Annotated in this window: 51 protein-coding genes (2 of these 51 cut by a window edge); 30 read left to right on the top strand and 21 right to left on the bottom strand. The window is 39.1% G+C overall.

All coding sequences use genetic code 11. The features are described from left to right. The 7 genes in view from IQ31_RS05765 to IQ31_RS05735 are tightly spaced (at most 14 nt apart) and all read left to right on the top strand, a layout consistent with a single transcriptional unit that may run on beyond the window. A protein-coding gene (locus IQ31_RS05765; RefSeq protein WP_145327411.1) for an NAD(P)/FAD-dependent oxidoreductase crosses the window boundary here: on the top strand, positions 1 to 954 show its 3' portion. It extends 180 nt beyond the left edge of the window; 954 of the gene's 1,134 nt are visible here — the last part of the coding sequence; its start codon lies off the left edge, out of view; its stop codon occupies positions 952 to 954. After that, entirely contained in the window at positions 945 to 1,658 is a 714-nt protein-coding gene (locus IQ31_RS05760; RefSeq protein ID WP_145327410.1) for a methyltransferase domain-containing protein, read from the top strand. The genes IQ31_RS05765 and IQ31_RS05760 overlap by 10 nt, the downstream gene beginning before the upstream one ends. Then, positions 1,655 to 2,707: a type III polyketide synthase gene (locus IQ31_RS05755; protein ID WP_145327409.1), complete on the top strand. Its 1,053-nt coding sequence runs from the start codon at positions 1,655 to 1,657 to the stop codon at positions 2,705 to 2,707. Before IQ31_RS05760 ends, IQ31_RS05755 begins: the two co-directional genes overlap by 4 nt. Before the next feature lie 14 nt (positions 2,708 to 2,721). Then, positions 2,722 to 3,162, top strand: a complete 441-nt coding sequence (locus IQ31_RS05750; protein ID WP_244294364.1) for a 3-hydroxyacyl-ACP dehydratase FabZ family protein — start codon at positions 2,722 to 2,724, stop codon at positions 3,160 to 3,162. Further along, positions 3,159 to 4,430, top strand: a complete 1,272-nt coding sequence (locus tag IQ31_RS05745; protein WP_145327408.1) for a beta-ketoacyl-[acyl-carrier-protein] synthase family protein — start codon at positions 3,159 to 3,161, stop codon at positions 4,428 to 4,430. Before IQ31_RS05750 ends, IQ31_RS05745 begins: the two co-directional genes overlap by 4 nt. Positions 4,431 to 4,434: 4 nt before the next feature. Beyond that, positions 4,435 to 4,689: an acyl carrier protein gene (locus IQ31_RS05740; RefSeq protein WP_145327407.1), complete on the top strand. Its 255-nt coding sequence runs from the start codon at positions 4,435 to 4,437 to the stop codon at positions 4,687 to 4,689. Further along, positions 4,686 to 5,198 carry a 4'-phosphopantetheinyl transferase family protein gene (locus tag IQ31_RS05735; RefSeq protein ID WP_145327406.1) on the top strand — a complete coding sequence of 171 codons (513 nt, stop codon included), beginning with the start codon at positions 4,686 to 4,688 and terminating at the stop codon, positions 5,196 to 5,198. Before IQ31_RS05740 ends, IQ31_RS05735 begins: the two co-directional genes overlap by 4 nt. A 16-nt stretch (positions 5,199 to 5,214) precedes the next feature. On the opposite strand, the gene IQ31_RS05730 is transcribed toward IQ31_RS05735, so the two are convergent. The 4 genes from IQ31_RS05730 to IQ31_RS05715 all read right to left on the bottom strand — a co-directional run bounded on the left by IQ31_RS05730 (position 5,215) and on the right by IQ31_RS05715 (position 10,090). Beyond that, positions 5,215 to 6,273: an alpha/beta hydrolase gene (locus IQ31_RS05730; RefSeq protein WP_145327405.1), complete on the bottom strand. Its 1,059-nt coding sequence runs from the start codon at positions 6,271 to 6,273 to the stop codon at positions 5,215 to 5,217. 182 nt (positions 6,274 to 6,455) lie between these two features. Next, complete coding sequence (locus IQ31_RS05725) at positions 6,456 to 7,679, bottom strand: hypothetical protein (RefSeq protein WP_145327404.1); 1,224 nt, start codon at positions 7,677 to 7,679, stop codon at positions 6,456 to 6,458. 204 nt (positions 7,680 to 7,883) lie between these two features. Next, positions 7,884 to 9,191, bottom strand: coding sequence for a serine hydrolase domain-containing protein (locus tag IQ31_RS05720; RefSeq protein WP_145327403.1), 1,308 nt, complete (start codon positions 9,189 to 9,191; stop codon positions 7,884 to 7,886). 74 nt (positions 9,192 to 9,265) lie between these two features. After that, positions 9,266 to 10,090, bottom strand: a complete 825-nt coding sequence (locus IQ31_RS05715) for a helix-turn-helix domain-containing protein (protein WP_145327402.1) — start codon at positions 10,088 to 10,090, stop codon at positions 9,266 to 9,268. 216 nt (positions 10,091 to 10,306) lie between these two features. Between IQ31_RS05715 and IQ31_RS05710 the strand changes: the two genes are divergently transcribed. Beyond that, the gene (locus IQ31_RS05710) at positions 10,307 to 11,119 is read left to right on the top strand and encodes a class I SAM-dependent methyltransferase (protein ID WP_232475752.1); all 813 of its coding nucleotides are present in this window, start codon (positions 10,307 to 10,309) and stop codon (positions 11,117 to 11,119) included. Positions 11,120 to 11,146: 27 nt separating this feature from the next. On the opposite strand, the gene IQ31_RS05705 is transcribed toward IQ31_RS05710, so the two are convergent. Beyond that, positions 11,147 to 11,563: a DUF1801 domain-containing protein gene (locus IQ31_RS05705; RefSeq protein WP_145327401.1), complete on the bottom strand. Its 417-nt coding sequence runs from the start codon at positions 11,561 to 11,563 to the stop codon at positions 11,147 to 11,149. Positions 11,564 to 11,820: 257 nt separating this feature from the next. On the opposite strand from IQ31_RS05705, the gene IQ31_RS05700 reads away from it, so the two are divergent. The 3 genes from IQ31_RS05700 (at position 11,821) to IQ31_RS05690 (ending at position 16,779) form a co-directional block, all read left to right on the top strand. Further along, the gene (locus IQ31_RS05700) at positions 11,821 to 13,911 is read left to right on the top strand and encodes a CBM96 family carbohydrate-binding protein (protein ID WP_145327400.1); all 2,091 of its coding nucleotides are present in this window, start codon (positions 11,821 to 11,823) and stop codon (positions 13,909 to 13,911) included. Between the two features lie 273 nt (positions 13,912 to 14,184). Next, on the top strand, positions 14,185 to 15,306 hold the full coding sequence (locus tag IQ31_RS05695; RefSeq protein WP_145327399.1) for a vWA domain-containing protein: 1,122 nt from the start codon (positions 14,185 to 14,187) through the stop codon (positions 15,304 to 15,306). A 6-nt stretch (positions 15,307 to 15,312) separates the two neighbouring features. Next, positions 15,313 to 16,779 (top strand): sigma 54-interacting transcriptional regulator, encoded by a 1,467-nt coding sequence (locus tag IQ31_RS05690; protein ID WP_145327398.1) that lies wholly within the window; start codon positions 15,313 to 15,315, stop codon positions 16,777 to 16,779. Positions 16,780 to 16,868: 89 nt separating this feature from the next. On the opposite strand, the gene IQ31_RS05685 is transcribed toward IQ31_RS05690, so the two are convergent. Then, positions 16,869 to 17,591, bottom strand: a complete 723-nt coding sequence (locus IQ31_RS05685; protein WP_145327397.1) for a DUF3667 domain-containing protein — start codon at positions 17,589 to 17,591, stop codon at positions 16,869 to 16,871. 311 nt (positions 17,592 to 17,902) lie between these two features. Here IQ31_RS05685 and IQ31_RS05680 point away from each other — a divergent pair, with 311 nt between their 5' ends. The 8 genes from IQ31_RS05680 to IQ31_RS05645 all read left to right on the top strand — a co-directional run bounded on the left by IQ31_RS05680 (position 17,903) and on the right by IQ31_RS05645 (position 26,275). Then, positions 17,903 to 18,319, top strand: a complete 417-nt coding sequence (locus IQ31_RS05680) for a MarR family winged helix-turn-helix transcriptional regulator (protein WP_145327396.1) — start codon at positions 17,903 to 17,905, stop codon at positions 18,317 to 18,319. A 17-nt stretch (positions 18,320 to 18,336) separates the two neighbouring features. Then, the gene (locus IQ31_RS05675) at positions 18,337 to 18,681 is read left to right on the top strand and encodes a GIY-YIG nuclease family protein (protein WP_145327395.1); all 345 of its coding nucleotides are present in this window, start codon (positions 18,337 to 18,339) and stop codon (positions 18,679 to 18,681) included. Beyond that, positions 18,659 to 19,108 carry a hypothetical protein gene (locus tag IQ31_RS05670; RefSeq protein WP_208734126.1) on the top strand — a complete coding sequence of 150 codons (450 nt, stop codon included), beginning with the start codon at positions 18,659 to 18,661 and terminating at the stop codon, positions 19,106 to 19,108. The genes IQ31_RS05675 and IQ31_RS05670 overlap by 23 nt, the downstream gene beginning before the upstream one ends. Positions 19,109 to 19,363: 255 nt before the next feature. After that, positions 19,364 to 21,304, top strand: a complete 1,941-nt coding sequence (locus IQ31_RS05665; RefSeq protein WP_145327394.1) for a family 43 glycosylhydrolase — start codon at positions 19,364 to 19,366, stop codon at positions 21,302 to 21,304. Between the two features lie 763 nt (positions 21,305 to 22,067). Further along, complete coding sequence (locus IQ31_RS05660) at positions 22,068 to 23,948, top strand: MGH1-like glycoside hydrolase domain-containing protein (RefSeq protein WP_244294361.1); 1,881 nt, start codon at positions 22,068 to 22,070, stop codon at positions 23,946 to 23,948. A gap of 132 nt (positions 23,949 to 24,080) precedes the next feature. Then, positions 24,081 to 24,947 (top strand): AraC family transcriptional regulator, encoded by an 867-nt coding sequence (locus tag IQ31_RS05655; RefSeq protein ID WP_232475753.1) that lies wholly within the window; start codon positions 24,081 to 24,083, stop codon positions 24,945 to 24,947. Positions 24,948 to 25,206: 259 nt separating this feature from the next. Then, entirely contained in the window at positions 25,207 to 25,722 is a 516-nt protein-coding gene (locus IQ31_RS05650; RefSeq protein ID WP_145327393.1) for a hypothetical protein, read from the top strand. A 199-nt stretch (positions 25,723 to 25,921) separates the two neighbouring features. Then, on the top strand, positions 25,922 to 26,275 hold the full coding sequence (locus IQ31_RS05645) for a YtxH domain-containing protein (protein ID WP_088163521.1): 354 nt from the start codon (positions 25,922 to 25,924) through the stop codon (positions 26,273 to 26,275). A 138-nt stretch (positions 26,276 to 26,413) separates the two neighbouring features. Here the strand turns inward: IQ31_RS05645 and IQ31_RS05640 are convergent, their stop codons facing one another. The 5 genes from IQ31_RS05640 to IQ31_RS05620 form a co-directional block, all read right to left on the bottom strand. Then, entirely contained in the window at positions 26,414 to 27,352 is a 939-nt protein-coding gene (locus tag IQ31_RS05640; protein WP_145327392.1) for a helix-turn-helix domain-containing protein, read from the bottom strand. A gap of 9 nt (positions 27,353 to 27,361) precedes the next feature. Further along, positions 27,362 to 28,258, bottom strand: a complete 897-nt coding sequence (locus IQ31_RS05635; RefSeq protein WP_145327391.1) for an SDR family oxidoreductase — start codon at positions 28,256 to 28,258, stop codon at positions 27,362 to 27,364. A 176-nt stretch (positions 28,259 to 28,434) separates the two neighbouring features. Next, the gene (locus IQ31_RS05630) at positions 28,435 to 30,240 is read right to left on the bottom strand and encodes an ABC transporter ATP-binding protein (RefSeq protein WP_088161156.1); all 1,806 of its coding nucleotides are present in this window, start codon (positions 30,238 to 30,240) and stop codon (positions 28,435 to 28,437) included. Then, positions 30,240 to 31,982: an ABC transporter ATP-binding protein gene (locus IQ31_RS05625; RefSeq protein ID WP_145327390.1), complete on the bottom strand. Its 1,743-nt coding sequence runs from the start codon at positions 31,980 to 31,982 to the stop codon at positions 30,240 to 30,242. The genes IQ31_RS05630 and IQ31_RS05625 overlap by 1 nt, the downstream gene beginning before the upstream one ends. A 24-nt stretch (positions 31,983 to 32,006) precedes the next feature. After that, positions 32,007 to 32,828: an SMP-30/gluconolactonase/LRE family protein gene (locus IQ31_RS05620; protein ID WP_075992112.1), complete on the bottom strand. Its 822-nt coding sequence runs from the start codon at positions 32,826 to 32,828 to the stop codon at positions 32,007 to 32,009. A gap of 487 nt (positions 32,829 to 33,315) precedes the next feature. On the opposite strand from IQ31_RS05620, the gene IQ31_RS05615 reads away from it, so the two are divergent. Both IQ31_RS05615 and IQ31_RS05610 read left to right on the top strand, forming a co-directional pair. Continuing rightward, the gene (locus IQ31_RS05615; protein ID WP_145327389.1) at positions 33,316 to 34,605 is read left to right on the top strand and encodes a glycoside hydrolase family 99 protein; all 1,290 of its coding nucleotides are present in this window, start codon (positions 33,316 to 33,318) and stop codon (positions 34,603 to 34,605) included. 340 nt (positions 34,606 to 34,945) lie between these two features. Next, positions 34,946 to 35,518 (top strand): glutathione peroxidase, encoded by a 573-nt coding sequence (locus IQ31_RS05610; protein WP_145327388.1) that lies wholly within the window; start codon positions 34,946 to 34,948, stop codon positions 35,516 to 35,518. 11 nt (positions 35,519 to 35,529) lie between these two features. Here the strand turns inward: IQ31_RS05610 and IQ31_RS05605 are convergent, their stop codons facing one another. Continuing rightward, a complete protein-coding gene (locus IQ31_RS05605) occupies positions 35,530 to 36,072 on the bottom strand; it encodes an SMI1/KNR4 family protein (RefSeq protein ID WP_145327387.1) in 543 nt (180 codons plus the stop codon). Between the two features lie 75 nt (positions 36,073 to 36,147). Continuing rightward, the gene (locus IQ31_RS05600; protein WP_145327386.1) at positions 36,148 to 38,820 is read right to left on the bottom strand and encodes a DEAD/DEAH box helicase family protein; all 2,673 of its coding nucleotides are present in this window, start codon (positions 38,818 to 38,820) and stop codon (positions 36,148 to 36,150) included. A gap of 549 nt (positions 38,821 to 39,369) precedes the next feature. On the opposite strand from IQ31_RS05600, the gene IQ31_RS05595 reads away from it, so the two are divergent. Further along, positions 39,370 to 39,828: a hypothetical protein gene (locus IQ31_RS05595; RefSeq protein WP_088161162.1), complete on the top strand. Its 459-nt coding sequence runs from the start codon at positions 39,370 to 39,372 to the stop codon at positions 39,826 to 39,828. A gap of 42 nt (positions 39,829 to 39,870) precedes the next feature. Here IQ31_RS05595 and IQ31_RS05590 read toward each other — a convergent pair whose 3' ends face one another. The 3 genes from IQ31_RS05590 to IQ31_RS05580 all read right to left on the bottom strand — a co-directional run bounded on the left by IQ31_RS05590 (position 39,871) and on the right by IQ31_RS05580 (position 41,724). Beyond that, positions 39,871 to 40,458, bottom strand: a complete 588-nt coding sequence (locus IQ31_RS05590; protein ID WP_088161163.1) for a hypothetical protein — start codon at positions 40,456 to 40,458, stop codon at positions 39,871 to 39,873. Between the two features lie 144 nt (positions 40,459 to 40,602). Beyond that, entirely contained in the window at positions 40,603 to 41,001 is a 399-nt protein-coding gene (locus IQ31_RS05585) for a SpoIIAA family protein (protein ID WP_145327385.1), read from the bottom strand. A gap of 126 nt (positions 41,002 to 41,127) precedes the next feature. Then, positions 41,128 to 41,724: a DNA-3-methyladenine glycosylase gene (locus IQ31_RS05580; protein WP_075992119.1), complete on the bottom strand. Its 597-nt coding sequence runs from the start codon at positions 41,722 to 41,724 to the stop codon at positions 41,128 to 41,130. A gap of 460 nt (positions 41,725 to 42,184) precedes the next feature. Here IQ31_RS05580 and IQ31_RS05575 point away from each other — a divergent pair, with 460 nt between their 5' ends. Then, positions 42,185 to 42,520 (top strand): hypothetical protein, encoded by a 336-nt coding sequence (locus IQ31_RS05575; RefSeq protein WP_145327384.1) that lies wholly within the window; start codon positions 42,185 to 42,187, stop codon positions 42,518 to 42,520. A gap of 49 nt (positions 42,521 to 42,569) precedes the next feature. Here the strand turns inward: IQ31_RS05575 and IQ31_RS05570 are convergent, their stop codons facing one another. Continuing rightward, entirely contained in the window at positions 42,570 to 44,348 is a 1,779-nt protein-coding gene (locus tag IQ31_RS05570) for an NPCBM/NEW2 domain-containing protein (protein ID WP_088161167.1), read from the bottom strand. A 558-nt stretch (positions 44,349 to 44,906) separates the two neighbouring features. Between IQ31_RS05570 and IQ31_RS05560 the strand changes: the two genes are divergently transcribed. The 4 genes from IQ31_RS05560 (at position 44,907) to IQ31_RS05545 (ending at position 50,757) form a co-directional block, all read left to right on the top strand. Next, entirely contained in the window at positions 44,907 to 45,839 is a 933-nt protein-coding gene (locus IQ31_RS05560) for an SPFH domain-containing protein (protein ID WP_075992121.1), read from the top strand. Between the two features lie 1,088 nt (positions 45,840 to 46,927). Beyond that, on the top strand, positions 46,928 to 47,242 hold the full coding sequence (locus IQ31_RS05555) for a hypothetical protein (protein WP_145327383.1): 315 nt from the start codon (positions 46,928 to 46,930) through the stop codon (positions 47,240 to 47,242). Between the two features lie 67 nt (positions 47,243 to 47,309). Further along, a complete protein-coding gene (locus IQ31_RS05550) occupies positions 47,310 to 48,086 on the top strand; it encodes a GLPGLI family protein (RefSeq protein ID WP_088161169.1) in 777 nt (258 codons plus the stop codon). After that, positions 48,067 to 50,757 (top strand): carboxypeptidase-like regulatory domain-containing protein, encoded by a 2,691-nt coding sequence (locus IQ31_RS05545; RefSeq protein ID WP_145327382.1) that lies wholly within the window; start codon positions 48,067 to 48,069, stop codon positions 50,755 to 50,757. Before IQ31_RS05550 ends, IQ31_RS05545 begins: the two co-directional genes overlap by 20 nt. A 105-nt stretch (positions 50,758 to 50,862) precedes the next feature. Here IQ31_RS05545 and IQ31_RS05540 read toward each other — a convergent pair whose 3' ends face one another. Next, on the bottom strand, positions 50,863 to 51,750 hold the full coding sequence (locus tag IQ31_RS05540) for an alpha/beta fold hydrolase (protein WP_145327381.1): 888 nt from the start codon (positions 51,748 to 51,750) through the stop codon (positions 50,863 to 50,865). A 123-nt stretch (positions 51,751 to 51,873) separates the two neighbouring features. Between IQ31_RS05540 and IQ31_RS05535 the strand changes: the two genes are divergently transcribed. Beyond that, positions 51,874 to 52,242 carry a MerR family transcriptional regulator gene (locus IQ31_RS05535; RefSeq protein ID WP_088161172.1) on the top strand — a complete coding sequence of 123 codons (369 nt, stop codon included), beginning with the start codon at positions 51,874 to 51,876 and terminating at the stop codon, positions 52,240 to 52,242. 578 nt (positions 52,243 to 52,820) lie between these two features. On the opposite strand, the gene IQ31_RS05530 is transcribed toward IQ31_RS05535, so the two are convergent. From IQ31_RS05530 to IQ31_RS05520, 3 genes are all read right to left on the bottom strand, one after another. Further along, positions 52,821 to 54,362: a protein adenylyltransferase SelO gene (locus IQ31_RS05530; RefSeq protein ID WP_088161174.1), complete on the bottom strand. Its 1,542-nt coding sequence runs from the start codon at positions 54,360 to 54,362 to the stop codon at positions 52,821 to 52,823. Positions 54,363 to 54,491: 129 nt separating this feature from the next. Next, on the bottom strand, positions 54,492 to 54,941 hold the full coding sequence (locus tag IQ31_RS05525; protein ID WP_145327380.1) for a luciferase domain-containing protein: 450 nt from the start codon (positions 54,939 to 54,941) through the stop codon (positions 54,492 to 54,494). Between the two features lie 15 nt (positions 54,942 to 54,956). Beyond that, a complete protein-coding gene (locus IQ31_RS05520) occupies positions 54,957 to 55,883 on the bottom strand; it encodes an SRPBCC family protein (RefSeq protein ID WP_088161176.1) in 927 nt (308 codons plus the stop codon). A 583-nt stretch (positions 55,884 to 56,466) separates the two neighbouring features. Here IQ31_RS05520 and IQ31_RS05510 point away from each other — a divergent pair. Next, positions 56,467 to 57,507, top strand: coding sequence for an endonuclease/exonuclease/phosphatase family protein (locus IQ31_RS05510; RefSeq protein WP_088161178.1), 1,041 nt, complete (start codon positions 56,467 to 56,469; stop codon positions 57,505 to 57,507). Positions 57,508 to 57,661: 154 nt separating this feature from the next. Further along, positions 57,662 to 57,671: the start of a SanA/YdcF family protein gene (locus tag IQ31_RS05505; RefSeq protein WP_198386088.1), read on the top strand. 650 nt of this gene lie beyond the right edge of the window; the window shows 10 of its 660 coding nt (coding positions 1–10); the start codon lies at positions 57,662 to 57,664; its stop codon lies beyond the right edge, outside the window.

Below are 57,671 nucleotides of genomic sequence, written 5' to 3'. Positions count from 1 at the left end.
GTGGATGTTGAATCGCTAGGTCCAACACATATTCAGGAGCTTCAGTTCACGACAGAAGATGGACAGGTGAATAGGGTCAGGCTGCCCTTGGGTGGGATTGGTGTCAGTCGTTATGCGTTGGATAATCTGTTGTATCAGCAAGCAAAAGGTAAAGGTTGTACAATTGTGATTGCGACTGTAACTGGTATTTCCTTTAGCGCTGATACATTTACTGTTTCGTTTCAAGATCAGGTATTAAGATCAAAAGTTGTATTGGGCGCGTATGGAAAACGCAGTAATATGGATCAGCTCTTATCTCGTGATTTTATAACGAAAACCTCTCCCTGGATGGCCGTTAAGGCACACTATTCGGGCGATTTTCCGAATGACCTAATTGCCTTGCATCATTTTGAAGGAGGCTATTGTGGGATTTCCAAGGTCGAAGATGAGCAGATAAATTTATGTTATCTGGCCGATGTAAAAACGTTCAAGAGGTACAAAAACATCGGTGATTATCAGCAGTATGTTTTGTCCAAAAACAGACATCTTAAGTATTTTTTTGAACATAATAGGCTATTTTTTGAAAAACCGCTCACGATCAGTCAATTTTCATTTGATAAGAAATCAACAGTAGAAAACCATATTCTTATGATTGGTGATACAGCCGGTCTTGTTCATCCATTCTGTGGAAATGGGATGGCCATGGCGATACACAGTGCAAAAATAGCTTCTGCGCTTGTCCTAGAATATTACCGGGGCCGTATTCATTCACGAAAGCAATTGGAAAAGGCTTATGTCAAGCAATGGAATCGAACGTTTAAAAGACGCCTTTTATTCGGGCGCCTGCTGTCGAGCCTGTTAAGCTGTAAAATCGGGACCACAGTTTTAATGAAGACTGCCTCATTTTTTCCGAAAATGCTCAGCTGGATTATTAAACAAACTCATGGAAATGCAAGGTCAATAAAATGGGAATAAACACAAAACAGAGAACATCGGAGCATGAGATCATGGACGATTTTCTGCTCGAAGGAGAAGAACTTCGGACTACGTTGGATAAGATCGCAAAGATTAATCGTTTTTTAGGCGGAAATAACATTACGCTGAATGGTGTGAAAAAATTGCTTTCAACCAGCGACAAGAATGAAACAATAACGATTGTGGATATGGGTTGTGGGAATGGAGACATGCTTCGCATGTTGAGCGACTATGGCAATAGACATCATATTAAGCTTTCAATGCTCGGTATAGATGCCAACCCTTATACAATAAATTATGCGGGAGATTTGTCTAAAGATTATACCAATATATCCTATTTGTGTGCGGATATCTTTGAAGAGAATTTTGAAGATGTCAAGTATGACATTGTGCTGTGTACGCTTACCATACATCATTTTGGCGATGAAGAAATCCTTCGTTTGTTAGGTAGTCTGGTCAACGTATCAAAATTGGGGGTCGTCATTAATGATTTACAAAGGAGTAAAATGGCTTACCGGCTTTTTCAAACCATTGCTGTTCTTTTTAGGTTAAATAGAATGACAAAAGTGGATGGGCTTGTTTCTATACTGCGTGGGTTTAAAAAGGAGGAACTTACACAATTCTCCAATAAACTGAAATTAGAAAATTATAGCATCCAATGGAAATGGGCCTTTCGTTACCAGTGGATAATTTCCAAGATATGAATGTTAAAATAATAACTGTTGCGAAGCAACTCCCTAAATATTCTTGTGCTACGGCAGAGATCCTTCCGCTATTGGATATCTGGCTCCATGGACAAGAGCCTCGTTTTATTAAGAAGATTAAGAAACTTTTCGAAGGCTCTGCTGTGGAAAGACGATATGCTATTATGGATCCGAAAGAGGTCTTCACAGCGACTTCTTTTGAAGAAAAAAATAATGTGTACTGTCGGGAGGCAACGGTCCTAGGGGAGCAAGCACTTCGTAAGGCCCTTGAACAGACAGGATGGGATCCGCAGTGCCTGGATTATATTATTACAGTGAGTTGTACCGGAATTATGATCCCTTCGCTAGACGCGTATCTCATCAATACGATGAAACTCCGACAGGACATTGTGCGGTTACCAGTTACCGAAATGGGTTGTGTTGCTGGTGTTTCAGGTATTATTTATGCTAAAAATTTTCTTCAGGCCAACCCAGGCAAACGTGCTGCGGTCATTGCCGTCGAAGCGCCAACAGCAACTTTTCAGCTGGAAGATTTCTCCATGTCGAACATGGTCAGTGCCGCAATATTTGGAGATGGTGCAGCTTGCTGTCTGCTTTCCTCCGACGAGTCAGACAATGGTCCGGTGATTCTTGATCAGGAGATGTACCATTTTTACGATGCGGAAGATATTATGGGATTTAAGCTGACAAACAGCGGTATGCAGATGATACTGGATGTTGAAGTGCCGAATGTGATCGCGTCTCATTTTGACGCCGTTATACATCCATTTTTGAAGAAGAACCAGCTTAAAATTAAAGATATTGATTACATGATTTTTCATCCAGGTGGAAAAAAAATAGTCGCTACAATCGAGGATATTTTTGCCGAATTTGATAAGGATATTGAGGATACTAAGACTGTGCTGGCACAGTATGGTAATATGTCGAGCGCTACGGTGTTATATGTCCTCGAACGTATTATGAAACGTAGTCCTCGGGTCGGTGAATTGGGGCTAATGCTGAGTTTTGGTCCTGGATTTTCGGCACAGCGCGTTTTATTACAGTGGTAACCTACTAAATTTGAATGATGGATCTGAATTCTATATTAGCCAAATTGCCTTACAGTGCCCCGTTTTTATTTGTCGACGCATTGATTCACGTCGATGCGGAAGGTGTTGTAGGTACCTATACCTTTGATGAAAATCTGGATTTTTATAGGGGTCATTTTAATGAAAAAGCGATCACTCCAGGAGTTATTCTGATCGAAACAATGGCCCAAATAGGTTTAGCTTGTTTGGGAATTTTTCTGCTCAATAAAGACTTTATACAGGGCTCTTCTATTGCATTGACTTCTACTGAAATACAATTTTTAAAACCCGTGTATCCAAAGGAAAAAGTGACGGTAATTTCAAAAAAAATATATTTTAGGTTTGGAAAGTTAAAGTGTGCGGTTGCGATGAAAAATGAAGCTGGACAGGAGGTTTGTAAAGGAATATTGGCAGGTATGATTACCGAGGAGCTATGAAGAGAGTTGTTATTACAGGATTAGGGGTTGTTGCACCCAATGGAGTGGGCGTACCGGCCTTTACACAGGCGCTAAAAGAGGGTGTCTCCGGTGTTAGACATGATGTGCAGTTGGAAAAATTGCAGTTTTCCTGTCAGATTGCTGGAATGCCACAAGTATCGGATGATCTCAAAAGACAATATTTCACGGAACTTGAGCTTAGAGGTTTTAACAGTACAGGCATATTATACGGTGTCATAGCTGGAATGGAGGCTTGGATAAATGCAGGTTTTCCTATTGCCTTAAATTCGCTTCCCGATTGGGATAGTGGAACAGTCTTTGGTTCAGGCACCTCAGGTATCGATAAGTTTCGGGAGAGTATTTATAAAATTGATGAGCTGCAAACACGTAGGCTAGGCAGTACAGTCGTTGCCCAAACGATGAACAGTGGTGTCAGTGCATATTTAGGTGGGAAATTAGGGCTCGGAAATCAGGTGACCACCAATTCCTCTGCCTGTGCTACCGGGACCGAAGCAATTCTAATGGCCTATGACCGGATTAGGTCCGGAAGAGCAAAGCGCATGCTAGCAGGTAGTACTGGAGATAGTGGGCCTTATATTTGGGGCGGTTTTGATGCACTGCGTGTCTGTAGTTCGCAATATAATGACCGCCCTGCGGAAGGTTCTCGCCCAATGAGTGCAACAGCCGCAGGATTCGTCCCGGGGAGCGGAGCTGGAGCCCTGCTATTGGAGGATTTGGAAAGTGCCTTAGAACGAAAGGCCATGATATATGGCGAGTTATTGGGTGGTCAAGTAAATTCTGGAGGGCAACGGGGAACGGGCAGTATGACAGCTCCAAATGCTGATGCTGTACGCCGATGTATTGCGGAAGCCCTAAAAAATTCGGGTGTCTCCGGATGGGATGTCGATGCCATAAACGGTCATTTAACGGCAACGGCCAAAGATGCTTTTGAAATAGAAAACTGGACTGAGGCCCTTGGGCGTAAAGGGAAAGATTTTCCATTGATAAACTCGCTAAAAGGAATGACTGGGCATTGTCTCAGTGCGGCAGGTAGCATCGAATGCGTGGCCACAGTTTTGCAATTATATCATGGATTTGTATTTGGAAACAGTAATTGTACTGATTTACATCCTGAGATTGCAGCAATGATAGATCCATCAAGAATACCATTACATCAAGTTGATGTCAAACCTTATATTATAGCCAAAGCGAGTTTCGGATTTGGGGATGTAAATGCCTGCTTAATATTTAAAAAATTTGATAACTAAACCTATGAACAGAGAAGAATTGATCGGTGCTTTAAAGCGAATTATAGCACCTTACACAACAAACGAAGAAGCATTTGGACAGCTTACAGAAAAGACTGATTTTATGCGTGATCTACAAATCAATTCAGCAAATTTGGTTGATATTGTCCTGGATATCGAAGATCAATTTGGGATCGTTATTGAAAATTCCGATATGGAGCGTATGCTTTATGTCGGAGCTGCAGTCGAAATAATCGAAAGCAAGTTACAAGAAAAATGATTGGTAATGACGTTATCGACCTGGTTCAGTCCAGAAAAGATAGTAATTGGAGACGTAGAGGCTTTGTTTCAAAGCTATTTAATGAGCATGAACAACTGTTGATTGTGAACAGTCCTGATCCCGAAATTGTTGTTTGGCTCTTATGGAGCATGAAAGAGGCTGCCTATAAAATATGGAATAGACAGACAGGAATTCGGAAATATATGCCTAAAAGATTGCTATGTTCAGTTATTGAACGGTCTTCTTGCAACGCAACGGGAGAAGTCATCTGCGAAGGGAAGAGGTATTACACTAAGACTATTGTTTGCCCTGATTTTATACATACCATCGCAGTTGGCGAATTAGTTCATTTAGGCAATATTGTAGAAATCGAAAAAGGTGAAATTGTTAAAGATGCTCAGGGGATACCAAGCATCATTGTGAAAGATAGCGGCACACACTTACCCGTTTCTGTAAGTAACCATGGCCGTTTTGAGAGAATAGTTTCGATTCATAGCTTGTTGACTTAATTAGCGAGTAAACATCTTATCGCACTTGGATTGATTCTTCCCGAAGCATCTGTTTGAATTTGGGATCTCGGATATAACGACTAAAATCATGGCTTGACATTCCTGTGAAATCAGTCATAGAAAAGATGCTGTAATTTTTCTTAAGGGCGTTATAACTTTCCTCTTTGTATCCAAGATCAGTTGGATTAAGTTTGTTCGATAAGAATCCAAAAAACTTCTTCAACATCTTGTCCGTTCCGTTGATAGTGATGTGTATTTTCTTGACTTGTGAGCTGAGATTTACAAATTTTTTTGTATTACTTACCGTATCCGTATATTGAAACTCGGAAAGTCCTATCGCTGGAGCCAGCATAATGCAGGTAATTCTATTTTTGTTTTCTAACAATGGCTTTGCCCGCTCGATATCAACATTGTGAACGTCTTTTGCTTGTGCTGAAAATGAGCTATTGTATTCAGGATTTGAAATAGCGCTCATAACCACAGATGCTCCACGACTATGTGATATGATGAAGACATCCTTATCGGCCATATTGTTCAGTATACGTCTTAATCCAAATTCACCAGCCATCTGGCTAAAAGAGGCCGCTGAAAACCAGTTTTTGGCGGAACGAAAAGGGGAGGTAGATCGTAGACCATCCCAATAAAATCGAATGATTTCATCGTTTTTAGGGTTTGTAACGATATGATCGGAAATATATTTATATTGTTTTACAACAGATTCTTCATCAGCATTGAAGCCATGGACTAAAATGAACACACGTTTTTTTGGAGCAATACGTTTTGACAGACGCAGCATGTTACTGCGTTCAAAAGCGAGTAATTGTTCACGGTCACCTCTGTCGGTGGCAATTTTCATAAGCGAATAGGGATCTCGAGCCGCTTTATTGGAAGGAATGCCATAGTTTTTCTTCCAATTGTCGGGGTAGAAATTACCATTTTGATCCACAAATGAGTACCACAGGTTAGGATCTACGCCGGTATTGGGGGAAGCCGAATCGGGAAGATTATGGATAAGGCCACACGAAGTGAACAAGCTGATAACGATGATAATATAGAAAAAATACCTTTTGTTCATATGATTTATTTCCTACTATTCCAGAATTTAATTTTTAACTAGGATCCAATGGCTGCTAAATTGGATATATTTTCACAAAAAAGCGATTTGTTCTAATATAGTCATTATTTTGGACAGCGAAAAGTAGGTTTGTATTTTGAACACTTCATGTTTGCCGAAATTTAGCGGCACCAAGCTACAAATCACTTCTTTGTGATTAAATAAAGTTTATTGCGTTGGTTGGTGAAAAGTTGATAATTTAAAGCTGGATTTGCATAAAAGCCATATGCATTAAATTGGTCGGTATTCTCAAAGGTTAGTGTGCCGATGTTTTTATTGTTGATGTCTACTTGAGACCAATGCCATTTTTCGTCCAGGTATAAGCTGTCTTTAAATCTTAAGGTGTCATTTTCGACAATAAGCTGTGAGAATAGGCAGCCTTGCCAAAGGTCTCCTTTTTCATATTTCCCCGTTTTGAGGTCATGTCTATTGCGAACACGTTTGATTTTCTGATAATAAACTGATCTAATGTTAGGGGGAGTAGTATTCGTTACCCATTCATTCTTATCCCAGTGACCGAAAAGATCATTTACGGTACGGCCCTTAGATGAGCTTTGTGGGACTAAATTATTATCATCCGATATGTTTTCGTAGAATACATACCAGTTATCGTCTATAAAATAAGTTCGCTTCGTATAGCTTTTCGAATTGCTTTGATCGGAATGATAGATTTTCTCTGACAGCAGATAAATGGCTTTACTTTCAATATCATTTAGTTTTTGGCCTTGTTGATCTGCGGGCCAGTTGAGATTTGCGTTGAATACTTCAATTGTTTTTTTTGTAGTATCTCCGTTCAATGGCCAGCTGCGAAAGTAATGTTTGGAAACGTTGATCAAATACCCTTCAAATAAAACTTCTGAATCCTCATCCTTATCCTGCTTAAAGGAGTATTCATCAATCTGATCGCCATCTTTATCCAGTTTATAGAATGTATGAATAACTGTTGATGGACTGTCAGTGTGGGGTGCATCGGTTAAACAATGAATGATTAATTCATTGTTTTTAGTCAAGAACTGATCTATAGGGCGGTCACTTGCCTTGAAGAGTATGATTTCATGTTTCCCAAACTGGTTTTTTAGCTTGTTAATGTCATCATATTTGCTGTATTCATTTGGCAGTTTTGAGGAGTGGAAAAAGTTTTGAAGCCTAATATCGATATCAAAAATACCATTTGTATAAATAATAGTGCATGCGATCAGGGCACATCCCAGTAAGTAGTACTTCAAATTGCGTGTATCCTTTACCAGCAAAAAGAAATGGAAAAATATCCAGCTCAGTACGCAAACAAAAGGTGAAAAAATAATATAACTCAACTTTTCACTGCTGCTTAGATCAAAAACGAAAAAACTGATGAGATATGCCGTCATAAAGATTAGGCATAATATAAAAGACTTCGATAACAGTTTCTTTTTGGCTTTCTTCGGTTCCTGATCTATCTGTTGCAATATCTTATAATTTAGTTTACGCTATATCCGATCTAACGCTGGACCGATATAGGTGTAATTTAACTTTTTTCTTTAAGGTTTCAAATAATAGATTAAAATCGTTATTCCAGCAGCATGCATAGCGTTTCATTCATTTCTATTGGATCGTGGGAAAACTTCCTTAACTCCACCTTTTGTTAAAATAATGGAATTGTAGCCATCTGTTTTGTCTTCAACAAATTCGATCGTCCTGTCGTTGTCGTCTGCTCTGAAAAATTTTGTTTTAGACTCGGGAATGAGTTCAATATCCGCATCATTATAATAGAGTTTGCCACCAATTTTTAATATCCGTATTTTTCCATACTCACCCACATAGTTATTGTATATGGTTGTATCTATTTTGGCGCGATGATGTTTGTAGGGGATTTCCACTTCTTTACCAAAGGCAATTGCTGAAAGGCCGTAACCTATGATATGGGAGGCTGAGCCGTTATTAGAAAGGACAGTGACAAAGAGTTTGTCGTCAGTAAATCGATTAAAAGAAGTCATTGTGCCAAAGAATCCGCCGTCATGTGCAATCAAATAATGTCCGTGATTATAAAATGGATTGATGATGAATCCATAGCCCCAATTTTCGGAGTTATATGGTGTGAACATTTTTTTCTTCATTGTGGCTGATAGAATCGTTGTTCCATAAAGTGCTTGGTCCCAAATGGCTAGATCTTCCACGGTTGAATAAATACCGTCGTGACCTAGGTTGATCTCCCAGTTGATATAGGGGTTATGGATAAAACCTTCGTCATTATGATAATATACTTTTGCTTTTTTCGGCACGATGGATTCATTGTTACTAACTCCGGTGTTCTTCATCCCAGCTTTATCAAATATATTTTTCTTTAAAAAAGTAGCGTAATGCTCACCGGAGACTTTTTCAATAATCTTTGCTAACAAATAATAACCGATATTACTATAGGCGCTCTTTGCTCCCGGTGAGAATTCGAAAGGAATTTTCTTGATGGCGGCATAAGCAGAATCGCGACTTATGCTGCTTAACGCGATTTCTTTGAAGCCCATAGCAAGTCCGGAGCTGTGTGACAGCAACATGTGGATGCTGATACTATCGGCTTTTGGATAATCGGGGAAAAATTTACTGAGTTTATCATATAGGGATAACCGCCCACTGTCGACGAGCTGTAAAATAGCGGCTGCGGTAAATTGTTTTGTGACCGATGCCAACTGGAATTTAGTGTCTAACGTGTTTTTTATATTCCATTCATAATCTGCCAAACCGTAGGCTTTTTTTAATAAAATAGCGCCATTTTTCATGACAAGAACTGTTCCACTAAAATTATTTACATCAGCTTGTGCCTGCATATAGGCTGCAAGTTTGGCTGATGTTTTTTCTTGGGCCACAAGAAAAACTGGACAAAGCATAAGTAGGATTAAAAGCTTCATAACGTATTGCATAAATAATTATGGAGCAATGTTACTGTTTAATAAAATAGTGTGATTGTATTTTTGTAAACCCGCTAAATAAAAATCCATTTTATCTGGCTCCGTTCGAGATTAGCTATTTTGGAAAAGAAAATTTTTGGTGTAAATCCTGTTAATTTTTTAAAATCTCTAATCATGTGGGACTGATCGAAATAATCCAGGTTATAAGACAGACCTATTTTGTTTCTATCTTCGAGGTGGCTTTGAATTGCAGCTCGAAATCTGATGATTTTTTTGAATTGGGAGGGGGTTTTACAGATATGTTGATCAAATTGCTTATTTATGGTTGTTCTCGATCTTCTTGTTTTTAGCGAAAATTCTGACATCGATTGATTGACGTTGCTTGTATCTAACATTTCGGTAATTATGTTTTCGAGCAACGCATTTTTAAATGGCCAAAATTTTGATATCCAATAGTGTTCTAATGCCTTGATTCGCCCGTCCTGGTCATCTATGGACAGGATGGATCTCATAGCATCTTTATAATCCAGGTGTGGGTTAAAATCGGGAAATGTTCCGCTGTTATAATCGCTTAAATCATTGGGTATAAAAGCATTTATCCCAAGAGGTTTGAAGTAAGTGGTAATTTCATTTATTTTCCCCTCGTAACACACTAAAACAGGTTCATTAAAATTGCATACAAGGTTTGTTTCTATCGAATTGGATGGAAAATGCTTCGTAATCACTTTATTTGGGCTTACCATCGTTTGGGTCTGCTCACTTATCGTCACAATGGTGTAAATACTCGGAAACGTAAAATATGCCGTCGCTTTTTCTTCGTCAGTTTTCTCAAGTATATAGAAGCATTCAATATATTTTTTTAGGAGTAAGCTCTCTGGTCTATATATTTTTATCGTCATCTCTTTTCTTCATGTAAATAGGCGTTGTTCTTGCCTCATCCTTTTAAACTTGGAAGTATTTGATAATCGATTTAAATATAGAGAACCTTTATGATAATTTTCACCAAGCTTTATTTCTTAAAACATTTATTTTTAGATTGAGGAAACGATGAATCCGATAGAGATTAATTTTTATTGTAATTTAGTAGCTAATTAACCATTTAATTAAAAAACAAAATGAACGATTTGAACCCGGAAGAGAATTACATCGCAATAAACAAACACTCGTGGAATAACAGAACGGATACGCATTTAAAATCAGATTTTTACAATCTAACAGGATTTTTAAAAGGGGAGACTTCATTAAATTCAATTGAATTAGCATTATTGGGTGATATCAGTGGGAAAAAAATATTACACCTACAATGTCATTTCGGACAGGATACAATTTCTTTGAGTAGACTTGGCGCAAAAGTTACTGGTGTTGACCTATCTGACAAGGCTATAGAAAGCGCCCGCGAAATTGCGAAAGATATGCATGCTGATGTGCAGTTTATCTGTTGTGATCTGTATGAGCTTGAAAATCATCTTGATGAACAATTTGATCTAGTCTTTACAAGTTACGGAACGATTACTTGGTTACCTGATTTAGATAAATGGGCGAAAATAATTTCACGTTTCTTGAAACCGAAAGGGAAGTTTATTTTTGTCGAGTTTCATCCAGTTGTTTGGATGTTCGACGACAATTTTGATAAAATTGGCTATAACTATTTTAATATTGCTCCAATTGTTGAAACAGAGCAGGGAACCTATGCCGATAAAGATGCCGCTATTTCGCAGTCCTATGTCACCTGGAATCATAGTATGAGTGAGGTCGTTGGTGCTTTACTTCATAATGGGCTGAACATTCAAGACCTGAACGAATTTGACTATTCACCTTATCCCATTTTTAAAAACATGACAGAGCTAGATCCTAAAAAATTCAGAATAGCCCATTTGGGAAATAAGATTCCGATGGTCTATGCTATTGTTGCGCGTAAAAGTGAATAAATAAAATTCTGGGAATCGACCTGGTACTTATTTCTTTTTCAAATAACGATTTATCATGGGGCTAAAATCTATTTTGGATGAAACCTGAATATGTTCTGCCAATACTGAGGCGGGAAATTCATCCAAAGTTTTGAAATTAATACAGCCTTTTTGAAACTTGGCTTTCGGTATTTTTAATTTTAGTTCTTCCATTAATTCGGGGTTAGTATAGATGACCAAGGAATGGAATGAAATATAATTCTTCGAGACTGTTAACCCGTATTTAAATACACCTTGTTCATTAAAGCTGATTGCATTAGGGTTTGACATGAATTTTCCAAAGCTTTCCGAAACGGTATTGTCATTTTCTGATATTGCTTTCCGAAATTGACGAATTATTTGTTGCTCAGTGTCTGAAAGTGTATCAATATATTGATCTATTTCCATTAATTTTTTATTGTCCATAAAGGCTGTAGTTGTTCGCTAAAAATATTAAATTTTCTTTTATATCGATGTAGGCCAGCAGAAAAAGATTCGATAATTTATCTTCGATATATTTTGACCTGTCTTTAAAATTTTACCCCTCTTTATTTGTGATTTTACCCCTTGTGGTTGATAAGTTATTTATAATTTAATGTTATTAATCAAATTATAAAATTCGTATTCGTCGGAATAAGAATACTTCTGTAAAAATTATAACAAATTATAAAACTAAAAACAACATGATGAGAAAATTTATGATGGTGATTTCTATTGGAGTCATTGGGCTACTGAGCTGCCAAAAGTCTGTTCAACTAGATTCTCCGACACCCTTAAAAACAAAAGCGAAGGCGAATCTGGCAAGTGTGGGCAATACTTACTACATAGATCCCAGCGGAAACGATGATAGCACAGGAATGAGCACAACTACAGCATGGAGAACATTGGCCAAAATTAATGCCTCCGTTTTTGGCCCCGGCGACCGTATCTTATTCAAGAGCGGTGGCGTATGGAATGACACTTTGCATATGAAAAATTCGGGAACGGCTGAAGCTCCCATTATCATAGATAAATATGGCGGTGATGTTCGTCCGATTATCAACGGCGGTGGAAAGAGGAATGGATCAAATGCGCTATACCTTAATAAAGTATCTTATTTTGAAGTAAATAACCTCGAACTGACGAATACAATCCCAAGCGGGACAAGTTATGCTGCCACGGGGATCCGCGTGATTGGAGGCAGTTCTGCAGGAACAGCAATCAGCAATGTCTCCATTAGAAATTGTTATGTCCATGACGTCAATGGTGCTATCGATGGACAGACCAATTATAACAAAAGTTCTGGCGGGATTATCTTAGACGGTAAAATATACGGGGCTTTGGTACAAAGTTGTCATGTCGCCAATTGTTCCGTTGAAGGGATAAGGACCACTGGCGATAGGGCTATGGCAGCAAGATCAAAAGATATTATTATCGATAACAATTTGATTGAATATATCTATGGCGACGGTATCGTTATGTCAGGTGTGACGGGAGGAAGTAAAATTACACACAATACGGTCTATAAGGCATGTATGAACACAGGCTCTGAAAATTATGCCGGTATTTGGACAATTGGCAGCTTGAATACGCTGGTGGCTTATAATGAGGTTTATGGTATGACAGGCGGAGGGGCCAACGACGGAGTCGCGTTCGATGCCGATGGCTATGATACCAATTCAGTGACCGATGGAGATATCTTCGAATACAATTATTCGCATGATAATAACGGCGGATTTATGCTTTTTATGAACCAGTCTAAGAATATTAAAGTCCGCTACAACGTTTCTGTCAACGATATCGGTACAACAAGGTTAAAGAAGCTCTTTTTGATCGAAAAAACAACATACGATTCCCGTGAGATTTATAATAATGTATTCTTTATCAAAAATCCGACCGCCAGCCTGTTTAACGTCATGAATGGCGTGAGTTCAGGAAAGCCTTATGCAACATTTTCAAATAATATTTTTTACACGACCTCGACCATTAGCAGTCTGTCTACCCAGGCCGATAACGGATTGAAGTTTAACAATAATTGTTTATTTCCGTCAAGTACATTTACATCATTGAACTGGGGAACTATCGTGCGGAACAACAATTTTTATGAAGATCCGGTATTTGTCAATCCAATTGGTGGAAACGGCCTTGACGCTGCAAAAGGTTATGATGTCGGTTCCGGTTCGGCTGCCCTTAATGCTGGTGTATTTATAAGTAACAATGGGGGCGAGGATTTTGCTGGAAATGCGCTGCCATTGGGTAATCCAGATGTTGGAGCGTTTCAGCATACTGTTGTCGCCAATGCTGGAAGTTCTCTTGCCGATGCCTATGTCCGTAACGGTACCTATGCGAGTACAAATTATGGAACTACAGCTGATCTTGTCATCAAATCCGACGCTACATCCTACGCGCGTAAAGCATACGCTAAATTTGATATTGCGATGATTACTAAACCTAAAGTGAGTTCGGCAAAATTAAAAATGTATGTTGCAGGAGTGAATACAGCACTACAACGGACTATTAATATTTATACGACCTCCACGACATCTTGGTTGGAAAATAGCATTAATTGGAACAATGCACCAATGGATACTGTACTTGTCGGTAAGATTTCTGTTTCAGGGATAGGTTTACAGACCATCGACGTCACCTCGGCCATTAACAGATTGCTTACCGGTACTGATCGTAAAGTATCCTTTCTATTTTTAAATACAGCTGCGGCTTCTTCTACAAATGATATGTCTTTTAGTAGCAGGGAAGCAACCACCAATAAGCCAACGTTGGAACTGCTTTATTAATCGGTACTTATTTCAGGGTAATTCTCTTGTATTTAGAATAACCGAATCAAAAAGCCGCAAGGAATACCAATTCTTTGCGGCTTTTGACTGGGAGAGCGTAAAGGCCTGAAACTAATTCCTCAGTAGAAGTTGTCGCTCGTGCGTCATACTATAGCCAGTTTTTAAAGTTAAATGGACATAAGGTGCTCACAAAAATTATTATTTCGTAAATTCATACTATGAAGCATCCGATACACTATTTGGATAGCTTCCTCATACTAATAAAAGGAATGCATGAAAAGCCCGAAACGAAGTAAAGGTTTTCTCTTCAAGCAATATGAAGAGCCGTTTCAAACGCCTTTTGATAAATTATTTGACATTTTCAAAGAACTGATTACCCATACCTCAGGTGATTTTGATGAAGCCATTGACTGGCTTAGGCAATTGGATAAAGAGTTCAAACTGACGACTCCAGCCTATACGATAGATGATTTTATTGCGGATCTGAAAGATAAAGGTTATATCCGAGAAAAAGTGGAGTTTGGTGGTGAAGGTGGAGTAGATATTACCTCAAAGCTGGAGAAAGCCTTGCGTCAGCATGCCTTGGACCAGATTTTTGGGAAAATGAGGAAAGGGAAATCAGGCAATCATAAAACCAATCACCAGGGACGGAGTGACGAAAATATGGGCGATTTCAGAAATTATCAGTACGGAGATGGCCTGGAGAAAATAGTTTTGACAGAGAGCTTGAAAAACGCACAGATCAATCATGGGATAGGCGAGTTTGCCTTATCAGAAAATGATCTCGTCGTAGAAGATACACAGTTTAAGTCGCAGATGAGTACAGTGTTGATGATCGATATCAGCCATAGTATGATTTTATACGGCGAGGATCGGATCACCCCTGCAAAAAAAGTAGCGATGGCTTTATCGGAACTTATTTTGACCCGATATCCGAAAGACTCACTTGACGTTATTGTTTTCGGAAACGATGCATGGCCTATTGCGATAAAAGACCTGCCTTATTTGCAAGTTGGACCATTTCATACCAATACGGTCGCAGGCTTAAAGCTAGCGATGGACTTACTAAGGCGAAAACGGCATGCGAATAAGCAAATATTTATGATAACCGATGGGAAACCGAGCTGTTTAAATATGCCGGACGGTACTTATTATAAAAATCCTATGGGCTTGGATCCTTTTATCACTAGCAAGTGCTATAGTATGGCTGCGCAAGCCCGGAAGCTGGGAATACCAATTACAACCTTTATGATTGCTTCGGATCCTTATCTACAGCAATTTGTCGACGAGTTTACAGCTTCAAATCAAGGGAAGGCTTATTACACGGGACTTGGGGATCTGGGCGAAATGATTTTTGAGGATTACGAAGAAAATCGAAAAAAAAGAATACGATAAGAATATATGGATTACACGAAGATTACAACATTTGGTGCATTAAAAACTTCGGGTTATAAACCTAAAACAATAAAAGAAGAATTGCGTCAGAATCTGATTACAAAAATAAAGGCGGGCGAAACCGTGTTCAATGGAGTACATGGTTATGAAGATACCGTTATTCCAGAACTTGAAAGAGCAATTCTTTCCAAACACAACATTAATTTCTTGGGCCTTCGCGGTCAGGCGAAAACACGTTTGGCTAGGCTCATGGTCAACTTATTGGATGAATATGTGCCAGTGGTTCAGGGTTCAGAGATTAATGATGATCCGTTTAACCCCATATCGCGTTATGCGCTAGAACTTCTGCAGGAGAAAGGCGACGATACACCGATAAGCTGGCTTGGTCGAGGTGATCGTTTTGCGGAGAAGCTGGCCACACCAGATGTGACGGTCGCTGATTTGATCGGTGATGTAGATCCCATCAAAGCCGCAAATTTAAAACTGAGTTATGCAGACGATCGTGTGATTCATTTTGGTATGATTCCAAGGGCCAACCGTTCCATATTTGTCATTAACGAGCTGCCTGATCTTCAAGCTAGAATCCAAGTAGCTCTCTTCAATATATTGCAAGAGGGCGATATTCAGATCCGTGGTTTTAAGTTACGCTTACCGTTAGATGTACAATTTATATTTACTGCGAATCCGGAGGATTATACCAATAGAGGAAGTATTGTGACGCCGCTGAAAGATCGCATAGGATCGCAGATACTGACACATTACCCAGCATCGGTTGAGATAGCAAAGGCAATTACAGCGCAGGAAGCGAACTTGGAAGCGGCCCATAAGGAGCAGATATACGTCCCTGAACTGGCTAGGGAATTGATTGAGCAGATAAGCTTTGAAGCACGAAATAGTGAATATGTTGATGAAAAGAGTGGCGTGAGTGCGCGTATGAGCATTACGGCATTTCAAAACTTATTAAGCACCGCTGAATTGCGCATGCTCAGAAGTGGTGCGCAAGCAACTGCAGTACGGCTGAGTGATTTTATGGGTATTGTGCCTGCGATAACAGGTAAAGTTGAGCTCGTTTATGAAGGCGAGCAGGAAGGGGCGGGTATCGTCGCACTGCAGCTGATAGAAAACGCGATTAAAAACCTTTTTCCGATTTTATTTCCAAAAATTGAGAAACTGGAAAGAGATAACGAACGTTATCCTTACGACGACATTGTTCGTTGGTTTTCAGAATCAGAGGGGATCGAATTATCTGATGAACTCAACGATTCAACGTATAAGCAGGTTTTGGATCAAGTGAAGCCTATACATGCTTTAATTCAGCAATATCAGCCAGAAACGAAACCCGAAGATCTCCATTTTCTGACCGAATTTGTATTATGGGGACTTACGCTCAACAATAAATTAAGTAAATATAGGCTGGGGACCGGCCTTCAGTTTCAAGACAACTTCCAGGGATATCTGAGAAATAATCTGTAACAGGCAACTAGTAACATGATGGGTAAGTGTACAGCGTAAACTTACCCATCTGGTTTTAATTAGGTCTCACAAGGAAAAAGACCGTATAACTATCTTTTCATTAAAATTAAGTCTATCGATAGGCCAATAATAACGATGACGACAGTAAATGACAGATACCCTAAAATATAAACTGCGAGCGCTTTTAAATAACTGGGTATTTTGTAGGGATCGAAAAATTGTCCGATAGCCCAGACGCTATATAACATAGCGACGATGCTAGCTTGCACCATAACGCTTGTATGTGTTACACCTTCTACTAATGCAAAAACAGTATAGATCAACATCGTCATTCCTAAAATAAAACATAGCAGGATGACAATTTCAAAAAGATTAAAACCGTATTTATTAAAAAATAGTTTAGCCCAGAAAGCGATAAACAATCCTATCATGATATTGGCGTAACCATAGTGGTCCTGGATCCAGAGATATATCGAACCCGTGGTAGAATGCTGGGATTCGTAATAACTCACATATTTGTCGTTTACATGAAAAAAATGGCTTACTATAGAGTATATCAGTGAGGTGATGATGATAAAAATAATGGGTTTTACCAGACGGCTTCGGTTCTCGGCAATATATTTTTTTACATTTTTTCCAGGTGTGGTAATAAGTTCACGAATCGTGTACAAGATTCCACGCTCGAAATGAAGGACATGTTCAATTTCGTGGACGATATAATGCGCATCAATTCTTTTAAGGACTGCTGGCTGTCCACATTTTGGACAGAAATTCAATGTTATATCAGTCCCACAGTTTTTGCAATTTGTCATGTTTATACTATGCTATAGGTAATAAATTTGTTAATATTCGAGGATTCTACCCTTATCATGTTATGTAGATTGTTGGCTCTTGCTTCTTATCGATTAGAATTTGTCCAAAAATATTATAGATTATGTCAATCAATGCTACACCTAAGTGTAGTTTTATACAAACCTCCTTCTCCCGCGAAGAAAATAGAATTAATGCGCTTTAGTGTAACCACCCCGTTCGCAGAATCTTTTGTTTATTTTGTTCAACCATTTAAATAAAACTATTATATTTGCAAAATACTTGAGTAGTCAAGTATTTTGCAAATAATAATATGAAAGCAATTAATACGATTTTGAACATTATAAAAGTTCAATCTGTCATCACCAAAAAGTTTGATGGGTTGAGCTTGCATGGACTAAGTCTGACAGACTTTATGATCCTACATATTTTAAGTCAGGCTTCCGGGAACCGGTTACGGCGAATTGATCTGGCTGAAAGTACCGGTTTAACGGCCTCAGGGATTACAAGGATTATTTCACCTATGGAAAAGATGGGGCTTGTTGTAAAAGAACACAATGATAGAGATGCCCGGGTCAGCTATGTGAAGCTTACCGCGGCTGGTGATCGAATTTTTAAAGAGGCTACTGTTACAGCTGAGCACATCGCCAATAAGCTATTGGACGGAATGGCCGTAACAGATCTCCTTATTTTTGCTGCGCAATTGAAATCATTGGGTGGTGATTTATAATTTTAATTTAAAAGCACATGAACAAAGTAGATAAAAAACAATTGAAATCCGAATTCCTGGAAAGTAAACCATTGATGGGAGTTTTAACAATTTACAATAGGGCCGAAAATAAAATACATATCGCAGATAGCCTGAATTTAACCGCTCTTTCCAACAGAATCAGATTTATGTTAAACATGGGGCAATTTGACAACAAAAACTTGCAGGCGGATTGGAACCGATTGGGTGAGGGAAATTTCCTGTTTGAAAATGCAGTTATTATTCCATTTGAAAACGACAAAATCACTGCTTATAAAAAAGTCGTACTTCACGCCGCAACTGAGTTGAAAAGTAAAGTGAGTGAAACAACAAGTATCTATTGATATGACAAGAAAGACGTATTTGTATCCCGGTTATGAAGCCGGAAGGAATCTGGCATTGAAAAATATCCAAGGTCCTATTGTAAATCTCAATTTAATTCAGTTGAGGAAAATCGCGGACTATACTAATTTTCCGGAGATTGCACCAATCAAAGAAATTTCGGGATACGATGCTTTTATGAATTATATAAAGCTAGCCAAACCTTTTGTGGAAGAAAGCGGCGGTGAGCTACTTTTTGTTGGGCATGGTGACCGGTTTCTGATAGGGCCCGATCAGGAACAGTGGGATATCTGTATGCTGATTAAACAGAAAAGTGTGTCCGATTTTTTTTCATTTGAACAAAATCCAGCTTATATGAAGATTATAGGGCATCGGATTGCAGCTATCTCGGATTCAAGACTTTTACCCTTGGAAAATGTCCCGTTTTAAACGATACTTATCATAAAAAATACCGCCTATTTGAATAATAAGTGTATATTTAACATTAATAAAAAGTAAGCCTCGTATCGTATTCTACTAAAGCATCGTGGAAAAGTGTTTTTGAGCAAATTTAAATTCGTGTTGAATATCCTTTCGAGATCAAGATAATTTGGAATTTGTGCATTAAAAATCCATGGTTAAGTTTTAATAAAGAAGGTTTGCTTGACAAATTAACATTTAGAAAAACCTAAAAATTGATCCGACATGAAACTAAAACAAATGGGGGTATTGAGTATTGCATTAATGAGTTTTACTAATGTCATAGCGCAAAAAATATACGATGCAGATAAGGCGGCGGGTTATCTTTTTGCTTATTTTGAGGGTTCGGGGGATAAAAATACACAAGAGCAATTGCGATTTGCAGTCAGTCAGGATGCGCAAAACTGGGTTGCATTAAATAACAATAAACCTATTTTGTCATCCGCGGATATATCCCAAACGGGAGGGATTCGTGATCCGCACATCCTTAGGGGAGAGGACAAAAAGTCATTTTATATGGTCGCAACTGATATGTTTACCGCCAAGAATGGTTGGGGAAGTAATCCTGGTATTATTCTGATGCGATCTGATAACCTGACGGATTGGAAACACAATACTGTTGATCTGGCAAAATTATACCCTAAAAAATTTAAAAACGTAAAATGGGTATGGGCACCGCAGACGATCTATGATCCAGTTGCGAAAAAATACCTTGTATATTTTACGGTGAAATCATATGAGAACGATAAACTTGATTTTTATGCAGCCTATGCGAATAAAGATTTTAGCGGATTTGAAAGGGAACCTACCTTATTGTTCAGTCCAAAATTTGGCGGTATTGATGGCGATATCGTCTATAAAGATGGGGTATACCATTTTTTCTTTAAGGGCAATACAAAAGATGGTGCAGGCAAAGAAGTGAAAAATGGGATTCAGCAGGCGACAAGTAAATCCCTAAAAGGACCATGGAAAGAAGACTTCCGGTATCTCGATGCCTATGCAGACACTTCTGTTGTCGTCGAAGGATCGAGTCTTTTTAAGTTGAACGGAACAGACGATTATATCTTGATGTATGATCTGTATGCGAATGGAAGATATGAATTTCAGCGCACAGATGATCTTTTTAATTTCTCCTCGAAACCTGAGGCTTTGCGTAAAAATTTTAACCCGCGACATGGAAGTGTGATTTCAATTAGCAAGGAAGAGTCTCGTCTTCTGAATAGTAAATGGGGTGGTGTACCCGGTGAATTACTATCTCCAGAGGATGTGGATGACAGGTATCGTTTTACCGCAAAGGGAAATCCGATTATTAAGCATCATTTTACGGCTGATCCAGCAGCAATGGTCAAGGGGGATACACTTTGGTTGTATGCAGGCCATGATTTTGCAGGTGGTCAGCAAGGCTATAAGATGAAAGACTGGATTGTTTATTCTACAACGGATTTAAAAAATTGGACGGAATATCCAGTGTCTTTGAGAATAAGTGATTTTACCTGGGCAAAAAGCGGCGATGCATTTGCGGGACACGTTACCGAACGTAATGGAAAATATTACTGGTACATAAGCTCTAATTGGTCGGGAATAGGTGTTGCTGTCGCAGATAGACCCGAAGGTCCCTTTAGAGATGCATTGGGGAAACCGTTATTGACCAATAAGGACTGTTTTGCTTCTTCCCATTCTTGGGCCTGTATCGACCCGGCTGTTTTTATTGATGATGATGGCCAAGCCTGGATTTTCTGGGGTAACCGTGAGTGCTACTACGCAAAGCTCAAGGAAAATATGGTTGAGATTGATGGCGAAGTAAAGCAATTGAATTTTGAAGGACTGGCTTTTACGGAAGCACCGTGGGTTCACAAGCACAATGGAAAATATTATTTGAGTTATGCCACGGAATTTCCGGAGAAGATCGCTTATGCCATGGCCGATAAGATCGAAGGTCCCTATGTGTATAAAGGGATTCTGAATGAAATAGCAGGCAATAGCAATACGAACCATCAAGCAATTGTCCCTTTTAAAAACCAATGGTATTTCGTTTACCATAATGGGGGGATTAACCCAGATGGAGGCAGTTTTAGCCGTTCAATATGCATAGATACCCTAAATTACCGTGCAGACGGTACAATCCATAAAATTGAAATGACAACGGAAGGAACTACCGGGGACTAAAGTATGAAAAAGACGGCGAGCAAGCTAAAGTTGCTGCCGTAGAAGGTTGGGTGGAGACCGATTTAATAGATTAAAAATGTGGAACGACAGCATCGTTCCACAAAATGTTTTTCAGTGTAGTATTGTAGGATTCTTTTTACAGTATTCTTATCGAATCAATTCAGAAATTTAAAATGATGAGATAGGCATCTCCATTCATTTCAGCAATTACTTCTTTTGAGTCAAGTTTACTTATGAGGCAAATGTAACTTAGAATAGCAGTAGAAAGAATATGAAAAAGATACTTTTTTATGTGAAAATGGGAATATTTGGTTTTTTGCAAAGAAAATACCGCCCTCTTTCATAATATTTTAGGCTCAAGCCCGGAATATCGAAAAATTTATCCAGGAAAAAATTTACCATTGTCGAATTAATAGATCTGAGTATGGCCAAAAACAATGAACTTCAGATCGCGATAAAGCGTATTGTTATCTATTTTGAACGATAAAGTATGAGCTCAAATTGGTACAATATGATACATTGTATCAATTTTACGCCGATTTGTTCCACCATGCTGAATTGTCATAAAAATTCTGTTGATTAGTCCTTTGTTTGTTATTGCTTTGGATTAGATCTTGTGTTTAACTTCATCAAGAATTGCCCTGTAGAAAATTACTGCGATGAAAGCCGATCAATCTCCTGTTGATTCCTTCGGATGGACGTTAATACTAATTTTTAAGTTATAGCAGATCAACTATAAATTCGTTCTATTCCATATAGCCACATGAAAAGACAACATCGCTCCGTTTTTCTAAAATCTATTGTTTTAAGCAGCACAGCCTTTTTGGTTCTAGGTGTTCTTTTTTTCTGTTCGAGTAATCGAGGATTTTCGGGTAAGCAGGAATCGATATATCGCCATGAACTTGATCGTTTAAAGGAAGTGGCAAAAAATAACCTAACAGACAATATAAAGGAGTTCAATGCTTACGAGCACCGGCCAAAATCGGACGGTGCTTTTGACGAATCCAACAACAAAGAATTCTTGGTCAATAACATTCCGTATTTTGAGAGTTCCAACGATACCCTAAGTCGCGTGTATAATTATCGTTGGTGGATGATCAGCAAGCATCTTCGGGATTATTACGATCCACATGATTCAAAGAAATATTGGGTTATAACAGAATTTTTCGGGTATCCCGCCTGGGGATCCTTGAGTGGAGCGATTACCTGCCCAACAGCGCATCAGTTTTACGATGTACGTTGGCTTCGTGATCCAAAATACCTTCGATCTTATGCCGAATATTTTATGCTTGGATCAGCTTCCAAAATAAATCAACGGGAAAACGGTAATTTTTTGACCCATTTGAGCAGGCCCGAAAGTGTTCATTTTTCCAGCTGGATGGTCGATGGTATTGAATCATTTTTAAAAATTCATCCCGATCAGGCCTGGACGCAAAAGATGCTACCCGCAATGGAGACCCATCAGCACCTTTTGGATAGCCTATTCACTGTAAAAAATCCAAATGCGAAGACCGACGGCATGTACAAAATTCTGGATCTGTACGATGGTATGGAATTCAGCCTTTCGGCGGTACTTGGCTTAATTGAAAGTAAAGGATCTTATGCTATTTATACCGATAGTACATGGAGAGATCTATATTTAGGTTGGGGGACGACAGACAAGGCGGCAAATACGACTGCAGCGAGGGACTTTCCATTAGCCTTTACCAAAGGTTATCCCGATTTTTATTTGGTGCGCCCATCCGTTGCAAGTTATTCCTTTGGAAATAACAACGCATTGTACAATCTCTATAGACTGGAACAGCAACAACATCCTTCGATTAAGAATAAGGCGAAAGCAGATTACTATAAGGTCAGAAGCCAGGAAATACAGCAGAAATTTCTTCGGACACTTTGGAATTCAGATGATGGTTTTTTTAATACCTTAACAGCTGGTGACAACGCCTATGGTGTACGGGATTACGAAGCGCGGGTGCGGGAATCCGTTGGTTATACCCCCTGGTATTTCAATATGATACTGCCTGAGGACAATAAAAAGTATGAAGTAGCTTGGGCGATGTTTACTTCTGAAAAAGGTTTCAATAACCACAAAGGAATGACCACGGCCGAAAGGCAACACCCCTATTACAATGAGCAGGCTTATGCCTGGAACGGCAGAGGATGGCCTTTTCAAAACTCGGTCGTCTATAAAGCATACAGCAACTATTTAAGAAATTATAAGAATCAAATCACTGCGCAGGACAAAGAGACCCTTTACGAACAAATTATGAAGCTTACCCGACTTCACGGTTATACCCACCCAAATATCGGTGAATGGTATATACCAAGTGATGGCGAGCAATTTGGTGGACAGAATGATTATTTTCATTCAACCTATCCTGACATGATCATAGCAGATCTCATTGGCTTTAAGGCTACCCATCACAACAGCTTTCAGCTTCAGCCACTGATACCTGCGGGCAAAATGGATTATTTTTACCTCGGAAACTTAGACTATCACGGGAAAACTATCGACATTGTCTGGAAAGAAGACTGGGATCAAAACAAACCAGGAAAACAGCCTATGTTATGCATTTGGGTAGATCATGTTTTAAAGGCAAGCTGCAAGAATCTTGGTGTCAAAATAGACGTAAATTTAGACTAATATCAACAGGTGTTTAACCAATTTAAAATGCATCGATTGGATGAATCTATTTTAACGGAAATTTAGAAAATAAGACTCTATTGCACAACCATCATTTTAATTATACGGAACTCAATCGTTAAATTTGAGAAATTGAGCGGCACAATGGTAAATGATTACAAAAAGTATGAGCTATTTGGAAGACCGATGATGCAAAAAATTGCTTTGAAGGCACCATTTACATTTGAATTTCCAGTAGCGGAACAGGCTTGCTTCCTCTATGTGCTGGAAGGGGAGATGCAATACCAAGCAAATGACGAAGAGCTAACTATTGTGAAGCATTATTCCTTATTGCTGAATTGTATTAATTCTGGAAAGCGAATCCAAGATGTGAATCCAACGCAAGATTGTCAGCTGTTAATCGTCACTTTTTATCCAGATACCTTGAAGAAAGTTTACGATAGAGAGTTACCCTCGTTGCTGCTTGAACCCGAAAATATCATTTCAAACCAATCAAAAGAAAAAATTGACAATGATTTCCTGATCCAGAAATATGTGGAAGGCTTGCTGTTCTATTTTGAAAATCCTTCATTGATCAATGAAGATATACTGGTGCTCAAATTAAAAGAAATTATATTGCTCCTGTCCCAAACGAGAAACGCGTCGGTCATACGGGTGATATTATCACAGCTTTTTTCTTCAAGTACCTATTCGTTTAAACAGATCATTGAAGCCAATCTCTTTTCTCAATTGACCATTGAGCAGCTTGCGGAACAGAATAATCTGAGTGTTTCTTCATTTAAAAGAGAGTTTGCCAAATTATATCATGATACACCTGCCAGCTACATCAAAAATAAGAAGCTCGAAAAGGCGGCAGAGCTCCTTTTGGTTTCCAATCAGCGTGTTTCCGAAATTGCCTTTAACTGTGGATTTAACGACCTCGCAACATTTACAAAGAGTTTTAGTGACAAATACCACATATCGCCAACAAATTATCGTCGACAGCTTAAAAGCAACTAAAAACCAATGGTCATTTGTATATGGTATTCCATTTTTATCGAGGGGACCAAGTTTTCTCCAATAAGATTGTAGTCCTGTTATTTGAACTAAAATATCAAATCTTTGAACGAAATCAAAAAACCATTTTTCTTATTCTATTGCAACTTTGTAGTGTTCCATTAAAGGGTTGTTATTCCATGGATTGTGCCGTGAAAGCCTGACAACGACCTTACATTACAGGAACATTTTTTTGAAATTATCAACATTAAAAATAGAAAAAATGAATTTATCAGGTTTAGGAGTTTTCCACACAGTTATTGGTCTTACAGCACTTTTAGGCGCTGTATTAGGTTTTATCAGCTATGGCAAGATCAATCTTAAAGTATTATCGGGGAAGTTATATTTTTATGCGACAGCCATCACTTCTCTTACGGCATTAGGAATTTCGAAACAGGGTGGCTTCAATGCCGGGCATGTTTTTTCACTCTTCATCTTGGTTCTTGTCACGGTGGCCTATTGGCTGCACGCAACAAAGAAAAGTAGTACGAAGGCCCGGTATTTTGAGAATTTTCTATGGTCATTCAGTTTTTTCTTGTCGCTGGTGCCTGCTGTTAATGAGACCTTTACCAGAGTTCCAGTCGGACGTCCCTTGGCAACGGATATAAATGATCCAATTATTGGACAGACCCTTCTTTTCCTTTTTGTGCTTTTTATTATTGCAGTCATTTTTCAATACTTCAAACAAAAGAAAATCAACACTGAATTGGGGGCAGAACCAAAAAGTCGAATCCAGTAGATCTATTTGATCCAAGCCGTTCTCGCACGCTCATCTTTAGCGCCTTTCGATTCATGTGATGCTGTAATCTAGTTTGTTGTACATTATTTAAAATATGACAAACTAATCTTTTGCTTTTATTGTTAGAATTTGTAAGAGTTTTAACAACATAATCATTTTGAAATATATGCTTAATTACGATTGTTTAAAGAAATTAAAGATGTGCGGCGGAAAAAATAATTCAACGGGATTACTTCTGGCAATGGTGGCGGGAGCGGCACTTGGTACATTGGTAGGTGTATTGGTGGCACCGAATAGTGGAAGAAAAACGCGAAAGAAAATCAAGGCAAAAACAAGGGATCTCAAAGAGCAGGCAAAACATAAATATGAAGAAGTAGCCGATAAAGTGAAAGAAGAGTATGATCATGTGTCATCCTCAATTAGCGAGACAGCAGGCCATGTGGCTGATAAGGTCTCTGATGAATTTGATAGGTATAAAGATCAAATAAGTGCTAAGACTGCCGAAGAGACAAAAGCGATTAAGGATGCAGTTAAAGATCAAAAAGAAAAATAACTTTTGATTCAAACAGCAGAACTGGCAATAGACATTGTGCGGTCTGCTGTTTTTTTTTGATCTTCACCTCTTAAATTATAATGTCCATGCCCAGATGGGTCATTTCTCCCATATCCAATGGTTATTCGATGGTTTTCGTTAGCTTTCAGTAGCGTAGTGAAATCCGGCTCTAAATTCCAGGGGCGAAAGTTTGGTTTTTGTTTTAAACAATTTGCTGAATGACTGTGCATGTTCAAAGCCTAATTCATAGGCGATTTGACTAACAGAAAGTGTCGTTGTTGACAATTTCTCCTTTGCTTTTTCAATCAGTTTTTCGTGAATATGCTGTTGGGTACTTTGCCCCGTTAGTACTTTAAGCAAACTGCTGAGATACTTAGAGGAAATATTTAAGCTATCTGCGATATATTGAACGGATGGAAGACCCTTTGAGATCAAACCATCTGTAGAAAAATAAGCATTCAGCAGTTCTTCCAGGCGATTTAAAACCTGATGATTGGCTTTCTCTCGCGTCAGGAATTGTCGGTTGTAAAAACGCTCCGAATAATTCAGTAATGTTTGGAGGTTTGATACAATAATGTTCTTGCTGAATTTGTCCATATTTGCTCGATATTCCCGTTGGATATTTCCAATAATATCGTTTAGTGTTTTCTCTTCACTTTCTGAAAGAAATAAAGCTTCATTTGCCGAATAATCGAAGAATTCATGCTCTTTAATGGTTTTCGCCAATGTGGTATTCCATAAAAAGTCTGGATGAATAAGCAACATCCACCCGCTTCGGTTTACGTTGGTAACAGCGTCATTTTCTTCCAGTTTCAGCAATTGATTGGGCGACATAAAGCCGAGTACACCGTTGTCAAAATCAAAGAGCTGCTGCCCATAGCGCATTTTGCCTGTGATGCCTCTTTTATTGGAAATGACATAAAAATCAAACAATAAGGCCGAAGCATCATCCAAAGGAGAACGTTTCATCTTTGAATAGTCCACAACACTGAGCAATGGATGCTCAGGCTGTGGTAAACCTCTTAATTGATGAAATTCACTGATCGTTTTTATACGCTGTGTTCGACTTTGTGGCATATAACAAATTTATAAATAATTCTGATGAACATCTTCCAATAAACCGATATGCGTAGGCGACCAATCTAATTGCTGCTGTGTCTCAAAACTTGTCGCCGGGCTATCGAAGGTGATGAAATGGCTCAGCCATTGGAAATGTTTGACAATATCTTCACCCCGTAATGAAGTAACAGGCAAATGTAATTTCGTGCCGATCAGTTCAGCAATTTCACTGATTTTAATGCCAATTTCACCAATAGCGTTGTACAATGCCCCAATTTCGGCTTTCTCGGCCGCCTTGCAGAAAACTTTTGCAGCGTCTAAACGATGAACTGCTGGCCAACGATTGTCCCCATTTAAGGGATAGGTCGAAACACCATGATCGCGTGCAAATTGGATCAGACTTGATGTGAAGCCTGCCATAAAGCCAAGATCACTGCTGCCGTGAACAGAGGGTGGTAAGCGAACCACTGAAGCATGGACACCTTTTGCTGCCAGGGCCATTGCCGCAGGTTCTGAACCTCTCGGTGAATTTAGGAGTGTACTTTCCTCTGTGACGAACCCGTTGATAAGTGGTAGACCCAAGGTTCCAGCTGTAACGACAAGCGGTTTTTGTGTACCGAGCAGCACTTCGCCCATGGCATTGATCGCATTGATATCAATTTCGGCAGCTTTTGCATATTCATTTGCAAACATCAGATGGTGGGAAAACCCCGTATGGATGACGGCGTCAGCGTTTGAAGCGGCTTGTTTTAATATATCCAAGTGCTGAAGATCGCCACGGATTACCTTAGCACCCAAATTGGCGATTATCTCTGCTGATTTTTCTGAGCGTGCTAAACCAGTTACTTGATGTCCCGCATCGATCATTTCTTGAACGACTGCTGAACCTATAAAGCCCGAAGCTCCAGTTATAAATACTTTCATAATCTTTTTTTTCTTGAGACAAAGTTCTGTGTAAAGTTGCCCGCAGATGTATCCAAATGTCAGAATGTTGTAGCCATCTTTCAGAAAATCGATGAACTTGTATTTCGTAAGCTGCAGTATTTTTCAAAACAAGGCTTCTGTCATGAAAGGAGTATCGTATTAAAACCTCGAAATGATCAGTCAAACTGTCCCATATACAAACGATAATATTTACCTTTTTGCTTTAAGAGTTCTACATGCGAACCGAACTCGGCGATTCTCCCTTTTTCGATCAGACAGATTACGTCGGCATTCCTTATGGTCGAGAGTCTATGGGCAATGACGAAGCTTGTTTTGTCTTGCATTAACCGGTCAATACCTTCCTGAATAGCAATTTCAGTGCGTGTATCGATTGAGCTGGTCGCCTCATCCAATATTAAGATTGGCGTATTGGCCACAGTTGCCCGGGCGATGTTAATTAACTGCCGCTGTCCCTGACTCAGATTGGCCCCGTCATTGGTCAATTCGGTTTTATACCCTTGTGGCAGTTGCATGATAAAGCTATCTGCGGCAGCAAGCTTTGCTGCCGCTATCACTTCATCATCCGTTGCGGTGAGCCTGCCATAACGGATGTTTTCCATGACCGTATCGGTAAACAAATGGGTGTCCTGAAATACGATAGACAGTTTTTTACGCAGTTCATTGCGATCCAACTTAAAAATAGATGTCTTGTCTAAAAGAATATCCCCGGATAGCAAAGGGTAGAAGCGAGGTAGCAAATTGATAATTGTCGACTTGCCGGCGCCGGTCTCACCCACGAAAGCGATCTTTTGTCCAGGTTTTACGTCGATGTCAATATCAAATAAAACCTGTTTTTCGGGTACATAGCCAAAATTTACATGCGATAGTGTCACTTGGCCCTGAATCGGGGCCGGCATTGGCAATGGATCTATCGTTTCACTTTCAGGAGCAGTGTCAATAACGGCAAAAATACGTTCTGCGCCCGCAAGAGCTGCCTGTAAGCTGTTGTATTGGCTGGAAATCTCGTTTACAGGCCGTCCAAATTGCCGTGCATACTGTAAAAATGCAGTTAACCCCCCTAAATCAAATCCACGTGTGATCACTAGAATACCACCTGCGATGGTAGTCAGCGCGTAATTAATGGTGCTCATATTCGCCATCAAAGGCATCATCATTCCAGAATAAAACTGGGCCTTTGTTGCTTTTTCCCGCAGTACCTGATTAAGCTGCTCAAATTGTTCGATGGCAGCGTTTTCGTGGCCAAAAACCTTCACTACCTTTTGTCCGCTGATCATTTCCTCTACATAGCCATTGGCATTGCCGAGCGCAGCTTGGTTGGCGGCAAAAAAACTCTTGCTCTTGTTGATGATCAGTTTCGCCAGATATAACATCAGCGGAATCATGATCAATGCAATAATCGATAGGATAGGGCTGATATACAGCATGAGGGCGAGTGTCCCCAACAAAGTAATTGAGCTGATTAAAAGCTGTGTGATACTATTATTTAGGGCATCGCTTACTGTATCCATGTCATTGGTGAAGCGACTCATCAGATCACCATGCTGATGGGTATCGTAAAATTGCAAAGGGAGGTACTGCATGCGGTCGAACAGATCATTTCGGAGGTTAGAAATCGTTTTCTGTGCCACTTTTATGGTCAGTCGGTATTGCAACATGTTGAAAATTCCTGTAGCGATATAAATTCCGATCATGACCAGGGCAATATGTCCTAGACCAACAATATCTTTTTTGAGGACATAATTGTTGATCGCAGGCCGTAAAAGGTAGTTGCCTGCCAGTGTCCCTGCAGTTCCCAGCAAAAGTGAAATTAAAATCAGCAGGAGCATCAGCCGTTGCGAAGAAAGGTAGCGCATCAATCGCCATAAAGCTTTAAATCCCTGTTGAGGCTTTTCATTTTTAATGCGTCTTGAACTACCGGGGCCAGGTAAACTCACGGGAATGGATTTGTTTGAGGTACTCATTAGGCTTCTTCTTTTTGCAGGTGTTGTGACTGATAAATTTCCTGATAGCTGGTATTTGTTTGCAGAAGTACATCGTGTGATCCAGAACCGACAATGCGGCCTTCTTCCATGACCAATATTTGGTCGGCATGCATGACGCTCGAAATACGCTGCGCGATAATCAATAGTGTGGTGTTCTGCAGATAATTTTTTAAACCTTCACGTATTTTTCGATCGGTATCGATGTCCACAGCACTTGTACTGTCGTCCATAATCAAGATTTTAGGTTTCTTCAATAAAGCCCTGGCAATACATATGCGTTGTTTTTGTCCTCCTGAAACATTGACGCCTCCTTGTCCCAGTAGTGTCTGATAGCCGCTGGGAAAGGAGCGTATAAAATCGTCTGCACAAGCAATCCTAGCAGCGGCGTAAATATCCTCTTCTGTTGCCTGCTCATTTCCCCATTTGAGATTTTCTAAAATCGTTCCTGAAAAAAGTTGGTTCTGCTGCAACACAATCGCAATCTGGCTGCGCAGTTCCTGTAGTTGGTAATTTCTGACATCGATGGCATCTACTAAAACGGCACCTTCAGACACATCATATAGTCGGGGAATTAATTGTACCAAAGTGCTCTTTCCCGAACCTGTGCCACCTATGATTGCTAGGGTAGTCGCAGGCTTTACTTCGAAGCTAATATTGTCAAGGTTGGGTTTTTCACTTTGTAAGTTATAACGGAAAGTGACTTGCTTAAATGCGATCCGTCCCGCTGTGATGGCATATCTATTTTGGAGGCCTTCCGCAGTATCCGTTAAGGAGGGTTGTTTCTCTAAAACTTCTTCAATTCTATCGCCAGAAGCGATTGCCCTTGAAATCATCATGAAAGTCAATGAAAGCAGCATCAAAGAAATAAGGATTTGCGTGATATAACTTAGAAATGACATCAATCCACCCAGCGCAAGCGTTCCGGTCATTACTTTCTGTCCGCCAAACCAGGTCACGGCAACAAGCGACAAACCCATCACCAATTGCATGACAGGCATGATAAGGACAACGATGCTCGAAGCTTTGGTGGCAACATCCATCAGATCGAAATTCACTTTGTCGAATTTCTTTTTCTCAAAATCCTGTCGTACAAAAGCTTTTACTACCCGCACATTGAGTAGATTTTCCTGCACAACACTATTGACACGGTCAACTGCCTGCTGCATCTTGATAAAAAAGGGGAGTCCTTTGCGTAATAAAATAAAAATACTTAAGGCCAATATAGGCAATGCAATGGCCATCACGATGGACAGATCCTTATTAATAGAAACTGCAAAGATGATAGCAAAAACCATCATAAGGGGTGCTCTTAGAAGCATACGCAAGCACATCATCATGACTTGCTGCATCATATTGGTATCGTTGGTGAGCCGTGTTGTAAGCGAGGCCGAACTGAAATAATCGGTATCCGCAAAAGCAAAGGATTGTATTTTTCGAAACAAGGCCGTCCGGAGATTCGTCGCAAAACCCACCGACGCGTGTGCAGAGTAATAGATGTTGCATAAATTGGCAACGATAGCAACGATCGCTAATCCGATCATGGCCAATCCAATTTTCAAAATGTAGTTGATATCTTTATGCAAGATTCCGTCGTCGACAATGATAGACATCAGACGGGGTTGTACAATCTCGCAAAATACATCGATCACAACGAAAAAAGGAATAATCAAAAAAGCCTTTCTAAATGACTTGGTATAAGGGGTAAACGTGGAAAGCTTCATCTGCCTGTATATCCATTAAATCATCTAGTCCAGTTTGTAAGCCTGAACGCTGTTACTCCTAACGGTAGGCACATACAGCATACCTGAAGATTTGTCGTATCCGATATCGGCAGCGTTTATCTTTTTGTCACGTGTGTCAAGTAATATAGCATTGGAGCCGTCAGGTTTGACATGGTAGATCAGTCCTTGCCAGCCAGAAACTACAAATTCGTTGGGTTTAATTTGTACGACACCGTCCAATCCGCCTTCCATACCTTTCGATATTACGGTAGTTTTTTTATCCTGATCTATTTTAACAAGCGCGCCATCCGATAGCACATACAAGTCTTTGCCGACAGCCAGCAACCCATTTGCACCTTTTAGGTTTTCAGCATACAGCATAGGAGAGTCGTTTTCAATGCGATAGATTTTTCCAAGTCGCGTATCACTTACATAAACGATACCCTTTGAGTCAACAGTAATGTCATTGAGCAGCTCAGCACCATCGATGGTAATTCTTTTGACGATGCTTGCTTTATCTATATCGATGACGGCAATGGATTTAGAGAATGCTTCAGCCGCGTAGAGCCGGTTTTTGTGGATTCCTATACCCAAAACAGCATTGAGTCCTGTAACCCAATCTCTTTTGATAAATTTTCCGTCCATATCCAGTTTACTGATGAATGCCGTAGTATTAGGTTCGAAGGCGATCGTATTTGAAACATAGAGTACTTTGTTTTTTGCATCTACCCAAACGGACTCTGGAGATCTTAGGGTAGTGTCCGATTGCCATTGAGGCGTTAAAGACTTCTGTCCAAATAGGACTTGTACAAACATGATAAGGGTTAATGTTAACGTAATTTTCATAGAAAATCGGATTGAGATTTATATTAGTTTAATTTATTCGAATTAAATAACGATTACCCAAGGGAACTTTGGTCTTCCGCTAAAGAAGAAATAGTTGTAGTCAAGAAAAAAATCGACCATTGAGTTCATTTAATATACAGAATTTAGAACGTATTGTTTTCTTTTTTCGAAAGAAAACCTCATCGGATCGCTCAGATCAATTACTTCTTTATAAATAAACTGGTGCAGCATTTGTTTTCAATACACAGCAAAATTACTGTACGCACATTAAACGTATTTATAAATAATTTTTCATTTTATACAGATTTATGGAAGCTATTAATTTCTTGTTAATAGTTCATTAATGGTACATAATAACTTTGATTTCAAGAATAACCCCAGTAAAAATTTAGCCTTCCGGAACAGCGAGGCAGTATGGGAACTAGCATTGAAATAAACCAATATGTATAAACCAGTCTTCAACCATTTATAAAAAAATCACTTAATTATGAGTATTAAACAGCAGAAAAAAGTATGTATAATCTTCTTGTTGATCGCTTTGATGATGTCCTGTTCAAAGAGCGAAAAGAAGATTGAAGAATCTATCCCGAAAGAGGAGGCCAAAAAAGCGAATGGCAACAATGGGCTTTCCGCGACAGGCGATGTCGTTGGGCAGATTACCGTGGGATACCAGGGCTGGTTTTCCTGTGCGGGTGACAATTCACCCATGGGAACACATTGGTGGCACTGGACTGAGGCTTGGCAACAGACGCCGAGCCAGGGTAATTTCCATATTCCTTCTTGGCCTGACAACAGCGAATACAAAAAAAAATACAATACCAATTTACCGGCATTGGGCAATGGTTCGCCTGCATCTCTGTTTTCTTCATTTGACGATCAGACAGTCAATGTCCAATTTAAATGGATGAAGGATTACGGTATCCACACGGCGGCATTGCAGCGATTTAATCCCACAGGGATAGAAGGTCCTATTCGTAATGCGATTACGGCTAAAGTTAAAACTGCCGCCGAGCAACATGGTATCAAATTCTATATCATGTATGATGTGTCTGCCTGGGTTAATATGCAGGCTGAGATAAAAAATGATTGGCTAAATCTGATGAAACAATATACCCAGTCTACTGCCTATGCCAAACAGAACGGCAAGCCTGTGGTCGGTATTTGGGGATTCGGTTTTAATGACAACAACCATCCCTGGTCAGCAGCCGTTTGTCTGGAGGTTATTCAGTGGTTTCGCGATCAAGGCTGCTATGTCATGGGCGGTACGCCAACACACTGGAGGTTGGCACAAACAGGAGGAGATTCGAGACAAGGCTATATCGATGTCTACAAATCATTTGATATGTTGTCACCTTGGATGGTAGGCCGCATCGGAACCATTGCAGACGTGGACCATTATGCGCAGCATATCCAAAATGCTGATCTACAGTTTTGCAATTTAAATAACATAGACTATCAGCCCTGTGTATTGCCGGGGTCACTGCAGGAGGGGCAACGAAAACATGGTGATTTTATGTGGCGACAACTCTATAATTTGACCGCGCTTGGTGTCAAGAGCATTTATGTGTCCATGTTTGATGAGTACAACGAATCCAATCAGATAGCGAAGACAGCTGCAACTCAACATGATGTTCCTGTTGGGCTGGGGATTAAATCTATGGATGAAGATGGGACTGTTTGCTCTTCAGATTATTATCTCCGGATCACAATGGATGGTGGAAAGATGCTAAAGGGACAGATAGGGCTAAGCCCAAATAGACCAACATCCCCTCAATAAGTCAACTTTAACGTACACAATTGGTTTATATAGTTTAATAGTGTAGCCGAATCTTTGTCATGAAGATTCGGTTTTTTATACTGTTTATTATCCGATCAGAAAAGCATTTTTCATTTCCAATTCAGACTTTCTTTAGTAACTTTAATCCATTGTAAACGCTGAACTCATCGTTTATAAGACTTTGCAGAATACGTTTTGCCTTGTACAACGTTGATCGGCAAGGTTGTTATGTATCGTCCTTGGTCGCAAGTCCAAGGGTGTTCATCGACCTAAGTAAAGACGATTCTGGGATGGTTTCGTGCATATATCGATTGTCATGTTTCAAAAAAAAATAAAAAAAATGCTCTTTATAATTTTATTCATTGTTGCGGTAGTCGCCGCAGGTGTGGCCTATTATTTATTCACCAATGGTAACGTTAAAGTAGATATGGCTTTGAAATCAGCTACGCTATATGGATTTAAAGTTAAGGGGTTGGACGGCTCGTCCATCGATTTCGCGCAATTTAAAGGTAAAAAGATACTCATTGTAAACACCGCTTCTAAATGCGGGTTTACACCTCAGTACGAGGGGCTTGAACGCTTATATAAAAGATTCAGTGATAAGTTGGTTATTATAGGTTTTCCTTCAAATGATTTTTTAGACCAAGAACCTGGTAAGGATGCCGAAATAGCTGCTTTTTGTCAACGGAATTACGGCGTAACTTTTCCGATGGCAGCAAAAATTGATGTTAAAGGAAAACGGCAGGCGCCTATTTATCAGTGGTTGACCAACAAAAGCTTGAACGGCGTAGAAAGTTCTGCTGTCTTGTGGAATTTTCAGAAATATCTAATCGATGAAAATGGCAGGCTTATGAAGCATTTTCCTCCAAAAATAGATCCCGAGGATCCTGCAATTGTGGCGTTGCTCGATTAGTTAGATAGCGCTCATTCAACTTTCTTTAAACATTTGAAAGTCCGCGGTAGTGGATGGCTGCAGAATGGGAGAAATTCTTTAATAGAACCGCCAGTCAAATTACTAATGAGTTCATCGATTGATTTGCCAGCTTTTCTAAATCCTGTACCCTTAAAATCTGTTATATAAATATCCAGTTCGCCTGCTACATCAATTTCATAGTCCCAAAAGAGATAGTAGCCATTGTCGCTGGAAGCGAAGGGAAACAATCGCTTTACGATTGGCAGCGAGCAGTCAGGACCTATTTCAAACCAAATATCATCATTTTTAACATCATCAATATAGGTACTTCTAATTTCATCGGATCTAACAGTTAATGAATCTCCATAGTTGCCCATCGGAATATAAATATGAAATTCACCTAATGCTAACCCGTATCCATAGTTTTTTACAAAGGATTTGTATGATTTAGGAAAAGCTTTTCCATTTGGGAATCTAAAATTCTCGAGAATTGACTGATCCCCAAATTCAGAAGGTGTACCTTCTATTTGCAGATCAAAGGTATTATTTAGCATAACGTTTTTATAAAAATTCGCATATTACGATTCAAAATTTCCTGCCTGTTGTTGATTTTTTTTTAACTTATTTCTTTACCGCCACTTACTTACCTGCAGTACGTTTTCATCCAGTTGTGCCGCTAATGATTTCGCCCGTGCTTTTAAGATCAATTTTCTGCCAGTAATTGTTCGGGTAAAGATTAAATCACAATTCCCAACGTGTGCTTCCCACTGATTGCTAAAATATTCGGCGAACTCTTTTTTGCGTGCCAACAGTTCCGGAACAGCATGATAATCTTCCTGCTTGACAAAAAAAGCAAATTTGTTTTTCCTGACAATCACATAACGCGGATTATAGATCGGCGCAATAATCTCCTGTAGTGCATTGATGAATATTGATTTGTCGTATGTTGTGCCTCCTTCTAAATGGCAGTAAACGGAACCCGAGCGATCAACTTGCGTTTCTATTCTTACTTCGTTTCGATCAGTCCGTATGATATGAGCTTTTAGCAAGCCATTTAAGAGTGCATAACTCACTTGGTTGAGATCTTTGGAAATATCTCGATATTTCAAATATAGTCTGAGTGACCTGACTGTATTTCTACCGAAAAGTAGCATTCCGACTGCACTCAAGCTGGCCATGTAAATATAAAAATCTTTTAGGCTTTGCATATTTTTTAATGCTCTAAAAAATCCCTGTACATTGTCAAGTCCAAAACTAAGCCAGGCAGCGCCCACTGTCGCGAGTAAGTTTCTAATTGTTTTGTTGAGATACAACGATTTTACACGTTGATAATCTTGTTCTTCCGCAAAAGGTATCTTGATCTCCTCGACGAGATTCACTCCTTTGCTAAGCGCATCATTCCACCGCTGTCTGAGGTTCTCTCGGTCGGCAGCAAATAACAACATTTCCGCATTTTTCCGTGAAATTTCCCCAACGTTGTTTATGTTTTCGGGTAGATCAAAACGGCCTATACCATTTTCAATTTCAGGTTCTTGTCGCAGCGAGACGCCGACAAAACTTTTGAACCGTCGCTTTAATAATTTAAGGTCATCACCGCCCGTTGCGGAAGTGGAGTCGGCACATACCAAATGCCAGATATTTGCCGTTTTGTCCTTATTGCCCTGTTGCGCTCTGATAGCCCGACCCCGCATCTGATTGGAAAGTACAAATGAGCCGACAAAGCTCGCTAAAATCAGGGCATTGATTGCCGGAGCGTCCCAGCCTTCACCTAACAATGACTTGGTCCCCAGTAGGACTTCAATTTCTCCAGTCTGGAATAGCTGTGTGACGATGTGAACGATATCGTGTTTAAGTCCCTCTGTCTGGTTTATTAAAAGGTAATTTGTATCAAAAGGAACAGGGCTCGCAGCGTTGTCATAAATATCATACTTAGCAGCAGTGGTTTGAAATGCAGCGTAAGTGCTAGCCGGAATAATGATCATGGATCCTGTAAGTACAGCGATTTTCTTATTATTCTTATTTTCCCGTCTCAATTTTTCGAAAATAGGGATAACACCTATTTTGTTCAATTCAAGCGTATTATGGTCGGTGCTTACATAGAATTCTTTTCGGATAAAATCCGAAAGGACTACCAGCCGTAGGTTTCTACCCAATCTTTCATATTCAAAATCCACAATCGCTGTAATAGCGTCCATTTTACTGATACTGGATGTCAAATATTGTCGGACACGGCTATTTTGGGAAAAGTTAACCCGTTTTCTTTCCGTGGCACCATGCCTTTGTAATCTATTTTCTAGCATGTTGCGGTGTTCTTCAAACGCATTGAAATGTACCTTTTCCTGGTACAGATAAAATTCAAGTAGAATTTCGAGCCATTCATAATCCAGGCGAGGTATTTTAAAATCTTTGCCACCGATGATCTCCATATGGAGCTCGGGAATTGGAATTTGGTTGGCATGGAGAAAAATTAAGCATGCTGAGTAATATTTCAGGTTATTATAGACCCAGTCGAGATCATCCATCGGGTTTAACCATATCGGATGATTTTGGACCGCCTGAAGTACGATTTTGTCGCTGCTTACCTCCTTAAACAGTTTAAGCATGCCATCCCTATAATCGGCAATAAACTGTCTTTCCTTTTGGCTAGGATTGGTGAAATAGATATAATCCTGATGTGGACATAGATCACCCTCAATGACAAGTTCGGGGACGGAAATTTCTGCATCTATGGGGCCATTGAGGTCCATGTAGCGCTGCCATTCTGTTGGAGTGACATCGTAAGGTGGAGTTGCTGTTAGACCAACAACCGTCGGCTTCAGCTTTTTCTTTATATGGGTTAATGTATGCCACCATTCATTTTTAAGATGGTGTGCTTCGTCGACGACAATCGTACCGATTTTTTGCGATTTCAATCCCTTTAGGATAAGCTCAAGGTTTGACCCGAGCTCCGGTGCATCCTGATCATTGCAGGCAGCATGCAGCCCCTGATAGGTTACTACGGTGAAAAATTTCGGATTCCGGATATCCCTGGAGATCCAGTCCGGCACGGTGTCCGTTTGAAGAAAAAGTTCACAGAACCGTTGTATCCATTGGTTACGGATTGCACGTGTCGGTGCGAGAATTAGTGTTGGTTTATTGATGCGTATAGCGACTTCAAGCCCCAAAACTGTCTTACCTGAACCAGGTGGTGCCACCACATGTAAATGACCATCTTTAAGATGCTCTTGTAATTCTTCAAGTACCCGAAGTTGGTACTTGCGCCATGAATATTTGAATTTAATTGCTTTAGGGTATTCAGTCAATAGATCCGGATAATTTAAAATTTACACTATATTGTAGTGCAATATACCAATTTTGGTTGCAAATACGATTTGCCGTAGAAGACTTGTGTAATTCCTTCTATTGACCTCGAATATAAGTGGTATATTAAAATTATATTTCTTTTAAGTTAAATATTATAGATGCTTACCGAAGGGAAAAAAATAGCCGTTTTATCCAACATGGAGGTGCCTCCTAAGTACGTTTAAAGCATTTTCAAAGCACTAGTCCCTTGTGCCTGATCAGTGTTATATCCGTGCTTGATCTGTGCTTGATCCGTACACCCTCCAAAAACGGGCTAGTTTCAAGCGATTAATTTTAGCAGTTGGTTAATTTTTGATTAATTCTGGGCGAGCGGGATTTGGCATCGTTTCATCCTCCGTTAGGCTTATTGGACAGCGGAACAATTATTATTCGCGGAGACAGAATTTATATTCGTACATCACTCCCGGAAAATAACTTGATATCTTTGTAAGCGTACTTGAAAGTGTTATTGATGAATAGACAACAGTAATTATAAAAATACGGGTAATATGGGAAAAATTATATTCAGATTTTGGTTGGTTAATGTACTGATAAGTATCGCGCTATTTATCCTATACCGACTTGTTATTGCAGAGACGAATACGGTTGCTACAGGATTTCTGGAGACGATTATAGTTATACTGGACATTGTTGTCAATTTAGGTTTTTCAACAATTTATCTTTTCGTAGTGATTTTATGTTCTTTATTATTTTTTCTAAATCACATCGAAAAAATTCGCCGAAATAAAGTATTATCGTTTCTGACATTTTCGGGAATACCTGCTGTTTGTCTGGTCTTACTGATTATTTATATTTTGGTTGGAGTTTATAAATATAATATGGTTCTTGACCCGTTAAAAATGCTGCTCCTGTTTTCTGTTGTTTATCTAGCCAGCACTGTCTTAGAATTTGTCCTGTTCAGAAAAATGATTGAAAAACAGCATGCTACTCCGAAAGTTAAGCAATAAAACTGCATCATTGTCGTCTGTCTGACTATTTCTTTAATCAAATTAATCAAAATTGGCTGAGTTCAGATATCCCGATGATCTTAATGTTTCTAAGATGTAATTCGCTTCAGCTTGATCCATATCATTCGCAAATTTTATTGTTTTAAAACCATATTCAAATCGAATGGTCCCTCTATTTTTAAACAACGACAAATCATTCCTGCGGCCCCAAAAAACGAATTCAAAGGGCTCCTCTTCGATATGAAAATTCTTTGCTTCCCGTAGATCAAATATCTTATTTCTGAAGAATATATCATTTTTTCTGGCGATGCTGATCTGCTCACGATCTATCACGATGATTTCTTTTCCAATTAAGTACCACGATAATGTTTTAATCACAAATAAGCCCCCCAGAGTCCAGCCAATCAACCAGATTACTTGAAACAACCGATCAAATTCTAATCCGCTATTTCCGTTATTAAAAAAGTCCATTACGAACGAGCCTCCAACAAAATTTAATCCAATAAACCAAGCGATCAGCCACAAACTAAGGAATGCTATGACAGGCATATGTTTTTTTGCTGGGATGGTAATTTGGTATCCATTTGACGTTTGGTCAATATTTGCAATACCATCATAAGGTCTTTCCATGGTGATAATTTGTTACTCGTTCAAAATTGGTTAATTTAACAGGGACTAATATGCGAAAAGTAAAAGAATAAAAAACTATTTTTTATCATTAAATTATATTAATTTTTTCAGGATAAGCCATTTGATTTATGCATAATTAGCAGATCAAATTTTTTTATTGCTGTTCTCGATGAATTCTAATGCTTCCTCTAACTGATTTTCATCAAAATATCGCTCTTCTAAAGCCGAGTTAAATAAATGGAGCATCTTGTTTTCAATATTGACTATTGACTTCATGAAATCAGAATGGGATACAACCGCACAGCGTCCGATTTTTCCGAAATGTTTAATTCCCCATAATTCCCCTTCAAAAAATGCTTTTAATTTCATGTCTTTCATCATAGACATGTCTTTAACCTTAATCAATATGTTGACATGCGCATAACCTTCATTCAATTTTTCTTCGAAAAGTTGTTCTATCAAAAACGCATCAATTTCTGTAAATGATCCTATTAATTCCAACGCAAGTGCATTGCCTTTAAATTTTTTTATTTGATTGATCATGATGGTTTCTTGGTTTTATTGTTTTGCATGTCATCTATATCGTGAAGTTAAAAAATATGGAACGTAATTGAAATTCAGTTATTCACATGAATTAAAACTCAATTGCGGGGGCTGACGAATGAATGGTCACTTTCTGGCATATTTACTTTCCTTTACAAAAAAACGTAGGGGTAGAGCCGCGTGTTCCTGAGCATAAGCGATACCGATTCGTGCTGCTTTTCCGATTTGTGCGGGATTGTATTTTAATCCCTGATCTTCAATCCAAATGCGGTCGTCGGTCAATAGCGCATCATTAAATGACGCGTCAATTCCCAAAGCTTTGGCCGCAGAACCCGGTCCGTTGGAAAATGAGGGTTTTTCTGGCAACACGTGTCTCCGTAAAGCCATCACGTCAATGCCAACGAGCGGTTCAATACTCCTGATTAAAACGCATTGAGGATCCGCTGCACCAGAGGTAACAATATTCAACAGATGGTGAATCCCATAACATAGATATACATAGGCCACACCACCTTCACGATACATCGGCTCAGTCCTGGAGGTTCTCTTTCCGTTAAATGCATGAGATGCTTTATCCATAACGCCAAAGTAAGCTTCAGTTTCGACAATTCTACCCCCTGTTAGCAGGCCGTCTTTTTGCGTATAGAGTACCTTTCCTAACAGATCTTCTGCCAGGAATAAAGTATCGGTATTGTTATAATAAGATTTAGGCAGTTTACTCATCCTTTATACAAAAAATTGACTTATTTATCATTCGTATGGTACTCGTATCAGTAGAGGTATTCAATCCTTCTCTAAGCACAGTTTTGTTTATCCCTATTTCCCAGTTCTTTTTCTCCTAGGTTACATCGTATGTGTTCTCCAAGATTAGCCAATCCAAATCTGAAAGCAATACCATGCCATAACTGGCAACATCAATAACCTTACCCATCATCATCTATGAATCAAATTGTCAACGATTATGTCCGTCGTCTAACGTTGATTAAATATAGGGAAAATCACCATTTTATCGCTAACGAAGAGTAGTTAAGCAAATGATTTTCAAACTCACCTGATAGGGCCGATAAAAAGTCTACTTATGTTAATTTTCGTGAGGCCTAAGTAGCTGACTTTATTTTAAAAATCCATTCAGGAAACCTAAAATGATACTTGTTTGGCTCATCAGGCTGACAAATAGTTAGCAATGTATACGTATGGTCTGCAAAAAAAATATGATGACGGCAATTTTTCAGGTATCCATACCAATATTGCTTTAACGTGGCACGCAGCAAATAAGGTCGTTACACTGGTCAGCAAGGGGATGCCAGATGTCCTTTTTGATCGGGAGGTGGACAACAGTGTGGCGTTGAGCACTGAGCTGACGGAAGCAGAAATACAAAAGGTATTTACACATTACCTTGCCCTGATTGACCGAGCCAAGGTTCGGTTTTTTGTGATGTCAAAAAATTTTGATGAGCTGCTGAACCGCAAAGAAAATAGAAGTGAGATCAAATTGCCAGGCCAGCTCTGGAATATGTAAGCTTCTGGAAATACCTTTACGAACTGGATGAATAGGGGGCGTCGTTTTTTTATTTTATAAGATATGGGTTGCACCACATTGACCAGGCATTAAAGTTGTTGCCGCTTTGATCTTGCGTAAGGAGTTCAAGATCATCGACACCTGTTATATCTAGATCAAAAAGATGCTGTTCATTGGGCTTGACATTATGGGAAGAAAGGATTTTCCCATTACCACGGATGATAAATTGAATGCCCTCTGGTTTTTGAGCGCCGTCACGTAAAGCTGCGATGATTTTTAATTGCCGCCACTTTTTTGCAAGCTTGTACTTATATAGGGATGGTGCATGGGCATATAATCCTTTGCGATATACCTTAGCGCTGTTTTCTAGAAAAAATAAAGCATTAGATTCTGCTGTGTAATAATTTCTCGCTGGGTTTTCCCAACCTACGTAAGCTTCTTCCCATGCTGCGTCAGAAAGAAAGATACTATCCTTTTTTATGGTTTTAAGGTTGATGGGTTGGTCGTCCTGCAACAATTGATTTAAGACACTCAACTTGGCCTGTTTTTGATTATCCAGGCTGTCATTTTCTACTACTCTAATCAGGTCATTGACGGTAGCCTGACCAAAATTATTAATGGTTAGGAAATCTCCTTCGTTACTATGGCTAACCATTTTTCGGTATTCTTTAACTGATCCGTTGTGAAATAAAAACAGCATTCTAATTTCATAGGGTATATTGCCTTCAAAAGGAGCAATATCAATTTCTACAGAATTGCTCTGGTTGACTACAGCGGTAAAGCTGTTGCTCAAATACTCGGAGGTATTATAAGGGTGGATCAACGCTACAACGCCATATGGTACTGTACCTGCACGGTACTGGAGCTTTAATTTTGTCGTATTTTCAGCTTGAAATAGCTTAAATGATTGTAATAGGAATTCGTTTTTTTGTTGGATAGGTTTTGGTCGCTGTGTAAATATGGGATGACTACTTAGTTGAAATACTGAGGCTTTGGAAAATTTAGCTGATTTTAAACCACCCCATTTTTCGTCTTTGTAGTGCCTGCTGCCATATTCTCCCATTAAGGAGATCGTTTTTGAATTGAACTCATTTGGAAAACCATGATCGTGTGGTAATCCAAAAAGGTGGCCCATTTCATGTGCGATCCCACCAAGGTACCAACTGTTGAACTCTCCTACAGTACATGCTTTATTTGTGGCAAACATCTCAGTAAAAGTTATTTTGGTGCTTGCATCCGTGAGTAGTGCCGGATCTAGGAGGTCGCAGTCTGCAACCATGCACAAGCCCGAGGAAGCAGAGCCCTTGCCATAGTATGGCGAATGAAAGATGTAGGTACCATTTTCATCTTTATGGCTTAAAGCATTAATAACAAGGATATGTTCGGTGTTTGGATTGATAGCAGGTGCCAGTTTTTCGAAGATTTCATTTTCTATTTCACGCCCTGAATTTATTGTATAATCATTTGAGGATTTCGCCCCTTGAACCAAGTGGTACCGATAACCCGAATCGTCTGTCTCAAAAGAGATACCATCACTCTTAAATCCCGAATTTCCAAGCTCAGTTTTGTAATAGGAGGAGATATCTTTCAGTGTTCGGTCGAGACGATTTTTCCAATCGGAAGATAGCTTTTTGTCAGCAGGATAAAAATAAACAACCTTAACAGTATGAAGCAGTTTATTTTTATTTTTTGAAATTGCTCCTTGAGCGAATTGGTTGAGTGTTAATAGTAAAATAGACAGCATTATCCAGAGGAAGTTTGGCTGACGTTTCATCCATGGTAATATACAATCGCTATTGATTTCAATTAGGTTTAATCTAGGTTTCATATTATCTAGACACTAAGTTAAATAAAATCAGCATGATTTTCATTAATAATATGCATAAGTTCTTCTTCTATATAGTTTTATATCCTATTTGGCTTGAAACGCTGGTGAAGGGGAAATCAATTTATTCTTCCTTACGATAACCCAAGAGATCAAGTCCAGCTTGATTGGCCCAAATAATAACTCCTCCGTTTTTGGTCTTTTGTGGTTTCTATTTTCATATTTTATTTGGGTGGAGTGCTGTCCATCTATCAAGGTGTTATGCATATGCGGAGACCGAATTGATGAAAGATCCTTTGTGGAGTTATATCGTCTTAATACTCTCACGTATTTGTTATAGCAGTTGCTTTCGTTTTATAAATGGGAGTATCAGCGGAGGTAGCTTTATGCCAGGATTGCAGAGGTAAAGCGTTGATTATGCCTAGTACGATCAGATGAACCATGGTGATATTTGGGGATGATAACTTAGCGATTGATATTTACCGAAAAATAAGAGAATTGATATAAGAATGACAATGTAAAGATGTAAGTTTGTATATCACCAATATTAAATTTAAGGTTATGCTATATTTAGGAATTCTAGTCTTTTTTGGACTTATTACATTATTTGCTTCATTTTATACGGTAAAACAAGAATCTGCTGCTGTGATAGAAAGGCTGGGTAAATTTTTAAAAGTAAGTCATGCTGGTTTGCATTTAAAAATTCCGTTTTTGGATCAAATATCTAAACGTCTGAATCTTAGAATAAAGCAATTGGATGTCATAATTGATACCAAAACACTGGATAATGTTTTCATCAAGATGAAAGTTTCTGTCCAGTATCAGGTAATCAGAGACAACGTAAAAGATGCTTATTATCGTTTGGAGAATCCCGAAAATCAGATCACATCGTATGTTTTTGATGTTGTGCGTGCTGAAGTTCCAAAAACAAAATTAGATGACGTTTTCGTAAGAAAAGATGATATTGCCATTGCCGTAAAAAGTGAATTGCAGGATGCGATGCAAAGCTACGGTTACGATATTATTAAAGCATTAGTGACAGATATTGATCCTGATGAACAGGTCAAACATGCCATGAACAGAATCAACGCTGCTGAACGCGAAAAAACAGCCGCAGAATATGAGTCTGAGGCTCAAAGAATACGAATTGTTGCTGTAGCAAAAGCTGAGGCAGAATCTAAAAAACTACAGGGACAGGGTATCGCAGATCAGCGAAGAGAGATTGCGAAGGGACTGGAAGAATCTGTAAAAATGCTGAATGCTGCCAATATCAATGCACAGGAAGCCTCTGCGTTAATCGTGGTTACGCAACATTATGATACGCTGAATGCTATCGGCGCCAATAGCAGAAGTAATTTGGTTTTGCTTCCTAACTCGCCGACAGCAGCAAGCTCTATGCTGAATGATTTGGTTGTTTCAATTGCAGCGGCACAGAAGATTGATGGACATAATAGTGCGCAATTGCCTGATCTTCCTAAAGATGGCGGTCTTTAGGGATAGAAATCCAAAGAAGCTCTTCCATAGACGTATTATCTAAATGTTGATGTAACTGAATTCCTCAAAAGCAGGATATGGGATAAGATTACCAAGGGTACCACCAGGTTGGGCAATAAAGCATATGGAAATTGTAACATAGCAATATTTGGCTGATCGTAAGCGATCAATTGTATAGGAATTGGGGATGACAGTATTCCTAGAAGAACAACAATGAGAACTGAGCAAATACCGAATATGTTCCATAATCTGAAAATCTGGAAATTGAAAATTTTACGAAAGAATATGCCCGTTATCAAAAATATTAAGGCAGTAATTCCGAAAACTATATCATAATTGCAGCCAATAAAAGTCATTTCTCGCGGCAGCATTTTAGCTTTGAATAAAGCATAGAGAATAAATTCTACAGGAATACGCGAGATATGGATCGCCAAAAGCAAATACATATTTATTTTTGTATTAACCAATAGTATCGAACAACAGACGATTGTTATAACTGTACCCAATAGCGTTAAGGCGAAAGATGGGGGAAATTGTATAAAGAACCCTGCAACAGCGGCAAATGATATGAAGAGCGACCAAATGATATAAACTCGCATAGAAAGTTTGTGGCGTACAGCGAACCAAAATAATACAAAACAACTTATTGTAATAGCTATAAATAGATTCTGCATGATTAAAAAGCATATATCTTATAAAACTAAAGCATAAAAGGCCTAAAATACTTGCCTTAAGGCAAGTATTTTAGTGACAGGAATTCCTCGCTATATGCTTTTGACCAAAATGAGAATATTATAACGACAGATGCTCCAAGCATTGGTTATTATCGAGAAAATTTTATTTAGCTTCCCTCAACAGGTATTTAGGAGAGCTTTTTACTTCGTTACCTCAAAACGATTTGCTCCATAATTCGAGTTATTCAGTGATAAGCCCATTGCGAATAGTAACTAATAAGCTACGAATTCTAAGTGACCATTTACAGATATTTAATCATCATTTAAATAATTAAATGTGTCTTTATTTTTACTGCCATATACAAGGGTATGTCTTCAAAACATACCATGGTTTAACAAGTAAATTTAAAGACAATGAAAAGATTAATGATGAGTTTGGTAGCAATGGTGATGCTATCATCTGTTGCTTCGGCCAAGACAGCCGCAACAACAGTCAACGGAAATGCATCTGTGAAAACAACTTCCCAGCGCCTGGCCAACAATACGGTTAGGGTTACCGAGGCAAATACGGAAACGAATGCGGCATTCGTACGCTGTAATTTTAAAGTAAGTATTTATAGCTGTGATGGTGTTTTATTAGGCAGCGCTGTCTACACAGATTATGCTTCTTCAGCTGGCGGCTGTGCTAATTTCTTTGCAGCAATGCATGACTGGGTTGCAAACAACTAAACTTTTATTCATTCTTACACAAAAACAAAAGCGGGGCTTTGACCCCGTCTTTCTAAACTAAATTATCATGCGTAAATATTATATATTCTTTTTATTTCTATTCCTTTCTAGATTATCTTTTGCACAGCGGCTTCATGCGATATATGAATACATCCCATCAGCCATGGCTACTTTTAAAGAAGATGTTTATTATGATGGAACAGTGAAGATTGCAGTTCGTGATTCGATGCCAATACGCAAGCAGGAGCTCAACAAAGATGGCGATGATGAAGTAGCTTCCTCATTTTCGATAACAATCGGATCTGGCAAGAGGTATAACAGGGTCGTGATCCATCAAAATAAGGCTGACCAACAGCTAGAAACCCGTTCCATTCAAGGTGTTAACTATTTGGTGACGGACAAATTTCCGGCATTGGTCTGGAATACCGATTACACCGATGTGGATACGTTAGGCAAACATGTATGCCACAAAGCAACGGCCTCTTATCGTGGAACTACTTTGGTCGCTTATTATACCAATGATATTCCCGTACCTGTGGGACCATCGAAATTTGGTGGCTTGCCGGGCCTTATTGTGATGCTGTATAACGAAAGCGCCAATCCGAACTATTGGTACCTGAAGGAGGTAAATTATCCCTATGCGGGAAATATTCCCGTAAATGATAAATATATCCAGTCTTTACCCAAATTGAGCCTGGAAGAATTTGTCAAGAAAGACGACCAAATCAATGAAGAACAAATGCGTATTATGTACAGCAAAATGCCAATGATGGAAGGTGTAAGCGTTGATAAGCAAAAAGTTAGAGGCAGTGTAGAGCAAGTGTATGAATGGGAACATCAATAAGCGGATAGCGGCCTTATTCAGCTTTTGTCTGTTGTTTATGGTCGTACATGGACAGGTTGCTATCCATGGAAGCGTTAGTACTGAGGGAAAAGCGTTAGGAGGGGTACGTATTGATTTACGGCGTGATAGCGATAACAAAATGTTGGCTTATACGTTTAGCGACGGCCAAGGCAAATATCATGTGCAAACGGCCCAAAGTGGACCATTTACGTTGCTATTCAAGGCGCTTAGCTTTAAGCCAGTTTCCCTTTCGATTACACCTACGCAGGCCGACACGCTAATTGATGTACAGTTGTCAGCTGGAGGGGTGGAGCAATTGCAGGAAGTGATTGTCCATTCCAAAGGCCCCTACCGCCGGGGCAGAGATACCATTGAGCTTGCTGTGAAATCCTTTTTGCAGGGTGACGAGCGTACGGTAGAGGATCTTCTTCGAAAGATTCCCGGCATTCAGGTGGGGACCGATGGGAGTATCAAAATAGGCAATAAAGAAGTAGAAAAAGTGATGGTGGAAGGGGACGATTTTTTTGAAAAGGGCTATCGCCTGCTGACACAAAGTATGTCCGTTCGTCCCTTGGAAAAAATTCAGATATTGCAGCGGTATTCTAATAATAAACAGCTGAAAGGTATCGAAAATTCGGACAAAATTGCACTAAATCTGCAACTTAAGGAGGAAAGCAGGGCACAGTGGCTTGGCTCGGTGGATGCGCAGGTGGTTCCCATAGGTCCAAAATATTATCAGGCCAATGCGAACTTGATGAATTTTGGAAAAAAGAACAAATATTACCTATTAGGTGCTGCTAACAATAATGGAGTCGATGCCGTAAGCAGTATTAACCACCTGATCCAGTCTGGTTCTCCTGATGAACCAGGTCAGATTGGTGTCGGAATAACAACACCTACTTTGATAGATAATACGCCAAATTTGCCCAGTTTTGATTATAGAAGAACGAATTTCAATAACGATAAGCTGGTGTCCTTGAATACCATTTTAAATCCGACTCCACAGTTAAAGATCAAATGGCTGGGTTTTGCAAATCCTACTAAAAAATCATTTTATCGAAATACCGTGCAGAACTATCATTTGGAGGATATTCAATTTACCAATACCGAAGATTATCAGTTTACCAGAAACATCGATAACTACTTCACGAAACTGGAACTGCAGTTGGAGCCCAATAAGCGTACACTGTTGAGCTATTCAGGTACACTAGGTTCTCTGAGAAAAAATGATTTGGGTGCATTACTGTTTAATGGTGTTCAAAGTGAGGAACTGACCAAAAGTAAAGGATATTTGACCAACCATAGTCTGAGTTATAGCTACAAATTTTCGGAGCGGGATGTACTGGTCAGCTCACTACGTTGGATAAAGCAGCAGTCACCATTGGACTACAGTATCAATCAATACTATTATGAAGACTTATTTGGAGGTAAAGATATCCATGCGGTAAAACAACATATCGAAAATAATCTGCAGTACCTGGGCGCCACTACACACTATGTAAGCCGAAAGAAAAATGGTGATTTTTTTGAGTTGGCCTTCAATATGGCCTACCAGCAGCAACAGCTCAACACCGAATTGAAGTTGTTATCAAATCCAGACGAGTTGGGTGGGACAGCAGTATCTCCTTCGGAATTTTCCAATGCGATGGACTTAAACGTGTTTCAGACGAACCTTATTTCCAAGTATACCTTTAAACGAAATAAATGGGAATTGACACCTCGCTTGCAGGCAGGTCTTGTACAGAACAGGTTGACAGATTTTGGGAAACCCAAACATAAAAATAACCTGTTGCTTTTTCCAGGACTATCGGGGAAATGGGTTATCCACCCAAAAGGGCGACTGGAAACAGATCTCTATTTTCAACAACAGAATACCTCACTCACCGAGCTAATTCCCCATTATTATACGACAGGGGTTCGAAACTTTATTCGAGGAACGGATAATCTAGCGACCTTAAGTAGTTCCGGTGGCACGCTGATGTACACCTATGGCAGTATGACAGATCGTTTTTTTGCGAACCTTTCGGCCGGACATCAGATTTTGTTTGATTATGTGGGTACGGAAAGCAGTTTGGACCCCAATTTTAGCCTTGTGCAACAAGTATTGCTTAAAAACAAAAAGAGCAGCAATTACAAGGCAGATCTCAATTATTACCTGAAAGTTGTAGGTGGAAATTTCCGTCTGGATTTAGGTGCAAACACGGCAGATTACGAAACATTGGTGGTGGGCGTGGGCAATCGTCAAATTCATACAGAGACATATGATTATGGACTATCGTTTAGAAGTGCATGGAAATCCAGGTTGAATATTTACACAGGTTATGCCCTGCAGTCGGTTACTTATCGCTCAGATAGCAAAACTACACTCAATAATAGCCGCGGATTTCTGAATGTATTTTTGAATATGGGAAAAAATATACAGTGTAATCTAAAGAATGAATCCTATCGCTTTGGCAGTTTCCTTGGGCAGGATTCCAAGACCTATTATTTTTCGGATTTCTCCCTATCTTATGAATTGCGGCAACATAGGACAAGATTTACCATGACAGCAAAAAATATTTTTAATACTCGCTTTTTCAGAAATGCTGAATTGACAGACCTTTATAATACCAGCACCGAATATAAACTTTTGCCGGGTTATATCAGTTTTGGGGTAGATTATAGCTTTTAAGTTTTTATCTTGAAACCAGGACAGAACATATCCTCGAAGATGAAAAATTCTTTCAGGATAGGCCTGCAACCGTTGTTTTTTATTACAAGTTGATTTCATCCGAAATTAGATTGTCAATAAAAACGCTTTGATCAATTCGGCGGTTTCAATAGGTTTTTCCGCAAGAATAAAATGGCCACAGTTTTCAATTTTTTTAAGTGTTAGATTACGGGTGATTTCCGGTAAAGAATGAAGCAGTAGGTTATAGCCACTTGCACCAATCGCCAGGACTGGCATTTCTAATTTACTGTAGCTCGCGTAATCTTTAATATCCTGTGGAAAGGCTTGATACCATGCATTGGAACAACGAATAGCATCTTTATTGTCATAAGCTTCACTATAAACAGATTTATCAAATTGGCTTATGCTATCTTTATTAATCAGCAGGTTGTCAAATAACCAAGAGATGACGATTGACATGCGTCCCTCAAGTAACCTTTCCGGTAATTCTTTTACTTGGTTAAAAGCTAGCCACCATGGATATAGATAAGTTCCCCCCAAAACAGGTAACATAGGAAGCTGATACATGCTTGGGTCTGGATGTGGTGTATCCAGCAGTATCAATTTACTAGTTGCTTGAGGATAATTACAAGCAAAACTAAAAGCAACATGTGCACCGATATCGTGACCTGCAATAAAAATGCTGTCCAAGCCTAAATGCTTTACTAATTTGTAGATATCCTTGGCGATGTTCTTTTTGTCATAACCATTTTCCGGTTTATCCGAGCTACCCATTCCTCTAATTTCAACTACAAATACTTGGTTGCTTTCTGCTAATATAGGCATTACATGATGATACGCCCACCATGTTTCTGGATAACCCGGAATAAGAATTATGGGGTCTCCTTTGCCTCCGTGAACATAATGGATTGAAATGTCATTTATTACGATAAAATTGCTTGTGAAGCCAGGTACAAGTTTAATAAGTTCTTTGTCGGAATATGCTGTTTTCATGATAAAAAGATATTTATAGCGACCATTGATTTTCTATAGACAAATTTAAACTGTATTTTTACAACCAACAAGTATGAAGTATACTTTATACTTGTGATATTTTTTTAAACTATTGATTATCAAGTGAAATTAATTAGTCAGCTAGCGAGGGAAGCGAACATTCCTATTGGAACTATACGTTTTTATGAAAAGAGTGGACTCATTTCTGGCAAGACAAAAAAGGATATAACTTCCAATAACTACGTTTATTACGATGATGAAGTAATCGAAAAACTGAGGTTCATAAAGATGGCAAAAGCTGTAGGTTTTACGTTAGCTGAAATTAAGCAGGTTATTGATGCATGGTATCAAAAAGAGCTAACTCAGACAAGTAAAATGGAAGTGCTCGATCTTAAATTGGAACAGATAGATGCTAAGATAAGGGAACTTAAAGTAATGAAAAAGCAAATCGAACAATGTAAAAGCAATATCCAAAATGGTTTAAGTCGATAACCTATGTTTCCGGCTTTACCTACTCCTAGCTCATTGAAATGAAAAAGATGAAAGAATACAAAATTGCTATTGGATTGTCAACCGTATTGTGTCTAATTGCCTTTTTTATTAGAGATCGGTTTTTAATGTTTTTTACAACCGAAATTATAGGTGAAAGCCCCTTGTTTAAGAATAGCTGGCGTCTACCTGGCCAGGTTTTACCAACACTGATTTTTATTTTCTCTTTTGGAATTCTCCCTTTTCTGTATCTGTCAGTCAAAAATTATTGTAAAGTATCTTCGTTAAGAAATCAACGGCTTTCCCTTCTAATTATCAGTACTTCGGGACTTATATTGTGTTGGGTGCGCTTGGTTTATTTAAAATTTAAAGTTGCTCAGATACGAGACCTGTTAAGAAGGGCCGAGTTTACTTCGGATGGTGATATACCCAGCGTTCGGTTTCAAGATATGCATCTAGAGTCTTATCTCTTAGTAGGCTTACTTGTTGGCTGGCTACTAAGTATTATTATTTTTAGAAAATCTACAAATCCTAAACTTTAATTTCCCCCCCTGAATGCTTAACGAGAGGGGGGGCTCGTACTATGAACTGCATGAGAGTGTAGAACATCCTGCGGTGTTGTCATAGCTAGAAGGACGTTTGACGGAAAATTCCGGAAATAATTCTTGGTATGGATTTTCTAATGCTTGCGTTAGTTTCATTAACATTGCTGTTTTTCCAGCATTAATTTCTTCAATGCATTGGTAAAGCAGATAGTTCCGCAGTATAAATTTGGGGTTTGTTTTTTTCATTAAATCCAGAGACTCAGCTTTTGAAATTGAATTTGAATGCAAGCGGGATTGATAATGTTCCATGAAGTCTTTAAGTCGGCTAAGCTTTTCTTCATTTAACACAGCGTAAGCTACTGGGCTAAAATGTTCATGTAAATCAGTTTCTGGAGTTATTTTTTCCAATTGATTGAAGAATAGGGTATGATCCAATGTGAGTTCTTGCATTAAACCCTGCCAGTTGTTAAAAAACACCTCATCTTCCTTTTTTAGCCCATCAAATCCGAATTTTTTGCAAAGCATTTTGTCATGAGCTTCCCAAAAATAAACGCCAAAATTATTTAGGGTGTTTTCAAGGAATTTTTCATCGTTGATGATAGGTTGGAGGGCATTCGCAAGTTTCCATAAATTCCAGTTTGCAATCTGTGCCTGCTTTCCAAATGCATATCTTCTTCCTGGTAGATCCGTCGTATTGGGCGTGAAATTTAAATTATATTCATCCACCATTGAATAGGGACCATAATCGATCGTTAGGCCTAAGATCGACATATTGTCTGTGTTCATTACCCCATGCACAAAACCTACTCTAAACCACTCTGCCATTAAGTCTGCCGTGCGGTTACATACATTTTCAAAAAAATCTTTATATTTCTGCTGATCGGATGAAACAATTTCAGGGAAGTAATTTTCAATCGTAAAATCAAGCAGATCCTGTAATAAGCTATGCTCGCCCTGAGCAAACATCAGTTCAAAATGTCCAAAGCGAATGAAGCTTTCGGCGGTTCTGATTACCACGGCTCCTTTTTCGTATTGTGGGTTGCCGTTGTACATGATATCCCGAAGAACATCTTCTCCCGTAAAGGCCAGGCTTAAGGCTCTGGTAGTAGGTATGCCCAAGTGATACATGGCTTCACTCATCAGGTATTCACGTACAGAAGACCGCAATACGGCTCTTCCGTCTGCACGTCTTGAATAGGGCGTTGCACCAGCTCCTTTCCATTGAATTTCGGTCTTCTTACCTGCGGCATTGGTAATTTCTCCTGCAAGAATAGCCCTACCATCGCCCAGTTGTCCGGCCCAGTTACCAAATTGATGTCCCGCATACGCTGTAGCGTAGGTCTGAATATTGTCGGGTAGGTGAGATCCTACCAAAAAGTTAAGGTCCTTTTCTTCAAATTTACCCAGCCCTATTTCCTCAGAAAGAGCCTCATTGAAAGCAATCAGTTGAGGCTGTTCAAACCCCGTAGGTTCGATCGTAGCAAATAACACTTTTGGCGTGCCTCGCTGTGTAGGATTATTGGAAAAATCTCCAGGGAATTTTTTGAGGAAAGGTTGTTTGATCTGTTCAATATTCATACGGCAAAGATATTAATTATAAAAGATATAGACTTTCCAAATTATGGAAAGGTCCTGCATATGGTCAAAGCGTTTTCAGAATGACCATGTTGAGAGAAAAATCAGTTGCTGTCGGACTAGGCTCGCTAATTATTGCAGTGACTGAACGATCAAAGCCTGTCTAACAGAATTCTGTTTTTCTCTAGCACGGTCGTAAGCCTTTTTCAAGAGGTAACAGGCATAGGCAACATCTTGCTTATTGTGAAGGTAAAAACTGATCCATCCTGAATTTTTAAATAGATGATGGTCCTTGATTTTTCCGTCCATCATTAATGATTTTTTTAGCTCTTTATTTAATAAAATATCCACTAAACCATTGCTATGTACATGTGCGAATTCCTTTCCCGAATAATTGAACGCAGTCCCGCCATATTTATGTATCCCAACCGTCGTCCCGGGCATACGTTCGACATTTTCTTCCAGGTCATCGATCCAATGTAGTAGTTCGGGCTTCACAATGAACATCCAAAGTCTCATAAGACTATCAAATAGGATGGCTAATAAAGGGATATCCTTTAAAAAGCCAAGTTTTCTTACCACAAAAGAAAACATAGGTTATCGCTCGCTTAATAGTTTAATATGCTCCATTACTCGGAAATGCACATTCCTAGTGATACTTTCTGCCCAAAGGTCATAATACCAAGTAGGGAAGACATGGAGATTATACCAACTGTTCCCGATAAGGGTAGTGGTACCATTTCCATTGTCTTTCAACATAAATTGACCTCTTTTGATATCTATATGCCCCATAATTTCAGGGTCTTTGGGTTGATCAATGATATCAAAAACTAAGTTTTCATTGACGTCAAATTTTACAATCTTCTCATCGAAAATATATCCGTTGCTGAAAATGCATTTTCGGTTTGCGCCCAGTTTATGCTCACTTACCGTTGTGGCCATTGGGCTCGGCATTCCTATATTAAAGAGCCAATAGCTTTCCTTCTGAGATATCGGATCGAAGGCGACCACGTGCTGCCATACTTGTGCTGGACTCGCATGAATCAAGATCTCATCGGAGACCATATTTTCGTGATGATGATCACTCAGGGAGTCAACAATAAAAATTCCAAGTAACAGGCTAACAATGCTTATATTCAATTTTTGATTGCTCTTTTTAAACATTGACCTTCCAATAAAGGCGCCTGCGATAACAAAACCAAAAATAAGAGGGGAAACAATTAAGAGGCAAATAATGCCTTCACCTAAGAATATAAAGCTCAGTAAGATAGCCATGAGACTACCCAAGATAGAGCATGCCGTTATTTGTGTTCCTCTCATGTTGGTATCTTTCCAACACCAAGCCATAATAATACCCATCAACAGTGGAATAATCACAAACTCGGAAAAGACAAGTACACCCACATCCTTGGGCAGCAATGAAGATTGCATACCAATAATTAGAAATGCAAAAATGTTGGCTATTAGAATGCCCTGAACTATTTTAGAACTTCGTACTTTATAAAACGTTTGTTTCAAACTCATCGTATTTGATTGTTAGGCTTCCCGACTCAGGCTGATCTGATGTTAGCCTCATATTCACACACTGCTTAAAGGCGTTTAAGTGAAAGGGCGATATCGAAGCTAATGCTTTTTTAATTGTTAATGACCAGTGGTGTCTGAATATTTATTTCGGTATTTTGTGCCTTTACCCAGGGACCAGCATAATAGTTCCATTCATCATCCGGATGACAATTTATGAATATGCCACCCACTTTTGGCTTGCCATCCGTTATGCTAAAACTTTGTATGGCTAAGATATTAAATAATTCGCTATTTAATAAATTTTGGAATGTTGCTAAATATAATGCTATTCAATTGAAGCTGACCAAAATGTTACAAATACGGAAATGCCTTTGCGTTGGATGTATCCTACTTCTGAATTCGATACAAATCGCGAAAAAGTTGATGAAGCAAGTCTACGACAATGTGGTGGAGTTGCTAATGTGGATAAAATTATTTGGTTATTACAGAAATAAGTAAGAAACTCGCTTATAAGATAATGGTAGAAACCGTATTTCGATAAGAACGTTGTGGTAATGCTTGTTCATAGAAATAGACAACTCCAATGAAATTAAGGAAAATTATATTGCTTTTGGTGATAACCCTTTTAGGGCATACGCTCTTCGCTCAGGCAAAAAATGAGGTAAAGGTACTGCAAATCAATATCTGGCAGGAGGGGACTGTCGTGCCGAATGGGTTTCCTGCGATTGCAGACGAAATTATTGCCAAGCATGCAGATGTGGTTCTCTTTAGTGAAGTCCGCAATTACAAGGGAACAGACTTTATTCAGCGTATACTAACGGAACTCAAAGCTAAGGGGGCTATATATTTTGGCCAGTCCAGTGACGCAAAACTGGATGTCGGTTTTATTTCCAAATATCCGATTGAATCACAGCATGCGCTTTATGAAAAAGACAGTACTATGGGCGGGGTTTTAAAAAGTAAGATCAAGATTGGAAAGCGTTCTTTTGTATGTTATTCTTTACACTTGGACTACACGAATTATGCCTGCTATTTGCCACGTGGTTATGATGGTGTGACCTGGAAGAAGTTAGATCGCCCTGTTTCAGACGTAGGTACCATTATTGAGGCTAATCGGAAAAGCAAACGTGATGAAGCTATCCAGGATATCCTGAGCGATGTAGAAAAAGAGGATCAATCACAATCGTTTATTATTGCAGGTGATTTTAATGAGCCTTCGCATTTGGATTGGACATTGGCAACAAAAGATCTTTTTGACCATCGTGGGGCAGTGGTTCCCTGGGACTGTTCGGTTTTATTAGAAAAAGCCGGATTTATAGATAGCTTCCGTCAATTATATCCCAATCCGGTCAGTCATCCTGGTTTTACTTACCCTGCTTTTAACAAGGATGTTCCCATTGAGAAATTGGCATGGGCACCCACAGCGGATGATCGGGATCGGATCGATTACGTTTATTACCGCAGCAAAAAGCCGTTGAAGCCAGTAAAAGCTAACATTGTCGGTCCTGTGGAAACCGTAAAGTATGGGCAGAAGCAGGAAAAAGATAGTGAAGATAACTTCCTGCTGCCCGAAGGCGTGTGGCCAACCGATCATAAAGCGATGTTGGTTATGTTTAAATTCTAGTGCATTAATAGCCATATGAAATATACCGAAAAGCCCGTAAGTGCCTACGAATGATAATTTATCTTCAGCGAATTATAATTGGTTCGATTTTTAATAGGTTGTACTGTTAAATTTGTGTTTAAAATGATAAGTTTATGATGAACAAATTAAGCTAATGAAGAAGA

The sequence above is a fragment of the Sphingobacterium siyangense genome (genome assembly GCF_007830445.1).
Taxonomy (GTDB): domain Bacteria; phylum Bacteroidota; class Bacteroidia; order Sphingobacteriales; family Sphingobacteriaceae; genus Sphingobacterium; species Sphingobacterium siyangense.
This window is presented reverse-complemented; position numbering and strand designations above follow the sequence as displayed.

What these genes read in the sequence shown, in the direction of transcription:
- IQ31_RS05760 (WP_145327410.1), top strand. Translation starts at nt 945, where the DNA reads ATGGGAATAAACACAAAACAGAGAACATCGGAGCATGAGATCATGGAC.
- IQ31_RS05755 (WP_145327409.1), top strand. Translation starts at nt 1,655, where the DNA reads ATGAATGTTAAAATAATAACTGTTGCGAAGCAACTCCCTAAATATTCT.
- IQ31_RS05750 (WP_244294364.1), top strand. Translation starts at nt 2,722, where the DNA reads ATGATGGATCTGAATTCTATATTAGCCAAATTGCCTTACAGTGCCCCG.
- IQ31_RS05745 (WP_145327408.1), top strand. Translation starts at nt 3,159, where the DNA reads ATGAAGAGAGTTGTTATTACAGGATTAGGGGTTGTTGCACCCAATGGA.
- IQ31_RS05740 (WP_145327407.1), top strand. Translation starts at nt 4,435, where the DNA reads ATGAACAGAGAAGAATTGATCGGTGCTTTAAAGCGAATTATAGCACCT.
- IQ31_RS05735 (WP_145327406.1), top strand. Translation starts at nt 4,686, where the DNA reads ATGATTGGTAATGACGTTATCGACCTGGTTCAGTCCAGAAAAGATAGT.
- IQ31_RS05730 (WP_145327405.1), bottom strand. Translation starts at nt 6,273, where the DNA reads ATGAACAAAAGGTATTTTTTCTATATTATCATCGTTATCAGCTTGTTC.
- IQ31_RS05725 (WP_145327404.1), bottom strand. Translation starts at nt 7,679, where the DNA reads ATGACGGCATATCTCATCAGTTTTTTCGTTTTTGATCTAAGCAGCAGT.
- IQ31_RS05720 (WP_145327403.1), bottom strand. Translation starts at nt 9,191, where the DNA reads ATGAAGCTTTTAATCCTACTTATGCTTTGTCCAGTTTTTCTTGTGGCC.
- IQ31_RS05715 (WP_145327402.1), bottom strand. Translation starts at nt 10,090, where the DNA reads ATGACGATAAAAATATATAGACCAGAGAGCTTACTCCTAAAAAAATAT.
- IQ31_RS05710 (WP_232475752.1), top strand. Translation starts at nt 10,307, where the DNA reads ATGAACGATTTGAACCCGGAAGAGAATTACATCGCAATAAACAAACAC.
- IQ31_RS05705 (WP_145327401.1), bottom strand. Translation starts at nt 11,563, where the DNA reads ATGGACAATAAAAAATTAATGGAAATAGATCAATATATTGATACACTT.
- IQ31_RS05700 (WP_145327400.1), top strand. Translation starts at nt 11,821, where the DNA reads ATGATGAGAAAATTTATGATGGTGATTTCTATTGGAGTCATTGGGCTA.
- IQ31_RS05695 (WP_145327399.1), top strand. Translation starts at nt 14,185, where the DNA reads ATGAAAAGCCCGAAACGAAGTAAAGGTTTTCTCTTCAAGCAATATGAA.
- IQ31_RS05690 (WP_145327398.1), top strand. Translation starts at nt 15,313, where the DNA reads ATGGATTACACGAAGATTACAACATTTGGTGCATTAAAAACTTCGGGT.
- IQ31_RS05685 (WP_145327397.1), bottom strand. Translation starts at nt 17,591, where the DNA reads ATGACAAATTGCAAAAACTGTGGGACTGATATAACATTGAATTTCTGT.
- IQ31_RS05680 (WP_145327396.1), top strand. Translation starts at nt 17,903, where the DNA reads ATGAAAGCAATTAATACGATTTTGAACATTATAAAAGTTCAATCTGTC.
- IQ31_RS05675 (WP_145327395.1), top strand. Translation starts at nt 18,337, where the DNA reads ATGAACAAAGTAGATAAAAAACAATTGAAATCCGAATTCCTGGAAAGT.
- IQ31_RS05665 (WP_145327394.1), top strand. Translation starts at nt 19,364, where the DNA reads ATGAAACTAAAACAAATGGGGGTATTGAGTATTGCATTAATGAGTTTT.
- IQ31_RS05660 (WP_244294361.1), top strand. Translation starts at nt 22,068, where the DNA reads ATGAAAAGACAACATCGCTCCGTTTTTCTAAAATCTATTGTTTTAAGC.
- IQ31_RS05650 (WP_145327393.1), top strand. Translation starts at nt 25,207, where the DNA reads ATGAATTTATCAGGTTTAGGAGTTTTCCACACAGTTATTGGTCTTACA.
- IQ31_RS05645 (WP_088163521.1), top strand. Translation starts at nt 25,922, where the DNA reads ATGTGCGGCGGAAAAAATAATTCAACGGGATTACTTCTGGCAATGGTG.
- IQ31_RS05640 (WP_145327392.1), bottom strand. Translation starts at nt 27,352, where the DNA reads ATGCCACAAAGTCGAACACAGCGTATAAAAACGATCAGTGAATTTCAT.
- IQ31_RS05635 (WP_145327391.1), bottom strand. Translation starts at nt 28,258, where the DNA reads ATGAAAGTATTTATAACTGGAGCTTCGGGCTTTATAGGTTCAGCAGTC.
- IQ31_RS05630 (WP_088161156.1), bottom strand. Translation starts at nt 30,240, where the DNA reads ATGAGTACCTCAAACAAATCCATTCCCGTGAGTTTACCTGGCCCCGGT.
- IQ31_RS05625 (WP_145327390.1), bottom strand. Translation starts at nt 31,982, where the DNA reads ATGAAGCTTTCCACGTTTACCCCTTATACCAAGTCATTTAGAAAGGCT.
- IQ31_RS05620 (WP_075992112.1), bottom strand. Translation starts at nt 32,828, where the DNA reads ATGAAAATTACGTTAACATTAACCCTTATCATGTTTGTACAAGTCCTA.
- IQ31_RS05615 (WP_145327389.1), top strand. Translation starts at nt 33,316, where the DNA reads ATGAGTATTAAACAGCAGAAAAAAGTATGTATAATCTTCTTGTTGATC.
- IQ31_RS05610 (WP_145327388.1), top strand. Translation starts at nt 34,946, where the DNA reads ATGCTCTTTATAATTTTATTCATTGTTGCGGTAGTCGCCGCAGGTGTG.
- IQ31_RS05605 (WP_145327387.1), bottom strand. Translation starts at nt 36,072, where the DNA reads ATGCTAAATAATACCTTTGATCTGCAAATAGAAGGTACACCTTCTGAA.
- IQ31_RS05595 (WP_088161162.1), top strand. Translation starts at nt 39,370, where the DNA reads ATGGGAAAAATTATATTCAGATTTTGGTTGGTTAATGTACTGATAAGT.
- IQ31_RS05590 (WP_088161163.1), bottom strand. Translation starts at nt 40,458, where the DNA reads ATGGAAAGACCTTATGATGGTATTGCAAATATTGACCAAACGTCAAAT.
- IQ31_RS05585 (WP_145327385.1), bottom strand. Translation starts at nt 41,001, where the DNA reads ATGATCAATCAAATAAAAAAATTTAAAGGCAATGCACTTGCGTTGGAA.
- IQ31_RS05580 (WP_075992119.1), bottom strand. Translation starts at nt 41,724, where the DNA reads ATGAGTAAACTGCCTAAATCTTATTATAACAATACCGATACTTTATTC.
- IQ31_RS05575 (WP_145327384.1), top strand. Translation starts at nt 42,185, where the DNA reads ATGTATACGTATGGTCTGCAAAAAAAATATGATGACGGCAATTTTTCA.
- IQ31_RS05570 (WP_088161167.1), bottom strand. Translation starts at nt 44,348, where the DNA reads ATGAAACCTAGATTAAACCTAATTGAAATCAATAGCGATTGTATATTA.
- IQ31_RS05560 (WP_075992121.1), top strand. Translation starts at nt 44,907, where the DNA reads ATGCTATATTTAGGAATTCTAGTCTTTTTTGGACTTATTACATTATTT.
- IQ31_RS05555 (WP_145327383.1), top strand. Translation starts at nt 46,928, where the DNA reads ATGAAAAGATTAATGATGAGTTTGGTAGCAATGGTGATGCTATCATCT.
- IQ31_RS05550 (WP_088161169.1), top strand. Translation starts at nt 47,310, where the DNA reads ATGCGTAAATATTATATATTCTTTTTATTTCTATTCCTTTCTAGATTA.
- IQ31_RS05545 (WP_145327382.1), top strand. Translation starts at nt 48,067, where the DNA reads ATGAATGGGAACATCAATAAGCGGATAGCGGCCTTATTCAGCTTTTGT.
- IQ31_RS05540 (WP_145327381.1), bottom strand. Translation starts at nt 51,750, where the DNA reads ATGAAAACAGCATATTCCGACAAAGAACTTATTAAACTTGTACCTGGC.
- IQ31_RS05530 (WP_088161174.1), bottom strand. Translation starts at nt 54,362, where the DNA reads ATGAATATTGAACAGATCAAACAACCTTTCCTCAAAAAATTCCCTGGA.
- IQ31_RS05520 (WP_088161176.1), bottom strand. Translation starts at nt 55,883, where the DNA reads ATGAGTTTGAAACAAACGTTTTATAAAGTACGAAGTTCTAAAATAGTT.
- IQ31_RS05510 (WP_088161178.1), top strand. Translation starts at nt 56,467, where the DNA reads ATGAAATTAAGGAAAATTATATTGCTTTTGGTGATAACCCTTTTAGGG.